We start from the raw sequence: 40,748 nt of genomic DNA on the forward strand, positions 1-40,748 counted from the left end.
CCGGTGCAACTCCCCTTTTGAATTTTATCAATTTCATTGGTTGGATGACCGGCAGAGAGCAATGCCGCCATCGCATCCAGCAAAATAGCCATACCAGAACCTTTCCAATAGCCGGTAGGCAGAATGCGCATGGACTCTTCAATCGGGCCCGGCTCATCCGTCAAGTTACCGTCTTTATCAAACCCACCCGGGAACGGCAGTTTTTCACCTTTGAGGCGTGTGACCTGCAATTTTCCGTAAGCGTACTGCGACATCGCCATATCCAGAACCAATGGCCCCGCCTTGCGCGGCACGGCCATCACAAACGGGTTATTCCCCAAACGCGGGTTCTTTGCGTCCCATGCAGGCATACAAGACTCGGTATTGGTCCAGCAGATAGCAGCATAGCCCCGTTCAGCGGCTTTCCAACCATAGGTGCCGCCGCGCATCCAGTGCGTCGTGTTCTTCAACGCCACGATGCCAACACCATTTTCACGCGCCAGCGCAGTCGCGCGTTCAACAGCAAACAGCGCATTGGTTATGCCCACACCTTGTTGACCATCATAGATTTCCAATGCCCCCAGCGCTTTGACACACGCTGGCTCAGCATGAATATCTACCCAGCCTTTATTAACGTAGTCAACAAACCGGGCAACACGGTTTAATCCATGAGAATAAATACCGTCACAGCTGGACTCGGTATGTATTTGTGCACAGGTGTCTGCTTTCTCTTGATCCAGGCCCGCATTAATGAGCGCCTTTTTAACCGTTTCCTTCATAACATCAAATTGAATTCTTTGCATATTATCCTCATTCTTTTGTGTAGAGTAGGCAGGTATGAGTACGGGTCTCCATTCACGTCTGGACACCGGTCTTGAGCTAAAAACGTAAAATAACCTTACAGCAGCTATGACGATCGTTTTCAAACGTTGCCATCGCGCTGACCACCTCCTGATACGGATAGCGGTGAGTAATCAACTTACTGGGATCGATCAACCCCGCACGCAGCCAGTCGATAACAATCGGAAATTTATGCGCATTGAGGCGCGAGGAATAAATACTCAGTTCCTTGCTGGTGATCCCTTGCTGCGTGACGGTGCACGGGTCTGCCGAGAAGCCCATCAAAACAATGCGGGCTGCGGGAGACGCAAGCGTAATCGCCTCTTGCAGAATGGATGGATGGCAGGCAGCATCAATAATCAACGTGGGTCGATATCCCCGACGAGCCAGCTCATCCGGTAAGGACAGGTGCGTGGTATCAATAACGTAATCCGCGCCACTTTGCCGTGCCATTTCAAGCCGCTCGGGGATGCGATCGACCACGATCACGGTTTGTACCTGATAAACCCCTTTCAGCACCTGAACAGACGTTAAGCCCATCGGCCCTGCGCCATAAATCAAGGCGCAATCTTGTTCTATCGGTTGAACCTGACCCGCGACATTTGCCGCAATCGTAAAAGGCTCAACCATTACCGCGAATTCATCACTCACATCGTCAGGAATGTGATGCGCGTTACGAGCAGGCACCACGGCGTATTCACTGAAACCACCGTCACGATGCACGCCCAATACCACCAGTTCAGTGCACACGTTAGGTTTGCCAATCGAACACGGATAACAGTGACCGCAGCTGACAACAGGATCGACAGAAACACGTTCACCCACGCGCGTTTCCTCAACGCCCTCACCTACTGCTTCAATAACGCCAAAAAATTCATGACCAATCACTCGAGGGTATTTAGCAAAGGGGTTATGACCGTGGTAGATATGGCTATCTGAGCCACAGATCCCTGCCAAACTGATTTTTACCCGAACATCCCCTGGCGAGGGCTGCGGGATAGCGCGTTCCTCAATGACCAGTTGGTTGGGTTGTGCGATAACAATACTTTTCATTCAGCAACCTCATCAACATCAACACACATACTACCATACAAGAAGGGGCGAAGAATAATCCATGAGCAACATCACATTAACACTCAGTCACACGTGGAGATACTCGAACGGGCTTATTTAAAAAGCGTTATTTTACAGACAAATAACGCTTTTATTTCTTGCATTATCAGGCGATAAAATTACCAGACCAGCGTGCGCAGCGTCTGTTTTACCCCATGCTGAAGCAAAGACTGATAGTAGCGCGTCACCGTCGCCACAAACTCACGTTGTTGCGGCAGGTCTTGCCCAAAGATAGCCTCCAGACCCAACAATGCCTGAACGCGGGCTTCTCCCTGCGCGCTGTTACGTACCACGTCAGCCAGCACATCACGCAACGGATCGCTGATATCAATCGCGTTCCCTTGCTCATCCACGCCGCCGACATAGCGCATCCACCCGGCCACACCGAGCGCCAGCATGTCAAAACGGCTGCCGTGCGCCAGATGCCAGCGAATGGAATCCAGCATACGCTGTGGCAGCTTCTGCGAGCCGTCCATGGCTATTTGCCAGGTACGGTGCTTCAACGCACGGTTGCGGTAACGCTGTAACAGCGCGTCGGCGTAAGCCGCCAGATCGACACCCTGTGTGCGCAGCGTGGGCGCCTGCTCTTGCAGCATCAGGTGATGTGCCGCGCTCACTAGCGCCTCATCCTGCATACAGTCGCTGATGTGCGCATAACCCGCCAGATAACCGAGATACGCCAGGAAGGAGTGGCTGCCGTTCAACATGCGCAGCTTCATCTCTTCATACGGCAGTACGTCCTGTACCAGCTCCGCCCCCGCCTTTTCCCAGGCGGGACGTCCGTTGACGAAGTTGTCTTCAATCACCCACTGAAAGAACGGCTCGCAGGCAATGCCCGCCGGGTCGTTCACACCCAGCAGTTCAGTGATTTGCGCCAGCGTTTCTGGCGTCATCGCCGGTACGATACGATCCACCATGGTGGAAGGGAACGTCACGTGCTGTGCTACCCACTGTGCCAGCTCAGGGTCCTGACGCTGTGCCAGTTGGGTTATCACGTTGCGTGTCACATGGCCATTTTCCGGCATGTTGTCGCACGACATCACGCTAAACGGCGGCACGCCGAGCGCTTTACGGCGTTTGATCGCCGCCAGAATCACCCCCGGCAAAGAACGCGGCTGATCGGGATGCTGGAGATCGTGCGCAATCAGCGGATGTTCTGCATTGAGCTGCCCGGTCGCCGGATGATGGCAGTAGCCCTTTTCCGTCACCGTGATGGACACGATAGCAATATCGGGTGCACTTAATGCCGCCAGCACCGCCTCGATGCCGTCCAACTCGGCGTGCAGGGCAGTTTTGGCAACACCGACAATGCGGCTGGTCCAGCCATCGTCCGCCATTTCCGATACGGACCACAGCAGGTCCTGCTCGCGAATATCCTTAATCTGTTGCTCACCACCAATCAGGTTGATTTCGCAATAGCCCCAACCGCTGCCGAACTGTGCGGCCAATTTGTCGGCACACACCGCCTGGTGGGCGCGGTGAAACGCGCCGAAACCAATGTGGGCAATACGCGCGACCAGTTTGCTGCGGTCATATTCAGGCACCGCGGCTTTTGCCTGTAAGAGAGACGTTGTCATAACAGTTTTTCCCTACATGGGTGCTTGCGCACCCGATTACATTTACTCACCCACCGTCGACGCTGCCCGAGTGCCTTTCACCGATGACACGTCCTTCTGGTGCCACAGGGTGTCATAAGGATGGCCGGTTAAATCCTCGACGATACGACGTGCTTCAGGTGATACATCTTGTTTTCTGCCATTGGCTTTCAGGCGTTCCACTTCATCGACAAACACTTTGTGCGTGGTTTTATTCAAGCTGAAGGTCAATGCCTGCCACAGCGCTATCAACAACAGGCTTGCGGTGCCGATAAACATCAGACCGGCAATGGTTTGAATCGCTTCCTGCGGTTGTGCCTGGCTGCCTTTGACAAAGCCGCCCCACTGCAACATCAGGCCAACAACAAAGGTGGCAATCGCGACCGTGGTTTTACGCGAGAAGGTCATCACCGCGGCAAACAGCCCTTCACGACGCTGACGGGTGATCATCTCGTCAATATCGGGAATGAACGGGAACACGTTCCACGGAGTGAACTCCAGCACGCAGCGACCCACTTGGTAGAAACCGGCCAGCGCCACCAGCATCACCATCTTGTTGTCCACCGGGAAACGGTAGACGTAGAAGAACCCGGCCAGACACAGCATCATCAGCGTGTAGGCGAAGATATACAGGCGTGACGGGCCATATTTGATGATCGCCAACCCGGATAACAACGTCACTGGCAGCCCGACAATACTCATGGAGAGCAGGCTTCCGGCAAACGCCGAGGAGACGTTCAGACAGTAGACGCAGAAGAACACAAATACCGTGTTGTAGACATCTTTCGCCGTGAAGGAGAACAGATAAATCGCCAGATGTTTTCTAAAGGCGCGCACACGCAAGGTTGAGGCATAATCCTTGAACAACCCGCCCAGCATACGCAGTTTTTCACCCAGGGTACGCGGCGGTGATTCCGCTTCCAGTTCTGCCAGCATTTCCGGCGTCAGTTCACGTTCCCAGGTCACTTTCCAGGAGATGAACACGCACACCATAAAGATGACTGAGAACATCACACCGTTGATCAAGTAAGCGTTAGCATCATGCTCACCGTAGTGCTTGATCAACAAGCCAGGGATAAAGGTCGCAAGAAACGTCCCTAGCGCCGAGAGGAACATACGGCAGGTAGAGAGTTTGGTGCGCGAGTTAAACCCTTTGGTCATTTCAGACGGCAGCGTCTCCCACGGGATCAGCACCATCGCGGCAATGATTTCAAACGCCAGATACACCGCCAGATAGAACCAGTAATTCATACCGTTGAGCCACAGCAGAGAATACACCAGCATCAGCGGCGAACCGACGAGCAGAAAGAATCTGCGGCGACCGAATTTCTTACCGAAATAGTTTTTATAAAAGTGGTCGGTAAAACTGCCCATAAACAGGCTAACAATAGCATCGACAATACGCGCAATGGCGACAATCGAGGCAGCTTCCACCGGCGTTAAGCCCACAAAAGTGGTATAAAAAAAGAGTAACCAGGCCCCGATAACGGTAAAGGCTCCGCCACCCATAATATCCGTCAAACCATAACCAATACTGACCGGTATAGTCACTTTCTTAGAAGCAGACATGTTCTATCCTCATTAAAATGAGAGTAATAATCAGAATTTAAAATAGTGTAGGGCGTTATCGTGACAAATATTTCTTACCATACGTTGCAGGATAATGTCATCCGCGGGAAATTCCCCGGCATCGATCCATTGTCCAATTAATCCACATAATATCCGGCGGAAATAATCGTGACGTGGGTAAGAAACAAAGCTGCGCGAGTCAGTCAGCATACCGACAAAATTCATCAGCAGCCCTTGATCCGCCAGCGCGTTAAGCTGGCTCAACATGCCACGGCGCGTATCGTTGAACCACCAGCCTGACCCGAACTGAAGCGGTGATTTAACGCCCTCTTCTCCGGACTGGAAGTTAGCAATCGTCGAGGCCACAATGTCATTGTAGGCCGCGTATAAGTTATAAATGATTGTCCTGGGTAAATGATTCTCCTCGGCCATTGCATTGAGAAAGGCATTGAGATTGGCGGCCAACCGGGGTTGATCGGCAATAGCGTCAAACCCGCTATTTATCCCCACTTTTTCCAACATGCGTTGGTTATTATTGCGGATCGCGCCGAAATGAATTTGCATAGCCCAATCATATTTTTTATATAACCGGGCTAGCGTAATAAATAATACGCTTTGCCAAATACTCTCATCCGCAGCGGTGATTATTTCACCCTGCATTTTTTTCAGGAATACCGTATCACCCTGTACCGTGGTGAACGGAGTAAAAGTCAAATCGCCCAGCCCGTGATCGGAAATACGGCAGCCAACCTCGTGGAAAAACTGTACCCGCGCTTCCAGCGCACGCTCAAAATCCGTGAACCGGGTAATGGTTTCGCCGGTCAATTCCGCCAAACGCACCAAGGCAGCCGAGAACTGGTGTCTGTCGTTCGAGAAAAACTCATCCGGTCTAAAGGTCGGCAACACTTTAGGGGTGAAACTGGCATCCTGCCTCAACAACTGATGATAATGCAGAGAGTCCAGCGGCGAATCCGTGGTGCAGATAACCTCAACCCGAGAGCGCGTCATTAACGCACGCGGTGTGAAAGCGTCATCCTGCAACTGGCGGTTGCAGGCATCCATGATGTCACGCCAGTTGCGGCTACTCAGCATCTCGTCAATGCCGAAGTATTGTTTCAGTTCCAGATGTGTCCAGTGATAAAGCGGGTTACCGAACGCTGCTTCAACGGTTTCGGCCCACGCCTGAAATTTCTCTTCAGGCGTGGCATTGCCGGTGATCTTCGCTTCTGGGATGCCGTTGGCGCGCATCGCGCGCCATTTATAGTGATCGCCCGCCAACCACAGCTCCGTGATACTGCTGAAACGGCGGTTTTCATAAATATCTTTGGCTTCCAGATGGCAGTGGTAGTCGATAATCGGTAAATCACGCGCCACCTGCTGATAGAGTTTGACCCCGGTCGGGCTGCCTATCATAAAGTTGTCGTTAATCAAGCTCATTGCTTTTCTCCTGCATCATCACAGTCGATGACCACTTACCAGTTCCACAGTGTGCCATCTTCCAAACGTGCTACCGGCAGGTAGGCCGGTTCGTAGGGATATTTCGCCGCCAGTTTTTCATCAAACTCGATGCCCAGCCCCGGTTTTTCACCCGGATGCATGTAGCCATCTTCAAACGTCCAACTGTGCGGGAACACCTCCAGCATCTGCTCGGAATAACCCATGTATTCCTGTACGCCAAAATTCGGCACCCAGAGATCGAAGTGCAGCGCGGCGGCCATGCAGATCGGTGACAAGTCGGATGGGCCGTGTGAACCGGTACGAACCTGGTACAGCGACGCAAAATCGGCAATGCGGCGCATGCCCGAGATACCGCCCGCATGCGTAATGGTGGTGCGGATGTAGTCGATAAGCTGTTCTTCGATAAGCTGCTTACAATCCCAAATGCTGTTGAACACTTCCCCGACGGCAATCGGTGTTACCGTGTGCTGACGAATCAAGCGGAAGCATTCCTGATTTTCTGCGGGCGTCGGATCTTCCATCCAGAACAGGCGGTAGGGTTCAACACTTTTACCAAAGCGGGCAGCTTCAATCGGCGTCAGGCGGTGGTGCATGTCATGCAGCAAGTGTTCGTTGAAGCCGTATTTATCACGTACGGCCTCAAACAGTTTCGGAGCGAAATCCAGGTACTTTTCCGTTGACCACAGTTGTTCTTCGGGCCAGTTACCTTTAGTAGCGGGTTCATACGCCAGGCCTTTTCCTTTAGCCATGCCGTAGGTGGTTTTCATTCCCGGCACGCCACACTGCACGCGAATCGCTTTGAAGCCCATTTCGCGATGTTTGGCGTAATCATCCAGCGCTTCATCAACGCTGTGCCCGGTGGTGTGGCAATACACCATTACGCCCGTGCGCGACGCACCGCCCAGCAGTTGATACAGCGGCATGTTGGCAACCTTGCCTTTAATGTCCCACAACGCCATATCCACCGCCGAAATGGCTGACATGGTTACCGGACCGCGACGCCAGTAGGCACCTTTATAGAAAAACTGCCAAATGTCCTCAATCTGCTGTGCATCGCGCCCAATGAGCTGCGGGCAAACATGGTCTTTCAGGTAGGAAGCCACCGGCAGCTCACGCCCATTCAGCGTGGCATCGCCGATGCCGGTCACACCGTCTTCGGTAGTGATTTTCAGGGTGACAAAATTACGCCCCGGACAGGTAACAAATACTTCAGCACTGATAATTTTCACGTCAATATCCTTGTACATCACGATTTAATGCCGACTACCATACAAGTAGATCTAGTATTAAAACATGACCAAATTCACATTTACGCACGATGAGGGAAATTGTTCGGAAGAAAATCAGTCAGTGCTGCCCGGCCAATACCGGGCGTTATTAGCAGGCAGGACGAAGAGAGAGGCGGTTTTCTTCAATAAAATCAATGAAGAGCTTAACCATAGGGATCTGCGCACTGCGCTTGAGATAGCTGACCGCGAAAATGCGGGGCAACGGGGTTTCCAGCGGTGTGATGGTAATATCGTAACCTTCAAGGCTTCCGGCAACCTGGGTGCACAAGAACACCACGCCGTTCTGGTTCATGACCAGATCCATGATGATATCGATATTGCTGCATTCACGGAAATAGCTGGGTTTCAATCCCTGCTTGGTATAGGCATCTGAAACAATGGCATGCTCACCGGTGCCTTTCTGCGGCACAATCAACCGCGCCTGCGCCAGGGTTTCAAGGCTCAGCGTTTTATGCTGCGCCAACGGATGGTTGCTCGCCATCACGGCCACCAGTTGATCTTCATACAGCACCTGATGTGCAAACAGCGGATCGTCCTGATAGTCGGCAAACGGCGTAGAATAGGAGAAATGGAGATCGCCGTTACGCACCTTTTCTAACAGATCCATGCTAACACCGTCGATAAATGACATCTCAATGTTAGGATAGCGCCGCTGAAACTGGCTAAAGATTTCGTAATGGCGCAGACGATTGAATATCGGAAGAACACCGACTAACAATGCACCATCGTGGCTGTCTTCATAACCACGAATAAATTGCTCAATATCGTAATATTCTCTAATTATGCCTCGTATTTTTTTGGCAAATGCCTTACCAAAAGGGGTCAGAGAGAATTGACGCGTGGTACGATTTATCAGTTTTCTTTCTGTTTCCTGCTCCAGGCGCGCTATCTCCTGCGAAAGAAACGCCTGGGAAATATTCAGCGTTTTCGCTGCTTTAGTAAAACTGCCAATGCGAATCAGCTCATGATAGTAGACAAGGCGCTTAATATTTATCATTGATGCCTTAATTTATAATTAATCGATATAACTATTATATTAACACACAAAAAAAACAAATGTGACAAGAGACACAAATAGTATGTTGCCGAACGTGCTTAAATGAATTCCGCATGACAAAACAATATATATTATTTATATGTGAATGCCAGGTTGCATAAATGGCATAGGGAACCTGCACCTCAATAAAACGATGTTAGCAGCATAAAGCTATTTTTCATTATTTACGTTATGCACACGTTTGTGGCGCAAAGACACATTGCCGCATTGCTGCATTGCTGCATTCATCTGCGAAAAAGATATTCGCCTCTTTACGCGAGTCGCATCAACCTCTTTTTTAGAGGCGCTATTCGCGCACGCCCTATTTCTGGGGCTACAGAGGTTGGGAAATAATGCTTGTTAATCACTAAGGAATGATGATGTCTACCAACAATAAATCGATGGCGCTGTGCCTGCTTTGTGCCTTAGGTGGCTTATCCGCGACTGCCGCTATCGCAGATGCGCCGTTACATACGTTGTCCATAAAGAAGAGTGTTCCATCGGTAAAATTGATCTCCAACGTGGTTTTCTCTCAGGTGCCAATGCGCGGCTATTCCAACGTGGCGCTGAAAATGGATATTTTGCAGCCTGAATCGCCGAAAGCCCTGCCTGCCGTGCTGTTTGTCACCGGCGGCGGTTTTATCAACGCCAACAAGGATAACTTCGTCCAGCAACGTCTGGCGATGGCAGAGGCAGGCTACGTGGTTGCCAGCATGGAATACCGTGTAGCACCGACCGTGCTGTTTCCCGCGCCGCTTGAAGATGTGAAATCAGCGGTACGTTATCTGCGAGCACAGTCTGGAAAATTTGGCATTGATGGCGCGCATATTGCGGTATTCGGCGCATCGGCTGGCGGCTATCTGGCGGCCTTTACCGGCACATCGAACGGCGACAAACAGTTTGATAAAGGGGAAAATCTGGATCAAAACAGTCAGGTTCAGGCGGTGATCGATTTCTACGGACTCTCCGATTTGCTACGCGTTGGTGAAGGCTTCCCTGATGATGTGGTACAAAAACACACCTCCGCGTCAGCAACCGAGGCTATCTGGGTAAACGGCACTTCCGTCTTCAACGATGGCGGCCCGATCACACGCTATCCTGAACGCGCTGCCGCCGCTAACCCCATCAATTACATTAACAGCAATACCCCTCCGTTCCTGATTATGCACGGCACCAAGGACACCGTTGTCTCACCGCGCCAAACGGAAATACTGCATCAGGCATTATTACAAAAGGGCATTGATTCTACATATTACTCGGTGAACAACGCACAGCACGGTGGTGATTACTGGATGCAGCCTGAAATTATGAAAATTGTGATCCAGTTCTTGGATAAACATTTAAAGGGCTAATATTCACACTATTTTAACGCACTTTCCTCCTTCGCGCCTGAATATTCAGGCGCGTTTTTCCCCGTAGACATTGATACTCTCACGTCACAGTTTTCATCATTATTTATAAGCCGATCACACTATTTCATGCTAATAAAAATGATTCTCAATTGACTCTATTACATTATTTACCTTTCATTCACAGTTGCTCATGGTATTTAATGACACGCTATATTTATCTTCCTGAAATTTATAATAAATCCAGATAACTTTTATATTAATCTTCAAAACTGCAAATGTGATTTACTGCACACTCTAATCACTATGAGGTATGGTCAAATAAAACCCATAGGAAGCTCATGGTTTACGTGCGTCTTATATTTTTTATCGATAAAAAATTTCTGATGCCTGCTGGGTACCGATATAAAAAAGTTTTTGTTCACTGTCTCAGGGGAGTTCTTCCACACTGCGTCACAACGAATCAGACATTACAAAAGCCAATCACCCGACGATTTTTCGGTACCGACATCAGCATGACTACATCAACTAGCATTCAATACTGAAGGTGATGTTATGGAAGATCATTCCCGCCGCCGATTTCTTGCCTACATGGGGAGTGCCATTTTTGTGACTGGCAGTTCCTCATTGGCATTAGCAAATGAGGCTGCACCGCAAAACGCGACACCCGCTACTGGCGCTCCGAAAGGGGTACGTTATGGCATGCTGCACAACGAGTCACTGTGTATCGGCTGTAAAGCCTGTATCGGTGCCTGCAAAGAGACCAACAATGTCCCCGATGGCGTTACTCGCCTCGAAATCCTGACCTCGGTGAATATTCCGCGCACCTCGACCAGTCGTGCTGTACGCCAATATTTCCGTAAATCCTGCCAGCATTGCGAAAACCCACCGTGCGTTTCCGTGTGCCCGACCGGTGCGTCCTTCAAGGATGCGCTGACCGGCATCGTCGATGTTAACGACAAGCGCTGCGTAGGCTGCCGCTATTGCATCGCGGCCTGCCCTTACCACGTGCGCTTTATTAACCCAGTAACCAACACCGCCGATAAGTGCAACTTCTGCCGTGAGACCAATCTGGCCGCAGGCAAAAAGCCGGCCTGCGTCGAGATCTGTCCGACCCACGCACTGGTATTCGGTGATTTGAACGATCCGGCCAGCGATATTTCTCAAATGATCCTCGCGAACCCGACCTATCGCTCCAAAGTGTATCTGGGTACCGAACCGAAGCTCTATCGCATTCCTGGTAAACGCGGGGTAATCGACAATGCTTAATGCTTTCCACTTCGACACGCTGGTATGGGACTGGCCCATTGCCATCTATCTGCTTTTGGTGGGCATTTCCGCGGGCATGATCACCCTGACGATGCTGCTGAAATATTACGTGCCCGCAGAGTACAGCGGCAAAAATCCCATCGTTATCGCGACGGCAGTCGTGGCACCGTTGTCGGTGATGCTTGGTCTGATTATTCTGATCTTCCACCTGACTCGCCCAATGACCTTCTGGTATCTGATGGTCTTCTATAACCCGGGCTCCATCATGTCACTCGGTGTGATGCTGTTTCAGGTCTACTTCGTGTTTATCATCCTGTGGCTGGTCAGTTTGTACCGCGATGAACTGCTGACGCTGGTGAGCAAGTTCAACAACGGTGGCCTGCTCTCTCTGGTGCGAAACCTGAGTACCATTATCCAGAAACGTATCCGTTGGTTTGAAAACACGCTGTTGGTGTTAGCCATCCTGTTGGGCTGCTATACCGGCTTCCTGCTGTCAGCGCTCAAATCCTTCCCGATGCTGAACAATCCGGTACTGCCGGTGCTGTTTCTCGCCTCGGGCACCACGTCAGGTATTGCAGTGGCGCTGTTGGCCGGGGCCTTTAATCGCCGGTTTATTGCAGAACACAAGGGCACACTGCATTTCATCCACAGGATTGAAAACCCGGTGGTGTTCGCAGAGATCTTCTTGCTGTTCGCTTTCTTTGTCGGGTTGCTGTTGGGCGGCGGTCAGAAGACCCTGTCGGCACATAACGCGCTGACCGGTTTCTGGGGCGCTGTGTTCTGGATTGGGGTTATCGGCGTGGGCATTGCGGTGCCGCTTATCGCCGGGTTCCTGAAGAACCACGACAGTGCGCCAAGCCGCAAACAGATGGCGTTTATGGCCGGTCTAAGCCTGCTCGGTGTGTTCCTGCTGCGTATGTTTGTCCTGTACGCCGGCCAGATGACAGTAGCTTAAATCATGAAGACGTCGTGGACCCTGTTCTGGATTGCATCCATCACTTTTTTTATGCAATCCGTCGACACGACGATGCTGTATATCGCACTGCCAGCCATTGCGGAGGCGCTTCACCAACCGGTGCTACATATGGAGCTGATTGTTATCTCCTATGTGGTCACCGTGGTGGCTTTCACCCCCGTTAATGGCTGGATGGCAGAGCGACTGGGTGAACGCAACACCTACCTTGTCGCCATTGCCATTTTTATGACGGGCTCGCTGCTGTGTGTCACCGCAACGTCTATCGTCAGTCTGAGCGTGTTTCGGTTTATACAAGGGATCGGCGGTGCGTTGATGCTGCCGATAATCAGAACCATCATTTTGAGGACCACGCCAGATACCATGAAACTCCTATTCCTCAACCGCATTACCCTGCTGGGGTTACTGGGCACCATGATTGGCCCGGTAGTGGGGAGTTTGATGGTCAATATGCTGTCGTGGCGTCTAATTTTTGTACTCAATATTCCCCTGTGCCTGATGTGCCTGTGGCTTGCGAGAACCCATATTCCCGCCAGTATGCAGGTTACACATTTTCGCGGAGACAGCTTCAAGCTGATGCTGCTGGTCGGCATGCTGTTCCTTGGCACCTTTCTGCTGACAGCGGTGCCGAAAAACATCATCAGCCTCCCACTGAGCGCCGCATTGGCCCTCGGCGGGTTCAGCCTGGCATTCCTCTATTTCAAACGGGATATGCTTGCCGTGCGGCCTCAACCGCGTGAAAACCTGTTTACCATTAAAACGTTTTCCATCGGCGTGACCAGCGGCATTGTCACGCGCGTTTTACTCTCTTCGATTCCGGTGGTGATGTCGCTGATGCTGCAAACCCAATTAGCGTATGACCCCGCCACCGTAAGCCTGATTTTGCTGCTGTTTTCCAGCGGTGCCCTGCTCTCTAAACTGGGCTTTGAGCCACTGATCAAACGGATTGGCTACCGCAAACTGCTGCTGCACACCACGGTCTTTACCTCACTGTGTATTTTTGCCATGAGTGCCGCCGTGCAGGAGAACGCCACCCTTTTCATCGGCATTATTGCCGTGCTGCTCGGCATGTTGATTTCGACGCTGCATTCCGCAGAGAGCACACTGGCCTTCAGCAATTTGAGTCACCATACCTATAACAACGGCAATAACATTATGACGGTGACTCAGCTGCTCTCCATTATGGTAAGCATGGCATTAACCTTTCCCATGCTGCGTTTTCTTTCTCGCATGGAGAGCGCCATTAATGTAAACAGCTTCAGTTTATTATTTATTTTACTCGGTATCGGATTACCCATTTGTTGTTTTATATTTATGCATCTCAATGAAGATGACGGCCATCATTTTATTCATGGGAGATAAAGAAGAACTCGCGAAATAATTTTTCCGTTCAATATTACATTGAATATTTATACACTTTTTATTGGAACCGTTAATATGAAAACATTTCAGGGTACGGCAGCTTTTTGTCTGCTGATTGCATCAGGCTTCGCGTTTGCAGACGGCGATTTTAAAGCAGGCACCTATTCTTCCGCCAGCACCGGTATCGGTGGTGATGTGACTGTCACACTCGATGTGGATGCGCAAGGAAAAATCAATAAAGCCACGGTTGACGCGCCTTCTGAAACGCCAGAAGTGGGTGGGGAAGCGGCAAAAGTGTTGGCTAAAAGCTTCGTTGAAAAACAAAGCGTCAACATTGATGGCGTGTCTGGTGCCACATTAACCAGCGAAGCCGCACTAGAAGCCGCAGGCAACGCGTATAATCAAGCGAAAGTCACTAAATAACCATTATTTATTTCTGCCAGCCACGCTGCGTAATAAATAGTCAATTAAACATCTCTGCTGAATAATATCGGCAAGATGGCGACTACGCATTATTCCTTTTTACCTTAAAAAGAATAACGCGAGCATGGCCCCCTTTTGCCAAAAAACAACAGGGGGAATAATAAGAGTACAACCATCGCATCAATATTTTTATTACAACTATTGAGAGTGGAGAGTATATGAAAATAGTCAGGAGAACGCTGATTGCAGCCGCCTGTTTATCGCTGTTGGGTACCGGTGCTGTCAATGCAGAAACTATCGTAAAAACGGCTGACGTGGTAATTATCGGTGCCGGGGCTTCAGGCACATCCGCCACCATGGCCGCAGCCGAAAAAGGCGCGAAAGTTATTCTGTTGGAAAAACAAGGTGTAGTCGGCGGCACCGGGAATTTTGCGGAAGGGATCTTCGCCGCAAACAGTTCCATGCAAAAACGTCAGGGGATTATCGTTACCCCGGATATGGCATTCAAAACCATCATGGAATACAGCCACTGGCTGGCAAACCCGTTCGTGGTTCGCGCGTTTGTTAACCGCTCTGCCGATACCATCGAATGGGTGAAATCCAAGGGCATCAAGTTCGAATACATCGGTCCTGGGGGGCCAGGCGGGATGTTGACCTGGCACGTTATTGACGGACCGGGCCACGGTCGTTTCCTGATCAAAACCTTCCATGAGCAGTTTAAAAACATGGATGTCACCACCATGGTGAAAACCGCGGGTAAAGACTTGATCGTGAAAGATGGCAAAGTCACTGGCGTGACGGCGCAAGACGAGCAAGGCAACACCATCCAGATCGATGCCAAAGCGGTTATCGTCGCCACCGGTGGTTATGCCAACAACAAAGAGATGCTGCAAAAATACGTCGCCTTCCCAGATACCATTATGGTGGGCAACGTCGGTAAAGACGGCGACGGGATCAAAATGGCCTGGAAAGCCGGTGCCAAAGATGAAGGCATGGGTGTACTGCAAGCATACCGCCCTGGCCTGCCAGACTACGCACCAAACTCCCACATGCTGGCTGCGGCGCGCCAACCTTATCTGTGGGTAGATACCCATGGCCGTCGTTTTACCGATGAATCCAACGTCATCATTTGGCCTCACTCCGGTAATGCGCTCTCCAAAGCGGGCGGCATCATGTACTCCATCTTTGATGAAACCTCACGTAAACATTACGTGAACGACGGGATCGATGTACCGATCGGTGAATGGGTTATCGCTAACACCAAACTCACCAAGTTTGATGAAGAGTTTGACAAAGAACTCCAGAAAAACCGCGGCTTTGTCTACAAGGCACAAACGCTGGACGCACTGGCTAAAGCCATGGGCGTTGACGCCAGCGTGCTGAAAGAGACTATCGATCAGAACAACGTCTTTGCCGCGCAAAAACGTGATGAAGTGTTCAACAAGAACATGGATTACCTGCGTCCGGTGAAAACCGGGCCGTTCTATGCCGTTAAAATGCAGCCTGCCGCACTCGGCACGCTGGGCGGCGTGAAAATTAACGAGAAGATGCAGGCCATCAACAAAGACGGCAATGCCATCCCAGGCCTGTATGTCACCGGTAATGACGCAGGCGGCATGTACGGCGACACTTACGATCTGCTGTTAGGCGGCGGCACCTTCGGTTTCGCCCTGAACTCAGGCCGTATAGCCGCAGAAAGTGCGCTGGATTACATGCACTTCAAAAAACAATAATCCTGCTCTCCAGCAACCTGCGCCGTTAAGGGCAGGTTGCTCTTTTCCCTACCCCGCCTTACGAAACGTCAGATTAAACCGGTAATCCTCCGTTCCAGCCTTGATGGCCTGCACACCGTGAAAACGCAGGCGTGACGGCCCGCCCCACACCAGCACATCGCCCTGCGTCAGCGGGATACGCTGCACGGCATCACTGCGCTGCATACCACCAAACTGAAAGATGGCCGGTAACCCAAGCGATACAGAAACAATCGGCTGCGAGAAATCCCGTTCATTTTTATCCTGATGCAATGACATCCGGCTGCCCACCGCATAGCGGTTCATCAGGCAAGCATCGGCAACAAAGTCAGCAAACCCCGCCTCGTGCGCGGCCTGCTGCGCCAGTTGAGCAAACAGCACTGGCATCGCGGGCCAAGGCGCGTCCGTAAGGGGATCGTGGCGCGAATAACGATAGCCCTGCGCATCCGTCACCCAGCCCAGCGCGCCACAATTGCTCATGGCGGCTGACATGATAAAACCGCCCGGCGTGGTCATTTGACGAAACGGTGCCACGCGCGTCAGTTGGTCAATCATCTGCATCAGCGTTGGTGCACACTCAGCGGCGAACCCGCGCAGCACCACGGCGCCGGGTGCCAGCGTTTGGGTCCAGTGCGGCGCGCCCTCATGCGCGAACAGATCATCCGTCATGGGATTCCTTAGCCTCGCTCTCTAACAGTTGGCGTTTACGCGCAATACCCCATCGGTAGCCCGACAATGCCCCATCGGTGCGAATGACCCGATGGCAAGGGACAATAACCGCCAGGCGGTTGGCGGCGCATGCGCCAGCCACCGCACGCACCGCGCCCGGCTGACCCATTTTTTCTGCAACGTCGCGGTAGCTGAGCGTGGTTCCCAGCGGAATGTCTCGCAAAGCCTGCCAAACACGCAGCTGAAAAGCGGTGCCACGAATATCCAGCGGTAACGTTAATGGCGCCCCCGGTGAATCAATAGCGCGGATAACCAGCGCCATGCGTTGCTCAAACGCCGCATCGCCGTCAAGCACCGTCGCATTGGCAAACAGGGAGTGCAGCTCGTTCATCAATGCGGTGGCATCATCCCCCAGTAACACGGCGCACACCCCGTGTTCGCTCTCCGCCACCAAAACCGCTCCCAGCGAACACGACCCAATAGCGAAGTGGATCGTCATACCCTGCCCCTTGTGTTTAAAACGGCGCGGCGCCATGCCCAGCAGTTGGTGAGACTCCTGGTAAAACTGCTCGCTGGAATGAAAACCCGCCGCCAATGCAGCCTGCGTTACCGGCGCAGCACCGCTCAGCAAGGCGCGCACACGCTGACCACGCAATGCGGCAGCATACCGTTTTGGCGTCACGCCAACCTGGGCTTTAAACAACCGGTGAAAATGGTAGGGGCTAATACCCACAGCGTTTGCCACCTGCGTCAATGTCAGCGATGTCTCCGCCTGCCTCATCAGTTGGCAGGCGTGCTCAATAGCCGCACATTGCCGTTGCTCACGCGACAGACTTCCCGGGCAGCAGCGTTTACAGGGCCGGAACCCGGCCTGCTGTGCCGCCGCCGCATCCACAAAGAACTGCACGTTTTCCCGCAGCGGTAACCGGGATGCGCAGGAGGGCATGCAAAATATCCCCGTGGTTTTAACGCCATAGACAAAACGACCGTCAGCCTGTTTATCGCGTTGGCACAGGGCATCCCACCATGTATTTTCACGTAAAGCACGTTCTTCCTCAGGAGCAGCGCGTACGTTTGTCGACATCACTCACCTCGCAATCTCTGGTCACAACAGAGATCCCACCCTACCGGTTACGTCTGATGAATACCTGACGGATTCTTGCTTTCTCATTCCAGAAATCCATCGCAGGGTGACAACCCTGATTCACTCTTTTATGCTGGAAGCCTACCCTTTTTCCCTCAGGTTCAGGATCAAGTATGTCACACCCGCAGCCGGTATTATGGAACTCGGCGCAGAGCGTGCAGTTGGCATGCGAACATCTGCGCACGCTTGGGCCGCGCTGGCAAGCGCTGCTGAACCACATCGGCGAATGTCAGCACCAAACGCACCCGCATCGTGAACCCTATGAAGCGCTGATGCGTGCCGTGGCTTACCAACAGCTCACCACCCGCGCGGGAGATGCCATGATCCGCCGCCTGTTGGAGGCCTTTAGCCCTGACGGGCAGGCATTCCCTTGCGCTGAACAGATTGCCGCCAGTGAGAAAGACGCGCTGCGCCAATGCGGCTTCTCAACGCGCAAGGCAGAAACGCTGCGCGCGATTGCGCACGGTACCCGAGACGGTGTGGTGCCCTCGCGAGAACAGGCGCTAACGATGGATGACGACACGCTTATCGAGCGGTTATCGAGGTTGAAAGGGATTGGCCGCTGGACGGTCGAAATGTACCTGATTTATGGATTGGAACGGATGGACATTATGCCGTTGGACGATCTCGGCATCCGCTTAGGGTTGTGCTATTTGCATCAGCGCGATGCGATACCTTCGCGCCGTGAATTGGCGGAACTCAGCCTGCCGTGTCAGCCTTTTCGTACCGTTGCCGCTTGGTATTTGTGGCGTAGCCCGATGATGCCAGACTACGCCGATTTCAAAAGCCGCCTGAAAACCAACAACCGAAAAGGCTGATGGTATTAGTGGGAGCGTGATGCGGCGGGCGACTTCCCGCGTTCACCGTCTCGGCGTGCCATAAACCGGGCGCGCAGTTTGTCGTATACCCAGTTATACACCACAGTATACGGCAGGAAAAACAGGAAAAAGCCGATCTCGACCATCAATGCCTGCCACAGCGTGATCTCCAGCATCCAGGCTGCGGCTGGCAACCCGAACAGGATAAAACCGCCCTCAAAACCTAATCCGTGCAGGATACGTACTTTGGCACCGCGCGCCACGCGCGATACCGGCCACAAACGATCGAACAGGGCGTTGTAGATGATATTCCATACCATGGCGATGCTGGAGAGCATAATCGCCAATGCCCCCATGGAAAACAGCGGCTTGTTAAACAGCCAGGCACCAATGGGTGCCGTGATCAATAGGGCAACTACCTCATAGCCGACAGCATGAAACACACGCTCACCCACGCTTCGGCGCTGTACTGCGGTTGTTTGTCTCTTTGCTGCGTTAGATTGCATACATCACCACACTTTTATTCATCAATTTGGTATTGGGTCAATTAACAAAACAGGCGGTGGAGAAAGCCTCTCACCGCTTGACGATGGCAGGTTATATCGTTATTACTGGAAGAGTGAAATTAATATCCATCGATAAAAACGATGGACATGAGAAGAGAGTGGCGATGCGCTATTCCCCCGAATCCCTGATTGCCTTTGTGACCGCTGCGCAAACCGGCTCTTTCTCGGCCGCTGCGCGTCAGCTACGTAAAAGTCAGTCCACCGTGAGCGCGGCCATCGCCAACCTCGAAGCCGATCTCGGGTTGGTGCTGTTCGATCGCGCCGGGCACCAACCGCGACTGACGGATGATGGTCATAAGGTGCGCGTGCACGTAGAGGCCATTCTTGCTGCCAGCGACACGCTGGATGCGCTGGCGGTCCGTCTGGCTAACCGTATTGAACCGCGCCTGACCTTTGTGTTGTCGGATATGTGGAAAGCGGCGCATTACGATCCGCTGCTACACGCGTTCTCTGCCCGTTTTCCTGATATCGAGTTCGAGTGTCTGATCGCCGAGGATGAGGATGCCATCGACCTGCTTCAAGTACAGCGCGCACACATGGGCGTAATCCGCACTCAGCCCCACTATCCGACAGAAATAAGCGCCTCACGGCTACACGTCAAAACCGAAATGGCCATCTTTGTTGCCGCACAGCATGCATTGGCGCAGCAACAGCCTGTTTCACCGCAGCAGTTGGCGACGGTACGCCAACTTTATCTGAATACCTATACGCGCACAGAACGCCAGCCAAAAGAAGGTATTATTTGGTCTGCCCCCTCTTACCTTATGCTGCTAGAAATGGCAGAACAGGGGTTTGGCTGGAGCATCCTGCCACGTTGGTTGGTCGATCAGTTTGGTCATCAGATATTGGTGGAACTCTCGGTCACGGGTTGGCCGCAACTGATTGAAATGGATGTCGTGTGGTCAAAACAGCATCCACCAGGACCGGCAGGATTTTGGATGATCGATAATTTGCTGATGCAAAAAGATCCGACATTACCGTGAAATAAATAAGACCTTGATAGACCAACACAGACCGACTATTTTCATATCGAACGATAAAAACCACATTATTTACAGGGAAAATAACTCGATAAATTTACTTATTTTTATTAAACAAGTTACGCAATATAATAGACATCAATGTCAGCGTGGCGCTTTATTGCTGTTTCATTATTTTCACTGCGTTTTTTTTATCGCCCAGGGTGTAAAAACCCACAAATTCGATGTAAAAACTGTGATATACCAAAGTGGTACGCTATGCCAGAAACCCCTACCATGGTCAGGATAATTGTGCTAACGCATAAGCGAATACTTCCCTATAAAAATGATAATCATATTCAAGATGGAAAGTCGCCAAAGGGATACTGAATCTTTCTTTTAATTTGTTGCAAGTGAGAAAAACATGTCGAATAAACCATTTTATTATCAAGAACCTTTTCCGCTAAGCAAAGACAACACCCAATATCGCCTGATCAGCAGCGATTATGTCTCCACCACCCAGTTTGAAGGCGAAGAGATCCTGAAGATCGACCCGCAGGCATTAACCCTGCTGGCACAACAGGCCTTCCACGATGCATCGTTTATGCTGCGTCCCGCTCACCAACAGCAAGTGGCGGATATCCTCCACGACCCAGAGGCGAGTGAAAACGACAAATACGTGGCACTGCAATTCCTGCGTAACTCGGAAATTGCCGCCAAGGGCATTTTGCCGACCTGCCAGGATACCGGTACGGCGATTATCGTGGGTAAAAAGGGCCAGCGGGTCTGGACCGGTGGCAACGACGCCGAAGCGTTGTCCCGGGGTGTGTATAACACCTTTATTGAAGATAACCTGCGCTATTCGCAGAACGCCGCGCTGGATATGTACAAAGAAGTCAATACCGGCACCAACCTGCCGGCCCAAATCGACCTCTACAGTACGGAAGGGGCAGAATACAAATTCCTGTTTGTCACCAAAGGCGGCGGCTCTGCCAACAAAACCTACCTTTATCAGGAAACCAAGGCGCTGCTGACGCCGGAAAAACTGAAAAACTTCCTGGTGGAAAAAATGCGTTCACTGGGCACCGCAGCCTGCCCGCCGTACCACGTTGCCTTTGTTATCGGCGGGACGTCAGCGGAAAGTACGCTGAAAACCGTGAAGCTGGCGTCCACCAAATACTATGACGCGCTGCCGACCAGCGGCAATGAACACGGGCAAGCCTTCCGCGATGTCGAACTGGAAAATGAACTGCTGAAAGCCGCACAGGATCTGGGGTTAGGCGCGCAGTTCGGCGGTAAATATTTCGCTCACGATATCCGCATTATACGTCTGCCGCGTCACGGTGCGTCCTGCCCGGTTGGCATGGGGGTTTCCTGTTCCGCTGACCGCAATATCAAAGCCAAAATCAACCGCGATGGCATTTGGCTGGAGCAGTTAGAGCAGAATCCTGGCAAATACATTCCTGAGCATCTGCGTGAGGCGGGAGAAGGTGAAGCAGTCAAGATTGATCTTAACCAACCGATGGAACAGATCCTGAAAACGCTGTCTCAGTATCCGGTTTCCACGCGTCTTTCCCTGTCAGGCACCATCATTGTGGCGCGCGATATTGCTCACGCCAAACTCAAAGAGCGCATCGACAACGGTGAGGGATTGCCGCAGTACGTCAAAGATCACCCGATTTACTACGCAGGTCCGGCCAAAACGCCGGAAGGCTATGCTTCCGGTTCGTTGGGGCCAACCACCGCAGGGCGCATGGACTCCTACGTTGATCTGTTGCAAGCCAACGGCGGCAGCAAAATCATGCTGGCGAAGGGCAACCGCAGCCAACAGGTGACCGACGCTTGCCATAAACACGGTGGTTTCTATCTGGGTAGCATCGGCGGCCCGGCGGCAATTCTGGCGCAGAACAGCATCAAGAGTCTGACCTGCGTTGAATACCCTGAACTGGGTATGGAAGCGATTTGGAAAATCGAAGTGGAAGACTTCCCGGCGTTCATTCTGGTGGATGATAAAGGGAACGATTTCTTCCAGGTGATCCAGTCCAACAAGTGTAACCGCTGCGCGTGATGTCTTTTGAGGTTAACTCGTGCCGAATGACGCAAGCGCCAGATATCTTTTGATATTAACCCGCGTTGAATGACGCAAGCGCCAGATATCTTTTGATGTTAACCCGCGTTGAATGACGCTGAGGAAACGGGTAACGCCAGGATGAGCGGCAGGGATGCCGCGAAAGCCCGCACCGTGCCGGACAAAAATGCCGGGAGCATTTTTGAACGCTGCGAGCAGCGGCCCCATAGGGGCGAGTCTCAGGGATGAGACGAGTATTCCACGTTGCGGGCGGTCCGTCCGGCGATACCGGTTTACGAAGGCATCGCGTAGCGACGTCATTCCGCAAAAAGCGCGGGGTCGAGGGGGTGGGCGACTGCACCCCCTCGTCGGGCGCGTGCTACGCCAGTAGCAAAGAAACGCCATCAGCTTCGCGCACGAAACCTTACACCAATCTCAACATACTTCACGTTGAAGCATTCACATCTATAAAGATGCATTTTAAATACATTTTTATAGCTATTCTTTGCGGAGCTTTATAAACTACCCGCAACGCGGTAAAACGCGATAAGAATGTATAAGCTCTCCGAGGTGTATGATGCAAAACCTGATCTGTTATAAAACCCTGCCGCAGTGGAATGCACAGACGCTACCCGCCGCGTTTCAAGAAAAACACAACACGCAAGTGGGCACCTGGGCGAAGTTGACCGTCCTGAAAGGAGAGCTGACCTTCGCCATGCTGCATGAAGATGGCTCAGTGATTGAAACTTATCAGTTTACCGAACAGAATCAGCCACCGTTTGTTGAACCGCAAGCCTGGCACCGGATCGTCAGTGCCTCACCGGATCTGGAGTGCCAGTTAGCGTTTTATTGCACCGCCGAGGATTATTACGCCAAAAAGCACGGCCTGACGGCAACCCACTCCGAAGTGGTGGCCGCGCTGGCGCAAATACCAGCTGGCAAAGCGCTCGATCTTGGCTGCGGTGGCGGCAGAAACGCCCTTTACATGAACCTGCGCGGTTTTGACGTGACAGCGTATGACAAAAATCTCAACAGTATCTCGTCCCTGAAAGATATCATCAGCAGCGAAAGCCTCTCCGGCATTCGCGCCAGCCTGTACGACATCAACAAAGCCGCGCTAGACGAGCAGTATGATCTGATCATCTCCACCGTGGTGCTGATGTTTTTGGAACGCGAGCGCATTCCTTTTATCGTGCGTAACATGCAGGAATGCACCGTAGAGGGCGGCTATAACCTGATCGTGGCGGCGATGTCTACCGAGGATTTCCCCTGCCCGCTGCCTTTCTCCTTCACCTTCCAGCACAATGAATTGCGTGAGTATTATTCTGGGTGGGACATCCTGAAATACAACGAAGAGGTGGGTGAATTGCATAAAACTGACGAGAATGGTAATCGCATCAAACTGCGCTTCGCTACCTTGTTGGCAAGAAAAACGCAGCCGAGCGCGTAAGGCGCACTGGCTGCGTTTTTAAGGGCCGGTATCACCGGCCCGGGAAGAGAGCAATCAGCTCGCTTTGCGTTCTGCTGCCTGACGGTAGGCGACCAAATCTTCGATGGTCAGTACCGGCATACCGTGCTGTTTAGCAAAAGCGATCACTTCCGGCGCACGCGCCATAGAGCCGTCATCATTGGTCAGTTCGCACAGCACAGCGGCCGGTTTGAAACCTGCCAGCGTTGCCAGATCGACAGACGCTTCGGTATGACCACCGCGAGTCAGTACGCCGCCCGGCTGAGCGCGCAGCGGGAAGACGTGCCCAGGGCGATTCAGATCGCTTGCGCGAGCGTCATCGGCAATGGCTGCACGAACGGTTGTCATACGGTCAGACGCAGACACACCAGTGGTTACGCCTTCGGCAGCTTCAATGGTGACGGTAAAACCGGTTTGATAGTGGCTGGTATTGTGCTCCACCATCATGGGCAGTTCCAATTGACGGCGGCGCTCTTCGGTCAGGCACAGGCAGACGATACCGCTACCGTAGCGAATGGTCATCGCCATTTGCTCAACGGTCATGTTCTCGGCGGCAAATACCATGTCGCCTTCGTTTTCACGGTCTTCGTCGTCCAACACCATCACACCAACGCCTTGGCGCAGCGCTTCAAGCGCACGTTCAACGCGTTCAGATGGCGTGCCAAATTCAGAAAGTAATGTCTGATTCATGGTAAAAAAACCTCATGTTTATTATGGATTACCAGAACCAGGGCGAGCTTGAGGAGTAACCATTGCGACGGACGCGCGTCAATACGCACCGGGCAATGACTAACAAAATAACGCGAGTGGGCATAAACCCAACAGGATACCGTTACTCTCTCCCATCCGGACTATAACCGTCGGCCCCGGAATTTCACCGGATCTGCTGACCTCGCCACGCATATCGATAATAAATTATTGATAACGTTACGGCGAGCGCTCGCGGGCTTCCAAACGAAAGCACGGTGTTTTAGCACCCTGCGCTGTCTGGTTTACCGCCGGTGGGGAATTACACCCCGCCCTGAGAAGTAAGCGTGATAACTATAACGCTATTGCCTGAGCGGGGCAATTAGCGCAATGGACAAAATGTGACATCTGCTAGCCTATTGGTAAAAATTTTCTTTAAGAATCCGACACAAAGCATTACAGGGCGAGTTTTGGTTTATCCCTTTTCATTCACGCATTACACTGACAGTACAGATGACAGAAACCGAGCAGGAAAACGGCATGATTGACCCGAAAAAGATTGAGCAAATTGCACGCCAAGTGCATGAATCCATGCCTAAAGGCATACGTGAGCTGGGCGAAGACGCCGAGAAAAAAATTCGCCAGGTGCTGCAAGCACAATTTACCAAGCTGGATCTGGTAAACCGCGAAGAGTTTGATGTGCAAACGCAGGTTCTGCTGCGCACCCGTGAAAAACTGGCGCGGCTGGAACAGCGTTTGAGCGAACTGGAAGCCAAGCTGGACGCGGAAAAAACCGCAACCTCTGAACAGCAGCCCTCGTAGGCAACGCGAACCGATCGCGGGCACCGGCCACCCTTGGGCCGGTGCAGCGGCGGTTATTCTGCCACCAACTGCTGTGACTTATGCGGTAACCCCCACCACAGCACTGCCAGCATAATCAGTGCATAGAGCGATTTAGCCCCCACCATCACCAACAGTACGCAGCACAGCACACTGCCAATAACCGCCATCAGCCGGGCCCGACCTTTCAACAACCGGCACCCAGCCAACATGCACAGCAGATAAACCAGAACAAAAATGCCGCTCAGCGGCAATTTGCAGCGCAGCAGGCAACCCCAGCGGGATCACGGAAAGAAACAGCCAGCGGGTCACGCGGGCCAGACGCGGACCAAATGCCAGATTGACAAAGTGAGCCGCCCCACCGGCATTGGGAAAATGCTGCCCTAACGCGGCAAAGCCAATAGCAATCGGAAACACCAACACAATCAGCAGCGGCCAGGCCCACAGGCTGTCATTGCCCGACAGTTGCGCCACAATGGCTGGCACCGCAAACACGCCAGTGCCCAGTAGCGAAGTGGAAAGCAGCCCCACTCCCTGAACCACGCCCAGATCCTGCTTTAACCCATTACTACTCGCCACGTCAGCCCACCCTATCCCCTGAAAAAACAAAGCCTCCATGTAGGAGGCTTTGCGGTTACAAAATCACGTTTACCCATTAGCCCGCAGCACATCGCGAATACGGCCTTTGTAAGCCTCAACTTTTTGCGGCGTCATCAAACGACGCTCATCATCAAGTACCACACCGCCGACGTCGTCAGCGATGCGCTGTGCAGATTGCAGCATCAGTTTGAAATTCTGGCTCGCGTCACCGTAGGAGGGCACCATCATGAAAATCGAGACGCCCGGCGTGGAGAACTCAGCCATGTCGTCGATACTGAACGAGCCGGGTTTCACCATGTTGGCCAGGCTGAATAGCACCGGTCCTGCGCCCGCAGGATTAACATGGCGATGGAAAATATTCATTTCGCCGAACTGGAAGCCTGCCTGCAATACGCTTTGCAGCAGCACTTCACCGCCAATGATACTGCCCTGATGAGCGGCAACATGCAGTACCAGCACCGTTTCTTGCGGTGTACGACTTGCGCTTTGCGCGTGCGGTTGGTCAATATCCCGTTCAGACACGTCTTGTTCTACGGCCTGCTCTTCAACGTGAGGTGCACGTTCTACTGGGGTTTGGTGCACAGGTGCGGCGCTCGCAGCCTGTGCGGGGCGAACGTCCTGCACAACGCGATCGACATGCACCTCAGGTGCAGATTGCGGCGCGGTGGTCGCGCCTAACAGCGGATCGTAATCGGTACGAACGTGTTCGGCAGCAGAAGCGAAAGGCGATGAGGATGCAGGCGGCGGCGCAGGCTCATTGAACGAACCCAATGCCGGTTCTTCCTGCGCACGAGTGCGCGTGACTCTGACTTCGCCGACCCCTTCATCAAGCTCCTCAAGCGGCGCAGTCTCTTCCCGCTTCTGCTTTTGCTTAAGGCGCTTCACTGGACGGTCACGAAAAAGGGACGAGCGCTCTTTACGGCTCGTCCACAAGCCGTGAAGCAGTAGCGCAATTATAGCGATCGCGCCCACAACGATTAATATCAGACGCAAGTCCTGCATCATTGCTATCCCAGTTAATTCAATTTATTGCCACCGCGGCAACTTTTTCATACCCCTAACTCTATTTGCCTGCGTACACAAGTGCAAGCCTGCACAGTATTTTATAGGAATAAAGATATACCGGGCGCACTTTTTTGCTTTTTTTTCGTCCAAAGGGTCACTGGTCAGCAGAAAATCATCCCTATATGATGCAGATCACACAAACTACCCCGATCGCACCAACGATCCGGATAACCCTACAATGAGGAACAGGATGTCATGGTAACCCCGTCCCCCGCTACGCCACCGCGTTCAGGCATTTACTATTTCGCACAAGGTTGGCAACTGATGTCGCTGCCGGGCATACGGCGTTTTGTCATCATTCCCCTACTGCTCAATGTACTGCTGATGGGCGGTGCTTTTTGGTGGCTGTTTTCCCGCATGGGAGAATGGATTGCCCGGCTGATGGGCCATGTGCCAGAGTGGCTGCAATGGTTAAGTTATCTGCTATGGCCGCTCGCCGTCATCTCTATCCTGTTGGTATTCGGCTATTTTTTCAGCACCATCGCCAATTTCATCGCGGCACCGTTTAACGGCCTGCTGGCCGAGCAACTGGAGGCGCGACTGACCGGAAAGGCCCTGCCGGACAGCGGCGTCGTGGGCATGGTAAAAGATATCCCGCGCATCATGAAGCGCGAAGTGCAGAAACTCGCCTATTACCTGCCGCGCGCCATCGTACTGCTGTTGCTGTATCTTATTCCCGGTATCGGACAAACCGTGGCACCGCTGCTGTGGTTCGGGTTTAGCGCCTGGATGCTGGCCATTCAGTATTGCGATTATCCCTTCGACAATCACAAAATCAGCTTTCCCACCATGCGAGAAGCGTTACGGCGTCATAAACTCAATAACTTGCAGTTCGGCGCACTGGTCAGTGTGTTTACACTGGTGCCGTTCCTGAATCTGGTGGTCATGCCGGTCGCCGTCTGTGGCGCAACCGCATTATGGGTCGATCGCTATCGTCATCTCTCGGCATCAGCAGGAACGCGGTAGTTTTTTCCGACTGTAATGAAAAGATATTTCTTAAGAACATAACGATATAGCAATTCTTTCCTTCCCTGAAAGGACGGAGTGAGTATGCTCTATCTTGTTGGTAAAAATTTCATACAGTTATAAGGACTGGCCATGAGCAAAATCTATGAAGATAACTCCTACACCATCGGCCACTCGCCGCTGGTTCGTCTGAACCGTATCGGCAATGGACGTATTCTGGCAAAAGTGGAATCACGCAACCCCAGCTTCAGCGTTAAATGCCGTATCGGTGCAAACCTGATTTGGGATGCAGAAAAACGCGGCGTATTAAAACCCGGCGTTGAACTGGTGGAACCGACGAGCGGTAACACCGGGATTGCTCTGGCCTATGTCGCTGCTGCCCGTGGGTACAAATTAACCCTGACCATGCCAGAAACCATGAGCATTGAGCGGCGCAAACTGTTGAAAGCGCTGGGTGCCAAACTGGTTCTGACCGAAGGGGCGAAAGGCATGAAAGGGGCCATCGCCAAGGCAGAAGAGATTGTTGCCAGCGACCCGAACCGCTTCCTGTTACTGCAACAGTTCAGCAACCCGGCTAACCCGGAAATTCACGAAAAAACCACCGGCCCGGAAATTTGGGAAGACACCGATGGTGAAGTAGACGTGTTTATCTCTGGTGTCGGCACCGGCGGTACGCTGACCGGCGTCAGCCGTTTTATCAAGAATACCAAAGGCAAGGCTATCACCACTGTCGCGGTTGAACCCGTTGATTCTCCGGTGATCACCCAAGCACTGGCAGGCGAAGAGATCAAGCCTGGCCCGCACAAGATCCAAGGGATCGGCGCAGGTTTTATTCCCGGAAACCTCGATCTGTCTCTGGTGGATCGCGTTGAGCGCATTTCTAACGAGGACGCGATTTCAACCGCGCGTCGCCTGATGGAAGAAGAAGGCATTCTGGCCGGGATCTCTTCCGGTGCTGCAGTAGCTGCCGCGCTGAATTTGCTGAAAGAGCCCGCGTTTGAAGGCAAAACCATCGTGGTGATTCTACCTTCCTCCGGTGAGCGCTATCTCAGCACTGCACTGTTTGCCGATCTGTTCACCGAACAAGAGTTGCAGCAGTAATCCTTCGTTACATTGACGGCATAAAAGCACCTTCACAGGTGCTTTTTTTGTGGTCGGGTTCAAAGTTTATACCCATCAATGATTGCTTTTTTGGTCAAGGTTTAGTATTTAACCGAACAATTATTTTGATGCGCGAAATTAATAACCGTAACATCGTACCCTGTTCCTGCTGATGGCAATGTCACCGTTTTTACCACAGAGGCAGCAACGCCATCAGACACTGGGCTGGAATACTGTGCTATTTGGCGTATATATTCAGGGAAGGCGTTTAGTCCTTACCTTGCCGCATCAAAGGCGACCCCGTCACATAAATGGGGCTGACCTAACAGACTAAAGTCCAGTAAATACACTAAACTTTAGTTCCACAACACGAATCCAAACCATAGTTGGGGAAAACAGAATGTTCCAGCAAGAAGTTACTATTACCGCTCCGAATGGCCTGCACACCCGTCCTGCGGCTCAGTTTGTTAAAGAAGCCAAAGGATTTACCAGCGAAATTACCGTCACCTCCAACGGAAAAAGTGCCAGCGCGAAAAGTTTGTTCAAGCTTCAGACTCTTGGTCTGACGCAAGGCACTGTCGTTACCCTTTCCGCTGAGGGTGAAGACGAGCAAAAAGCCGTTGAACATCTGGTTAAGCTGATGGCCGAACTTGAGTAATCGGCAGGCTTTTCGTGTGAACATCAGTTTCGAGTGAAGGTAGGGTTATGATTTCAGGCATATTAGTATCACCCGGTTTTGCTTTCGGTAACGCGCTGTTATTGAAGGAAGATGAAATCGTCATCAGCCGGAAGAAAATTACTGCTGAAGACGTCGAACAAGAAATCGAACGTTTTCTGAGTGGCCGGTCTAAGGCTTCCGCACAGTTGGAAGCCATCAAGACCAAAGCAGGTGCAACCCTGGGCGCTGAGAAAGAGGCCATCTTCGAAGGGCATATCATGCTGCTGGAAGATGAGGAGTTCGAGCAGGAAATCATAGCCCTGATCAAAAAGGACCATCACTCTGCCGATGCGGCAGCCTACTCGGTGATCGAGAATCAGGCGAAAGCGTTGGAAGAACTGGATGATGAGTACCTGAAAGAGCGCGCAGCGGACATGCGCGATATCGGTAAACGCCTGCTGAGAAACATTCTCGGTATGCCGATTATCGATCTTGGCGATATTCAGGAAGAGTCGATCCTGATCGCAACCGATTTAACGCCATCAGAAACCGCGCAGTTGAACCTGGACAAGGTGCTGGGCTTTATTACCGATCTCGGCGGCCGCACCTCCCACACCTCCATCATGGCGCGTTCTCTGGAACTGCCCGCGATTGTTGGCACCACAGATGCCACCCAGCAGGTGAAAAACGGCGACTATCTGATTCTGGATGGTGTAAACAACAAAATTTATCAGAACCCGACGCCAGACGTTATCGAACAACTGAAAGCGCTGGAAGCACAGTACTACGCTGAAAAAGATGCGTTGGCTAAACTGAAAGATTTGCCCGCCATCACGCTCGACGGGCATCAGGTAGAAGTGTGCGCCAACATCGGTACCGTGCGGGATGTTGCCGGTGCAGAGCGCAATGGCGCAGAAGGTGTTGGACTCTACCGCACCGAATTCCTGTTTATGGACAGAGAAGCGTTTCCGACGGAAGAAGAGCAGTTCCAGGCCTACAAAGCCGTGGCAGAAGCCGTGGGAGCACAGGCGGTTATCGTGCGCACCATGGATATCGGCGGCGACAAAGATCTGCCTTACATGAACCTGCCGAAGGAAGAGAACCCGTTCCTCGGTTGGCGTGCAATTCGCATCTGTCTCGATCGTAAAGAAATTCTTCACGCGCAGCTGCGCGCCATTTTGCGCGCATCAGTGTTTGGCAAGCTGCGCATCATGTTCCCGATGATCATTTCAGTAGAGGAAGTGCGTGCGCTAAAAGCCGAGCTGGAACTGCTGAAATCGCAGTTGAGAGCGGAAGGAAAGGCCTTCGATGAGAGCATCGAGGTGGGCGTAATGGTTGAAACACCTGCTGCGGCCGCCATTGCCAACCATTTGGCGAAAGAAGTGGACTTTTTTAGTATTGGGACAAATGACTTAACCCAGTATACTCTGGCAGTTGATCGCGGTAATGAGCTGATCTCTCATCTCTACAACCCGATGTCGCCAGCGGTATTGCGTTTGATCAAACAGGTCATTGATGCATCTCATGCCGAAGGCAAATGGACGGGGATGTGCGGCGAGCTTGCTGGTGACGAACGTGCTACACTGCTATTATTGGGTATGGGTCTGGATGAATTCAGCATGAGTGCCATCTCAATTCCTGGCATCAAGAAGATCATTCGTAATGCAAATTACGACGATGCCAAAGCGTTAGCAGAACAAGCGCTCTCCCAGCCCACAGCGCAAGAACTGAGCGATGTAGTGAGCCGATTCATCAAAGAAAAAACGCTCTGCTGATTCTGCTATGCTGACCCAATATTAATGATTAGGAGAAGATCATGGGTTTGTTCGATAAACTGAAATCTCTGGTATCTGATGATAAAAAAGATACTGGCAGCATTGAAATCATTGCACCGCTGTCGGGTGAAATCGTCAATATCGAAGACGTTCCTGACGTTGTTTTTGCTGAAAAAATTGTCGGGGACGGCATTGCCATCAAACCGACTGGCAACAAGATGGTGGCGCCGGTTGATGGCACTATCGGCAAGATTTTTGAAACTAACCATGCTTTCTCTATCGAATCCGACAGCGGGATTGAACTGTTCGTTCACTTCGGCATCGATACCGTTGAGCTGAAAGGTGAAGGCTTTAAACGCATCGCGGAAGAAGGCCAACACGTGAAGAAAGGCGATCTGGTTATTGAATTCGATCTGGCGCTGTTGGAAGAAAAGGCCAAATCAACGTTGACGCCAGTGGTTATCTCCAACATGGATGAAATCAAAGAACTCACCAAGTTGAGCGGCACCGTTGTGGTCGGTGAAACACCGGTTATCCGCATCAAAAAGTAATGTTTCTCTAATTACTACATGCCTTACCAACCCGCTGTCAGCGCACTGACTGCGGGTTTTTTTATCCGCCTCGCACCCGATCCCCAGCGACAGAATGCACGGCTTCCATCTCTAACATATCCATCGCCTCATGCATCAAGCCAATACCATGGTCCTGAGCGACGGCCTTACACGATTGCCCCGCCAAAACACGTTCAATCGCGATAGTCTGCGCGAACTGCCTATCTTCATTAACAGGCGTCGTTTGGCAATGCTGATAAAACGCCTTACTTAAAGAGCGTTTTGCAGTACAAGGGAGTTTAGGGTTATTGAACAGAAATTGCCCTACCCGTTTAACATTGTCAGGCATAGCAGGTCTGTTAACGAGAATAATACGTTTTACACAGGCATTAGCAGCCAAGGTTGACAGGGCACCCGGAGCACTGAGCCCCATTTTTTGTACATCATTATTACTAATCCTGCAAAACCCCTAATGGCGGTACAGTGGATACAGCGTCATGAGATTGGCGTGGGTGATAACAAAGTGAAGTGTCGTTGTTTAAGCATATGCGATCTAGCGGCATATTGGCGATCCTCAACAAGGGCAGCATTTACGTGAAAAGCCAGTGTCAAACAAAAACACATTTTCCCGTTTAAAAAAATGCTACTCATCACTGTGCCTACGCCCCCTCGAGCCAACGAGGAATAAAGATACGCACCGTCAGCCCCCCTTGTAGGCGGTTATCCGCTTCGATGTGTCCACCGTGCGCCATCACCACTTTGCGAGCAATCGCTAACCCTAATCCATAGCCTTTGCCAGACTGCGGCGATTCAATACGAATAAAAGGATCAAAGATACTGGAGAGTTTATTTTTCTCTACGCCCGGCCCCTGATCGGTGACGCAAAGCAGCCACTCGTGCTCCGTACTGCGCAGGTCTACCAGCACCGTCTGCTCACGCGTTGAAAAACGCAGCGCGTTGCGCACGATATTATCCAACGCGCGCCGCATCAGCTCCGCATTACCCTTTACCGTGTGATCCTGCTCGGTGTCAGCCTCCAGCAAAATGGTTACCCCCGGCACTTGCGCCTCATAACGCGCATCGTTCACCACTGCCTCAACTAATCCGTACAGATCGAAGTAAGCCTCATCCACGACCTGATGTTCAGCACGTGATAGCGTCAACAGCTCGCCAATCATCTTGTCCATGCGTGCCGCTTCACCTTCGATGCGCTGCAACGAGGTGTCGATATTGTCGCGATTCTGATGGGCCAGCCCGATGGCCAGTTGTAAACGTGCAAGGGGAGAACGCAATTCATGGGAAACATCATGCAGCAGCTGTTCGCGCGAGCTGACAAGCACATTCAGCCGTTCAACCATAGCATCAAAATCTCGCGCCACATCGCTCAACTCATCGTGCCGTCGCTTCATATCCGGCAGCAGGCGAATGGATAAATCGCCCTGTGACACACGGTCAAAACTGGCGCGCAGGCGATTGAGCGGTCGGGTCAGGTTCCAGGCCAATACCCCACTGAAGAGCAGCCCACCTAGCCCCGCGATCCAGACTAACGGCTCGGGAATATTGAGTATCAGCATCGGACGCGGTGCGTAGGTTTCATCACGCAAACGCAGAACATCAAAAGAGACCCAATAGCGCTCGCCATTAGGCCCATTGACTGCGTTGACCAGCGGCATTGGGCGAGCACCCCGGTGATGTTCCGCATCCGCTGGCGGCCTCGGGCCGCCGGGAGGCGGGATATCACCGGCTGGCGGTTCACGCCACGGTTCAGGCGGTGGAGCCCATTTCTCAGCATCGATGGCCGTGGTGGACACGCGCAGAAAACCACGCTCCTGTGGCGGCCACTGAGCTTCCAGTGCGTCCAACGCGGGCTGCCCACCCTGTTGCAACGCAGATTGTGCCATCGACAATTGTAACGACATCAAGCGCTGGATCATCGCCTCTTCCGGCGGTGCGCGGTGCCCGCCATCGTACAGCGTGAACCCCAACCACAGCAGTTGCGATATCAATAAAAACGTCAGCCAGAAGCCAAACAGGATTTTCCAGAACAAGCGTCCCTGCATCATCAACGAATCCGATATCCTACGCTGCGCACGGTTTCAATGGTCATATTGCTGCCCGGCAGTTCGGCCAGCTTTTGCCGAATGTTGCTGATATGCACATCGACGCTGCGATCGTAAGCTTCACGCTGCCGCCCCAGGCATTTTTCCGACAGCTCATCCTTGGAGACCACGCGCTCGCAGGCACGCACCAGCAGTTCCAGCAAATTGAATTCGGAGGCAGTTAAATCAAAGGGGTGCCCTTTCCATTCGCTGGTGCGCGTGGCAGGGTTCAACACCAGTTCGCCTAACGTAGCCGTTCCTTCGCTTTCCTGCTTTTCCGGGCGCTCATCATAGCGACGCAGCACTGCGCGCAAGCGCGCCACCAGTTCACGGGGGAAACAGGGTTTCGGCATATAATCATCAGCCCCCATTTCCAGGCCAATCACCCGGTCAATGTTGTCACCCTTTGCCGTCAACATGATAATCGGCAACCGGCTCGCCTTGCGAACCTGCCGTAACACATCAATACCGCTCATGTCCGGTAACATAACGTCCAGAATCATGGCGGTGTAATTTCCTGACAGCGCGCTTTCCACGCCCTCTTTCCCTGTCAACACGCGCGATGCGGCAAATCCCTCAGCGCTGAGATACTCACAGAGCAGGTTTCCCAACTCCACATCATCATCAACCAGCAACAACTTCATACCTTGCTCCCCTTAGCGGTTCTGGCAGCTATTTTCTCGTTTAATGCGTATTTTCGCAGCCATCTTTACTGAATTCTTACCTTCCATAGCACTAAATAGGCGAGATCGGGTCAAAAAGTCAGGGTAAAGTAACGGCTTTGCTCTACGCGGTTAGCATCGCCCAGTCAGACGTCGATCCCTGCTAAGACGTCAACACGCTATAAGGATATTCAACTGCTCATGCCTGCTCGCTTTTTGTCATTCCGCACATCGCTACTTGCACTGGTTGCCATCGCGGCCCTTTACGTTGGCTATAAGCATTTTTTCGCTGCCCCACCACCGGTGAACTACATTACCGCGCCTGTGGAAACCCGAGATATTGAGCAGACCGTCCTGGCAGATGGCACCATTGAAGCGCTCAAACAGGTCAGCATCGGTGCACAGGTGTCAGGGCAAATCAAAGCATTGCATATTGCACTGGGCGATAAGGTGACCAAAGGGCAACTGCTGGCAGAAATTGATGATTTAACACAGCAAAATACGTTGAAAGACAGTGATGCCGCGCTAAAAAACATTCAGGCACAGCGCGCTGCCAAGCAAGCCACGCTGCGCAACAACCAGCTTAGTTGGCAGCGCCAGCAAATGCTAATGCAACGCGGCGTGGGTGCTCAGGCCGATTATGACAGCGCCAAAGCCACGCTGGATGCCACCACGGCAGACATTGCCGCCCTCGACGCACAAATCGCGCAGGCGGAGATCGCCACCAGCACCGCCAAGGTCAATCTGGGCTATACGCAAATTACCGCCCCGATGGATGGCACCATCGTCGCTATTCCCGTGGAAGCGGGGCAGACCGTCAACGCCGCGCAAACCACCCCCACCATCGCCAAAGTGGCGAACCTGAACACCATGACGGTGAAAGCGCAGATTTCCGAAGCCGATGTGGTCAACGTGAAAGTCGGCATGCCAGTCTGGTTCACCATTCTGGGACAGCCCAACAAGCGCTATCAGGCCACGCTGCGCGCTATCGAACCGGCACCTGACTCTATTAACGACGAGACCACCAGTTCATCGAGCAGTACCAGCAGCAGTAGCAGTTCTTCAACGTCTAAGGCGATTTATTACAACGGCCTGTTTGATGTTGATAATCCGGATGGCACGCTGCGTATCTCGATGACGGCGCAAGTCTATATTCTGCGCGCTGCGGTGAGAAACGCCCTGGTGGTGCCCGCCACGGCCGTACAGCAGCTTAACGGCAAAACCGTGGTGCAAGTGGTTAATGCGCAAGGACAACGCGAATCCCGCGACGTGACCGTTGGCATTAATGACAACGTGCATACCCAACTACTCACCGGTGTCAGCGCGGGTGAACAGGTGATCATCAGCCAGCAACCGGGTTCTTCATCATCAACAGCGCGCCACCCCGGCCCGCCGCCGATGTAACGGGAGCTAACGTATGACGCAACCGCTATTAACACTAACGGACATTTCACGCCGTTTTACCAACGGTGACCAAACGGTCAACGTGCTCAACGCGATAAACCTGACGATTCATGCGGGCGAGATGGTCGCTATCGTTGGGGCTTCTGGCTCCGGCAAGTCGACATTGATGAATATTCTCGGCTGTCTGGATAAAGCCTCGGAAGGGGAATACCGGGTTAACGGGCAAGCGGTAGCAACGCTCGACAGCGATAGCCTGGCCGCGCTGCGGCGGGAGTATTTCGGGTTTATCTTTCAACGCTATCACCTGTTGGGCGATCTTTCCGCACAGGGCAATGTCGAAGTCCCCGCCATTTATGCCGGGCGTGACCGCACTTCGCGCCAGCAGCGCGCAGCGGCACTGCTGCACCGCCTCGGATTGGGTGAACGCCTGAACTATCGCCCCAGCCAACTTTCCGGGGGACAACAACAGCGTGTCAGTATCGCCCGGGCGCTGATGAATGGCGGTCAGGTTATCCTCGCGGATGAGCCAACAGGGGCGCTGGACACGCACAGCGGTAACGAAGTGCTGACCATTTTAAAAGACCTGAACGCGCAGGGGCACACTATCATTATCGTGACCCACGATATGCAGATCGCGCGCCATGCCGGGCGTATCATCGAGTTGCGCGATGGCGAAGTGATCGCCGATTCAGCCAGTACAACGGCGCCTGCCGAGGCTGCGCCGCAAGAGAACGCCAATAGCAAACCCGCCTCACGGCTGCTACAAGCGCGCGATCGTTTTATCGATGCCTTCAAAATGGCGCTGCTGGCGATGAACGCTCAGCGCATGCGCACCTTTCTGACCATGCTTGGTATCATCATCGGTATCGCCTCGGTAGTCTCTGTGGTTGCGCTGGGCAAAGGCTCGCAGCAGCAAGTGCTGGCCGACATCAGTGCCATGGGTACCAGCACGCTGGAGATCTATCCCGGTGAGGATTTCGGTGACCGACGTTCGAGCGCCATTCAAACGCTGCGTGCGACCGATATCGAACCGTTGGCGCAACAACCCTACGTTCACAGCGTGACCCCATCCGTCGCCACCAGCGTCACGCTGCGCTATGGCAATATTGCCGTCACGGCCAATGCCAACGGTGTGGGAGAGCAATTTTTCACCGTGCGCGGCTACAGCGTGGCGCAAGGGATGATTTTTCCGCGCACCAGCGTGGATAATCTGGCGCAGGAAGCGGTTATCGACCAAAACACACTGCAAAAACTGTTTCCCAACGGGGAGAACCCTATCGGCGAGGTGATCCTGCTGGGCTCGCTCCCCGTGCGAATTATTGGCGTGGTGGAAAAAAACAGCAGCGGTTTTGGCAGTGATGAAAACCTTAACGTCTGGGTACCCTACACCACGGCGATGAAACGCATGATCGGGCAGTCCTACCTGAGAAGCATCACAGTTAGGGTCAAAGACAACGTGGATTTGAGCGTGGCAGAACAGGGTATTACTCAGATTTTGACTCAACGCCACGGCAGCAAGGATTTCTTTGTTTTCAACACCGACAGTATTCGTCAAACCATCGAGAAAGCCACCACCACGCTGGCGCTGCTGGTCTCGGCGATTGCCTTTATTTCACTGCTGGTCGGCGGTATCGGCGTGATGAACATCATGCTGGTGTCGGTGACCGAGCGCACGCGTGAAATTGGCGTGCGCATGGCGGTTGGCGCGCGTGCCAGCGATATCATGCAACAGTTTTTGATTGAAGCGGTGCTGGTGTGCTTGCTGGGCGGCGTGTTAGGGGTTTCGCTGTCGCTGCTGGCTGGTGCAGTATTCAGCCACTTCTTCAGTAGCTTCTCGTTAATCTACTCGCCAGCCTCTATTGTTGCCGCGTTCCTGTGCGCCAGCCTGATTGGGGTGATTTTTGGCTTCTTCCCCGCCCAGCGTGCCGCCTACATGGAGCCAATACACGCGCTGGAACGAGAATAGCGTTAGCCAAATACGCCGGTGGACAGGTAGCGATCGCCGCGATCGCAGACAATCGCGACGATCGTACTACCGGGGTTTTCCTGCGCCACGCGCAGAGCCCCCGCCACCGCACCGCCGGAACTGACGCCGCAGAAAATACCTTCATCCTGCGCCAAGCGCCGCAGCGTGGTTTCCGCCTCTTGTTGGGTAATGTCCATCACACGGTCAACGTATTGGGGCTGGAAAATCGCCGGTTCATACCCCGGATTCCAACGACGAATGCCGGGGATATGACTGCCTGACGCAGGTTGTAAACCGATAGTGCAGAGGGATGCACGCTGTTGCTTAAGGAAGCGGCTGACGCCGGAGAGCGTGCCGGTGGTGCCCATCGCGGACACAAAATGGGTGAGTGCACCTTGCGTTTGCTGCCAGATTTCCGGCCCTGTGGTCATGAAATGCGCCAGCGCGTTATCCGGGTTATTGAACTGGTCGAGTACCTTGCCTTCTCCGGATTCTGCCATCTGGTGCGCCAGATCGCGCGCGCCTTCCATGCCACACTCAGGGCTGACCAGCACCAGCTCCGCACCGTAGGCGCGCATCGCCAGTTGCCGCTCCCGGCTCATGTTTTCCGGCATCAACAGCCGCAGGCGATACCCTTTCACCGCCGCAATCATCGCCAGCGCAATGCCGGTATTACCACTGGTGGCCTCAATCAGCCGATCGCCAGGCGTTATTTCTCCGCGCCGTTCAGCCTGCTCCACCATAAAACGAACTGGGCGATCTTTTACCGAGCCCGCGGGATTATTCCCTTCCAGCTTAAGCCAGACTTCACTGCCAGTATCCTGCGCCAGCCTTTGCAGCTTGATGAGTGGCGTATTGCCAATTGTATTATCCAGCGTACTCAACGCATCTCCCCTACCGACTCAACATAAAAATGTTACAACGCGAGCAGTTTTTCCAGCGACGGAGCGAAGAAATAGCTGCCGCTAACGGCGCGCGTGAAGCGCAACATATCATCACGTTTACCGTCACGGTCACCAAACATGCTCAGTAATTGCTGCTCAATATTATGCAAACGTGCGCAATAGGCAATAAAGTAAAGGCCATGCTTGCCGCTAGCGGTGCCATAAGGCATGCTCTGGCGCAAAATTTTCAGCCCTTTGCCCTCTTCCTTAAGATCAACCCGGCTCAGGTGCGAAGTTGTCGGGCGCTGCTCTGCTGGAATCTCTTCGTTATCCTGCTTGGTGCGACCGATCATCTGCTCTTGCTGCTCCACGCTAATGCGCTGCAACTGCTTGAGATTATGCTCCCAGCGCTGCACAAACACATAGCTGCCGCCCGCATCCGGCCGATCGTCGGCGATAATCGCCACGTCGCGTCGTGCATCGCCCTGCGGGTTCTCTGTGCCGTCGACAAACCCGCTCAGATCGCGATCCTCAACCCAACGAAAGCCGTGCGTCTCTTCTTCAACGCGGATCGCGGAACCAAACGCTGCCAATGCCGCCTGAGCCAGACTGAAATTAACATCGTGACGCAAAGATTGGATATGCAGCAGCAAATCGCGCTGCGTCGCGGGTGCCAATCCCTTACCCAGCGGTGCAAAAGGCTTCAGTTCAGCAGCCCCTTGTTCACAATCGAGATCGCGCCACACATCATGGCCAAACGCCAGCGTCGCCCCCAGCCCCGCATCGGGAAAGCGCGCCTGCAACTCCTGCAACGACTGGCAAAACTTTTTGCATCCTTGGCGAATAGCGTCGAATTCGCCCTGAATCATGGCTTCAATAAAAATGGCAAAACGACGGTGCTCAAGCAAAATTCCGCTCTGTATCTGCGTCATTTCAAGCTTCCTCATGTTTTAATTATCTGCTTTTATCATTTTTTGGCACTACGTGGCCTACGGCGCTCATCATACCGCATTCACGACAATGTGCTTTGTTCAAAAACAAAGGATAAAAATAAACGATGAGAGGGTGGAAACGTTAAAACGTTGGCGCGTTACCGCGCCAAGTTTATAGAAGTGGTTTAAAAAAGATCGAAACGATGAATCAGTCACGCGCCTGCGCGTGCCAGATGATTTTGCTGACATGCCAGGATTGCAGAATATCGTCAGAGGGCATTAAGCCTTCCGGACCGTTCCAGTCGCCAGAGTAAAGATAACTGACGTGCTTGCTCTGCGATTCAACGCACTCTACGCTGCGGGCATCATCCCCTTGAGCCAATTGGCAGACCTCAAAGGCTTTGCTGTAATGGGCGCTGAATGCATCCCCGATTTTTACGCCCCATACGCTGGCAATCTTCGCATCCATCACTTCGACGCGATTGACCTGCGCTTTGGGCTTACCGCTTACCAACAGTTTGATCTCATTGCCTTCCAGCGCCTGATAGAACGCCGTGATTTGGCCATTAGTGGTGCCCATGCCGCTGCGCAAACGATAATTACCATTCAACGCCTGGTTTATCGGCTCTTGTGCCAACGGCGTGCCGCCGTTAAGCCCGCCGACGCCAGCATCAGACACTTCAATTTTGCTGCCAAACCAGTTGAACGGCGACAGGCTGGACCAGGAGAAGTTGGAGAGCGCGCTACATCCCGTCAACAAAAAGGCGGCCAGCACACAGGGAACTACCAACTGAACGGAGCGAAACCTCATAACATAAATTCCTTTAACAGTGAGCGGCACCTGCGCCACCCCACGATCG

Annotated in this window: 36 protein-coding genes, 1 pseudogene and 1 riboswitch; of the genes and pseudogenes, 18 read left to right on the top strand and 19 right to left on the bottom strand. The window is 52.7% G+C overall.

Annotated features, from left to right (window positions below; all coding sequences use genetic code 11):
• From yiaK to J5224_RS16575, 7 genes are all read right to left on the bottom strand, one after another.
• The coding region (gene yiaK / locus J5224_RS16545; RefSeq protein WP_264626416.1) for a 3-dehydro-L-gulonate 2-dehydrogenase at positions 1 to 782 on the bottom strand (782 nt) is incomplete at its 3' end.
• A gap of 76 nt (positions 783 to 858) precedes the next feature.
• Entirely contained in the window at positions 859 to 1,872 is a 1,014-nt protein-coding gene (locus J5224_RS16550; RefSeq protein ID WP_264626417.1) for a Zn-dependent oxidoreductase, read from the bottom strand.
• Between the two features lie 179 nt (positions 1,873 to 2,051).
• Positions 2,052 to 3,509, bottom strand: coding sequence for a mannitol dehydrogenase family protein (locus J5224_RS16555; protein WP_264626418.1), 1,458 nt, complete (start codon positions 3,507 to 3,509; stop codon positions 2,052 to 2,054).
• 42 nt (positions 3,510 to 3,551) lie between these two features.
• Positions 3,552 to 5,096 carry an MFS transporter gene (locus J5224_RS16560; RefSeq protein ID WP_264626419.1) on the bottom strand — a complete coding sequence of 515 codons (1,545 nt, stop codon included), beginning with the start codon at positions 5,094 to 5,096 and terminating at the stop codon, positions 3,552 to 3,554.
• Between the two features lie 30 nt (positions 5,097 to 5,126).
• Positions 5,127 to 6,533 carry a glucuronate isomerase gene (gene uxaC / locus J5224_RS16565; RefSeq protein ID WP_264626420.1) on the bottom strand — a complete coding sequence of 469 codons (1,407 nt, stop codon included), beginning with the start codon at positions 6,531 to 6,533 and terminating at the stop codon, positions 5,127 to 5,129.
• Positions 6,534 to 6,568: 35 nt separating this feature from the next.
• Positions 6,569 to 7,783, bottom strand: a complete 1,215-nt coding sequence (manD, locus tag J5224_RS16570; protein ID WP_264626421.1) for a D-mannonate dehydratase ManD — start codon at positions 7,781 to 7,783, stop codon at positions 6,569 to 6,571.
• 148 nt (positions 7,784 to 7,931) lie between these two features.
• The gene (locus J5224_RS16575) at positions 7,932 to 8,840 is read right to left on the bottom strand and encodes a LysR family transcriptional regulator (protein WP_264626422.1); all 909 of its coding nucleotides are present in this window, start codon (positions 8,838 to 8,840) and stop codon (positions 7,932 to 7,934) included.
• Positions 8,841 to 9,259: 419 nt separating this feature from the next.
• Between J5224_RS16575 and J5224_RS16580 the strand changes: the two genes are divergently transcribed.
• From J5224_RS16580 to J5224_RS16605, 6 genes are all read left to right on the top strand, one after another.
• Positions 9,260 to 10,231 (top strand): alpha/beta hydrolase, encoded by a 972-nt coding sequence (locus tag J5224_RS16580; protein WP_264626423.1) that lies wholly within the window; start codon positions 9,260 to 9,262, stop codon positions 10,229 to 10,231.
• Positions 10,232 to 10,783: 552 nt separating this feature from the next.
• A complete protein-coding gene (locus J5224_RS16585; RefSeq protein WP_264626424.1) occupies positions 10,784 to 11,497 on the top strand; it encodes a 4Fe-4S dicluster domain-containing protein in 714 nt (237 codons plus the stop codon).
• Positions 11,490 to 12,452 (top strand): cytochrome c nitrite reductase subunit NrfD, encoded by a 963-nt coding sequence (nrfD, locus tag J5224_RS16590; RefSeq protein WP_264626425.1) that lies wholly within the window; start codon positions 11,490 to 11,492, stop codon positions 12,450 to 12,452. Before J5224_RS16585 ends, nrfD begins: the two co-directional genes overlap by 8 nt.
• Before the next feature lie 3 nt (positions 12,453 to 12,455).
• Positions 12,456 to 13,832: an MFS transporter gene (locus J5224_RS16595; protein WP_264626426.1), complete on the top strand. Its 1,377-nt coding sequence runs from the start codon at positions 12,456 to 12,458 to the stop codon at positions 13,830 to 13,832.
• Between the two features lie 75 nt (positions 13,833 to 13,907).
• A complete protein-coding gene (locus tag J5224_RS16600) occupies positions 13,908 to 14,255 on the top strand; it encodes an FMN-binding protein (RefSeq protein WP_264626427.1) in 348 nt (115 codons plus the stop codon).
• Positions 14,256 to 14,473: 218 nt separating this feature from the next.
• Positions 14,474 to 15,988 (top strand): FAD-dependent oxidoreductase, encoded by a 1,515-nt coding sequence (locus J5224_RS16605; RefSeq protein WP_264626428.1) that lies wholly within the window; start codon positions 14,474 to 14,476, stop codon positions 15,986 to 15,988.
• Positions 15,989 to 16,036: 48 nt separating this feature from the next.
• Here the strand turns inward: J5224_RS16605 and alkB are convergent, their stop codons facing one another.
• Together alkB and ada are read right to left on the bottom strand one after the other, a co-directional pair.
• Entirely contained in the window at positions 16,037 to 16,675 is a 639-nt protein-coding gene (alkB, locus tag J5224_RS16610) for a DNA oxidative demethylase AlkB (RefSeq protein ID WP_264626429.1), read from the bottom strand.
• Complete coding sequence (gene ada, locus J5224_RS16615) at positions 16,665 to 17,759, bottom strand: bifunctional DNA-binding transcriptional regulator/O6-methylguanine-DNA methyltransferase Ada (RefSeq protein ID WP_264626430.1); 1,095 nt, start codon at positions 17,757 to 17,759, stop codon at positions 16,665 to 16,667. Before ada ends, alkB begins: the two co-directional genes overlap by 11 nt.
• A 173-nt stretch (positions 17,760 to 17,932) precedes the next feature.
• Here ada and J5224_RS16620 point away from each other — a divergent pair, with 173 nt between their 5' ends.
• Positions 17,933 to 18,637, top strand: a complete 705-nt coding sequence (locus J5224_RS16620; RefSeq protein ID WP_264626431.1) for a DNA-3-methyladenine glycosylase family protein — start codon at positions 17,933 to 17,935, stop codon at positions 18,635 to 18,637.
• Between the two features lie 5 nt (positions 18,638 to 18,642).
• On the opposite strand, the gene J5224_RS16625 is transcribed toward J5224_RS16620, so the two are convergent.
• Complete coding sequence (locus J5224_RS16625; RefSeq protein WP_264626432.1) at positions 18,643 to 19,143, bottom strand: multidrug/biocide efflux PACE transporter; 501 nt, start codon at positions 19,141 to 19,143, stop codon at positions 18,643 to 18,645.
• Positions 19,144 to 19,307: 164 nt separating this feature from the next.
• Between J5224_RS16625 and J5224_RS16630 the strand changes: the two genes are divergently transcribed.
• The 3 genes from J5224_RS16630 (at position 19,308) to tehB (ending at position 23,680) form a co-directional block, all read left to right on the top strand.
• A complete protein-coding gene (locus J5224_RS16630) occupies positions 19,308 to 20,186 on the top strand; it encodes a LysR family transcriptional regulator (RefSeq protein WP_264626448.1) in 879 nt (292 codons plus the stop codon).
• Positions 20,187 to 20,586: 400 nt separating this feature from the next.
• On the top strand, positions 20,587 to 22,230 hold the full coding sequence (fumA, locus tag J5224_RS16635) for a class I fumarate hydratase FumA (protein ID WP_264626433.1): 1,644 nt from the start codon (positions 20,587 to 20,589) through the stop codon (positions 22,228 to 22,230).
• A 577-nt stretch (positions 22,231 to 22,807) separates the two neighbouring features.
• Positions 22,808 to 23,680, top strand: a complete 873-nt coding sequence (gene tehB, locus J5224_RS16640; protein ID WP_264626449.1) for an SAM-dependent methyltransferase TehB — start codon at positions 22,808 to 22,810, stop codon at positions 23,678 to 23,680.
• A 54-nt stretch (positions 23,681 to 23,734) separates the two neighbouring features.
• Here the strand turns inward: tehB and ribB are convergent, their stop codons facing one another.
• On the bottom strand, positions 23,735 to 24,388 hold the full coding sequence (gene ribB / locus J5224_RS16645; RefSeq protein WP_264626434.1) for a 3,4-dihydroxy-2-butanone-4-phosphate synthase: 654 nt from the start codon (positions 24,386 to 24,388) through the stop codon (positions 23,735 to 23,737).
• A gap of 140 nt (positions 24,389 to 24,528) precedes the next feature.
• Positions 24,529 to 24,732: riboswitch (FMN riboswitch) on the bottom strand.
• Positions 24,733 to 24,925: 193 nt separating this feature from the next.
• Between ribB and ubiK the strand changes: the two genes are divergently transcribed.
• The gene (ubiK, locus tag J5224_RS16650; RefSeq protein ID WP_264626435.1) at positions 24,926 to 25,207 is read left to right on the top strand and encodes a ubiquinone biosynthesis accessory factor UbiK; all 282 of its coding nucleotides are present in this window, start codon (positions 24,926 to 24,928) and stop codon (positions 25,205 to 25,207) included.
• 264 nt (positions 25,208 to 25,471) lie between these two features.
• Here ubiK and J5224_RS16655 read toward each other — a convergent pair.
• Together J5224_RS16655 and zipA are read right to left on the bottom strand one after the other, a co-directional pair.
• Positions 25,472 to 25,843: pseudogene (locus J5224_RS16655) on the bottom strand (hypothetical protein); the annotation flags it as partial.
• A 30-nt stretch (positions 25,844 to 25,873) separates the two neighbouring features.
• Positions 25,874 to 26,830 (bottom strand): cell division protein ZipA, encoded by a 957-nt coding sequence (gene zipA / locus J5224_RS16660; RefSeq protein ID WP_264626436.1) that lies wholly within the window; start codon positions 26,828 to 26,830, stop codon positions 25,874 to 25,876.
• Positions 26,831 to 27,085: 255 nt separating this feature from the next.
• Here zipA and cysZ point away from each other — a divergent pair, with 255 nt between their 5' ends.
• The 5 genes from cysZ (at position 27,086) to crr (ending at position 31,941) form a co-directional block, all read left to right on the top strand.
• The gene (cysZ, locus tag J5224_RS16665; RefSeq protein ID WP_264626437.1) at positions 27,086 to 27,856 is read left to right on the top strand and encodes a sulfate transporter CysZ; all 771 of its coding nucleotides are present in this window, start codon (positions 27,086 to 27,088) and stop codon (positions 27,854 to 27,856) included.
• A 132-nt stretch (positions 27,857 to 27,988) separates the two neighbouring features.
• Positions 27,989 to 28,957 carry a cysteine synthase A gene (gene cysK, locus J5224_RS16670; RefSeq protein WP_264626438.1) on the top strand — a complete coding sequence of 323 codons (969 nt, stop codon included), beginning with the start codon at positions 27,989 to 27,991 and terminating at the stop codon, positions 28,955 to 28,957.
• Positions 28,958 to 29,357: 400 nt separating this feature from the next.
• Positions 29,358 to 29,615: a phosphocarrier protein Hpr gene (gene ptsH / locus J5224_RS16675; RefSeq protein WP_002913505.1), complete on the top strand. Its 258-nt coding sequence runs from the start codon at positions 29,358 to 29,360 to the stop codon at positions 29,613 to 29,615.
• Between the two features lie 47 nt (positions 29,616 to 29,662).
• Positions 29,663 to 31,390, top strand: a complete 1,728-nt coding sequence (gene ptsI / locus J5224_RS16680; RefSeq protein ID WP_264626439.1) for a phosphoenolpyruvate-protein phosphotransferase PtsI — start codon at positions 29,663 to 29,665, stop codon at positions 31,388 to 31,390.
• A 41-nt stretch (positions 31,391 to 31,431) separates the two neighbouring features.
• A complete protein-coding gene (gene crr / locus J5224_RS16685; protein ID WP_196908569.1) occupies positions 31,432 to 31,941 on the top strand; it encodes a PTS glucose transporter subunit IIA in 510 nt (169 codons plus the stop codon).
• 61 nt (positions 31,942 to 32,002) lie between these two features.
• Here the strand turns inward: crr and J5224_RS16690 are convergent, their stop codons facing one another.
• The 3 genes from J5224_RS16690 to J5224_RS16700 form a co-directional block, all read right to left on the bottom strand.
• Complete coding sequence (locus tag J5224_RS16690) at positions 32,003 to 32,341, bottom strand: hypothetical protein (protein ID WP_264626440.1); 339 nt, start codon at positions 32,339 to 32,341, stop codon at positions 32,003 to 32,005.
• Positions 32,342 to 32,600: 259 nt separating this feature from the next.
• Positions 32,601 to 34,007 carry an ATP-binding protein gene (locus tag J5224_RS16695; protein WP_264626441.1) on the bottom strand — a complete coding sequence of 469 codons (1,407 nt, stop codon included), beginning with the start codon at positions 34,005 to 34,007 and terminating at the stop codon, positions 32,601 to 32,603.
• Entirely contained in the window at positions 34,004 to 34,684 is a 681-nt protein-coding gene (locus J5224_RS16700) for a response regulator transcription factor (protein ID WP_264626442.1), read from the bottom strand. The genes J5224_RS16695 and J5224_RS16700 overlap by 4 nt, the downstream gene beginning before the upstream one ends.
• 219 nt (positions 34,685 to 34,903) lie before the next feature.
• On the opposite strand from J5224_RS16700, the gene J5224_RS16705 reads away from it, so the two are divergent.
• Both J5224_RS16705 and J5224_RS16710 read left to right on the top strand, forming a co-directional pair.
• Positions 34,904 to 36,106, top strand: coding sequence for an efflux RND transporter periplasmic adaptor subunit (locus J5224_RS16705; protein ID WP_264626443.1), 1,203 nt, complete (start codon positions 34,904 to 34,906; stop codon positions 36,104 to 36,106).
• Positions 36,107 to 36,119: 13 nt separating this feature from the next.
• On the top strand, positions 36,120 to 38,072 hold the full coding sequence (locus tag J5224_RS16710; protein ID WP_264626444.1) for a MacB family efflux pump subunit: 1,953 nt from the start codon (positions 36,120 to 36,122) through the stop codon (positions 38,070 to 38,072).
• 2 nt (positions 38,073 to 38,074) lie between these two features.
• Here the strand turns inward: J5224_RS16710 and cysM are convergent, their stop codons facing one another.
• The 3 genes from cysM to J5224_RS16725 all read right to left on the bottom strand — a co-directional run bounded on the left by cysM (position 38,075) and on the right by J5224_RS16725 (position 40,699).
• Positions 38,075 to 38,956 carry a cysteine synthase CysM gene (gene cysM, locus J5224_RS16715; RefSeq protein WP_264626445.1) on the bottom strand — a complete coding sequence of 294 codons (882 nt, stop codon included), beginning with the start codon at positions 38,954 to 38,956 and terminating at the stop codon, positions 38,075 to 38,077.
• A 32-nt stretch (positions 38,957 to 38,988) separates the two neighbouring features.
• Positions 38,989 to 39,888 (bottom strand): Dyp-type peroxidase, encoded by a 900-nt coding sequence (locus tag J5224_RS16720; RefSeq protein ID WP_264626446.1) that lies wholly within the window; start codon positions 39,886 to 39,888, stop codon positions 38,989 to 38,991.
• Between the two features lie 208 nt (positions 39,889 to 40,096).
• Positions 40,097 to 40,699, bottom strand: a complete 603-nt coding sequence (locus J5224_RS16725; RefSeq protein WP_264626447.1) for an RpoE-regulated lipoprotein — start codon at positions 40,697 to 40,699, stop codon at positions 40,097 to 40,099.
• Positions 40,700 to 40,748: the final 49 nt, after the last annotated feature.

The organism is Candidatus Symbiopectobacterium sp. NZEC135 (assembly GCF_025962695.1).

What these genes read in the sequence shown, in the direction of transcription:
- J5224_RS16585 (WP_264626424.1), top strand. Translation starts at nt 10,784, where the DNA reads ATGGAAGATCATTCCCGCCGCCGATTTCTTGCCTACATGGGGAGTGCC.
- ada (WP_264626430.1), bottom strand. Translation starts at nt 17,759, where the DNA reads ATGTCGACAAACGTACGCGCTGCTCCTGAGGAAGAACGTGCTTTACGT.
- ubiK (WP_264626435.1), top strand. Translation starts at nt 24,926, where the DNA reads ATGATTGACCCGAAAAAGATTGAGCAAATTGCACGCCAAGTGCATGAA.
- J5224_RS16600 (WP_264626427.1), top strand. Translation starts at nt 13,908, where the DNA reads ATGAAAACATTTCAGGGTACGGCAGCTTTTTGTCTGCTGATTGCATCA.
- alkB (WP_264626429.1), bottom strand. Translation starts at nt 16,675, where the DNA reads ATGACGGATGATCTGTTCGCGCATGAGGGCGCGCCGCACTGGACCCAA.
- J5224_RS16700 (WP_264626442.1), bottom strand. Translation starts at nt 34,684, where the DNA reads ATGAAGTTGTTGCTGGTTGATGATGATGTGGAGTTGGGAAACCTGCTC.
- J5224_RS16575 (WP_264626422.1), bottom strand. Translation starts at nt 8,840, where the DNA reads ATGATAAATATTAAGCGCCTTGTCTACTATCATGAGCTGATTCGCATT.
- ribB (WP_264626434.1), bottom strand. Translation starts at nt 24,388, where the DNA reads ATGAATCAGACATTACTTTCTGAATTTGGCACGCCATCTGAACGCGTT.
- cysK (WP_264626438.1), top strand. Translation starts at nt 27,989, where the DNA reads ATGAGCAAAATCTATGAAGATAACTCCTACACCATCGGCCACTCGCCG.
- J5224_RS16605 (WP_264626428.1), top strand. Translation starts at nt 14,474, where the DNA reads ATGAAAATAGTCAGGAGAACGCTGATTGCAGCCGCCTGTTTATCGCTG.
- ptsH (WP_002913505.1), top strand. Translation starts at nt 29,358, where the DNA reads ATGTTCCAGCAAGAAGTTACTATTACCGCTCCGAATGGCCTGCACACC.
- zipA (WP_264626436.1), bottom strand. Translation starts at nt 26,830, where the DNA reads ATGATGCAGGACTTGCGTCTGATATTAATCGTTGTGGGCGCGATCGCT.
- J5224_RS16550 (WP_264626417.1), bottom strand. Translation starts at nt 1,872, where the DNA reads ATGAAAAGTATTGTTATCGCACAACCCAACCAACTGGTCATTGAGGAA.
- nrfD (WP_264626425.1), top strand. Translation starts at nt 11,490, where the DNA reads ATGCTTAATGCTTTCCACTTCGACACGCTGGTATGGGACTGGCCCATT.
- crr (WP_196908569.1), top strand. Translation starts at nt 31,432, where the DNA reads ATGGGTTTGTTCGATAAACTGAAATCTCTGGTATCTGATGATAAAAAA.
- ptsI (WP_264626439.1), top strand. Translation starts at nt 29,663, where the DNA reads ATGATTTCAGGCATATTAGTATCACCCGGTTTTGCTTTCGGTAACGCG.
- fumA (WP_264626433.1), top strand. Translation starts at nt 20,587, where the DNA reads ATGTCGAATAAACCATTTTATTATCAAGAACCTTTTCCGCTAAGCAAA.
- J5224_RS16560 (WP_264626419.1), bottom strand. Translation starts at nt 5,096, where the DNA reads ATGTCTGCTTCTAAGAAAGTGACTATACCGGTCAGTATTGGTTATGGT.
- J5224_RS16625 (WP_264626432.1), bottom strand. Translation starts at nt 19,143, where the DNA reads ATGCAATCTAACGCAGCAAAGAGACAAACAACCGCAGTACAGCGCCGA.
- uxaC (WP_264626420.1), bottom strand. Translation starts at nt 6,533, where the DNA reads ATGAGCTTGATTAACGACAACTTTATGATAGGCAGCCCGACCGGGGTC.
- J5224_RS16580 (WP_264626423.1), top strand. Translation starts at nt 9,260, where the DNA reads ATGTCTACCAACAATAAATCGATGGCGCTGTGCCTGCTTTGTGCCTTA.
- cysZ (WP_264626437.1), top strand. Translation starts at nt 27,086, where the DNA reads ATGGTAACCCCGTCCCCCGCTACGCCACCGCGTTCAGGCATTTACTAT.
- J5224_RS16710 (WP_264626444.1), top strand. Translation starts at nt 36,120, where the DNA reads ATGACGCAACCGCTATTAACACTAACGGACATTTCACGCCGTTTTACC.
- J5224_RS16720 (WP_264626446.1), bottom strand. Translation starts at nt 39,888, where the DNA reads ATGACGCAGATACAGAGCGGAATTTTGCTTGAGCACCGTCGTTTTGCC.
- J5224_RS16620 (WP_264626431.1), top strand. Translation starts at nt 17,933, where the DNA reads ATGTCACACCCGCAGCCGGTATTATGGAACTCGGCGCAGAGCGTGCAG.
- tehB (WP_264626449.1), top strand. Translation starts at nt 22,808, where the DNA reads ATGCAAAACCTGATCTGTTATAAAACCCTGCCGCAGTGGAATGCACAG.
- J5224_RS16705 (WP_264626443.1), top strand. Translation starts at nt 34,904, where the DNA reads ATGCCTGCTCGCTTTTTGTCATTCCGCACATCGCTACTTGCACTGGTT.
- J5224_RS16630 (WP_264626448.1), top strand. Translation starts at nt 19,308, where the DNA reads ATGCGCTATTCCCCCGAATCCCTGATTGCCTTTGTGACCGCTGCGCAA.
- J5224_RS16725 (WP_264626447.1), bottom strand. Translation starts at nt 40,699, where the DNA reads ATGAGGTTTCGCTCCGTTCAGTTGGTAGTTCCCTGTGTGCTGGCCGCC.
- J5224_RS16555 (WP_264626418.1), bottom strand. Translation starts at nt 3,509, where the DNA reads ATGACAACGTCTCTCTTACAGGCAAAAGCCGCGGTGCCTGAATATGAC.
- J5224_RS16595 (WP_264626426.1), top strand. Translation starts at nt 12,456, where the DNA reads ATGAAGACGTCGTGGACCCTGTTCTGGATTGCATCCATCACTTTTTTT.